A 53,531-nucleotide genomic window follows, 5' to 3' on the forward strand; every position below is an offset into this window, starting at 1 on the left:
CAGGGCACGCTTTCTTTTGAGCAACGTCGAGGCCGCAGCTTCGCGTTTAGTTAAACGTGGTGACCCTGCTTCCTGCTCCGGCTACCTTTCGCAGAAAGGCATGACAATCATACGAGTTAAACGAACCGTTAGAAATTGTGTGGCCCTCCGTTATGAGTTCGCGCCATTCTACCTCTTCCGCTAACTACCGGGGCTCCTTCTAGCGCTGTAGTTTGGCTCGACCTTACTCCCCATGTTGGCCCGAAGGCCCGTTGGCCCGCTAAAAAGGCCGTCTTGAATGCCCGGCCAGCGCGGCTCCGGCGGGTTTCGCTACCTTTAAAGCGCATGAGCACGACCGCAGGGCCCTTGAAAACGCCGCAGAAGACCCCGCCCCTGGTGAGCGGCCCCACCATTGCCCTGGCGTGGCTGCTGTTCAGCGGGTTCATGGTGCTGCTGATTTTCGTGCAGAACCTCTCGGCCGGCACGCCCACCGACTGGCGCGAGGCCCTGGGCGGGCGCCTGCTGCACGGGCTGATTTGGGGGCTGCTCACGCCCGTGGTGTTCGCCCTGGCGGCGCGCTTCAACCTCCTCGAACGCCGCCACCGGCTGCCGCACCTGCTGGCCCACGCGGCGGCCAGCTACGTCCTCACGCTTGCTTACCGGTTGGTGTACGCCACCGTGATGCACGGCAGCGGGGCTACGCCGGGCGCCATCTCTCTAAATACCGTCGTCGCCAACGCCAACAACTGGGTGCCCATCTACTGGATGCTGCTCTGCATTGCCTACGCCGTGCAGTACCGCGAGCGGTACCGCGAAGGGCGGGTGCGGGCGGCCCAGCTCGAAACCCAGCTGGTGCAGGCCCAGCTGCAGGCCCTGAAAATGCAGCTCCAGCCGCACTTCCTGTTCAACTCGATGAACGCCGTGTCGGCCCTGATGAGCCAGGACGTGAAGGCCGCCCGGCGCATGCTGGCCCAGCTCAGCCAGTTTCTGCGGCTGGTACTGGAAGGCACCGACGAGCAGGAAGTGACCCTGGAACAGGAGCTGCGCCTCACCCGCCTTTACTTGGAAATCGAGCAAACCCGCTTCCCCGACCGACTGGCCGTGCGCTATGACATTGGCCCCGATACCCAGGGGGCGCTGCTGCCCGCCCTGCTGCTGCAGCCGGTGGTAGAAAACGCCGTGCGCCACGGCCTGGCGCCCCGCGCCGGGGCCGGCGAGCTGGCCGTGCGGGCCGAAAAACAGGGCGACCGGCTGCTGCTGCAAGTGCAGGACAACGGCCGGGGCGCGGCCGACACCGCCGCGCGGGGCATCGGCCTGCGCAACCTGGAAAGCCGGCTGGCCACGCTCTACGGCCCGGACTATGCCCTGGCGGTGGAGTCGGCCCCGGCGTGCGGCTACTGCCTGCGCCTGTCCATCCCGTTCCGGCGGGCGGCGGCCGGCGTTACCCCAGAGCCCGCATGAGCCCCATCCGCACGCTGCTGGTCGACGACGAGCCCCTGGCGCGCAGCCTGCTGCGCGAGCTGCTGGCCGATTTTCCGGCGCTGGCCGTAACGGGCGAAGCCGCCAACGGCACCGAGGCCCTCGCCGCCCTGCACACCGGCGCATACGACGTCGTTTTCCTTGATGTGCAGATGCCCGACCTTGATGGCGTGCAGGTGCTGCGGCGGCTGCAGGCGGCCGGCCAGCCGCTCCCGCTGGTGGTGTTCGTGACGGCCTACGACCAGTACGCGGTGCAGGCCTTCGCCTTGCACGCCGTCGATTACCTGCTCAAGCCCCTGGACCCCGACCGGTTTGCCGACTGCGTAGGCCGGGTGCAGCAGCAGCTGGCGCTGCGCCAGGACCAGGCCCGCGTCCCCGAGCTGGAGGCCCTGCTGCACCGCTGGACCGCCCCGGCGGCCGACTACCAGGACCAGTTTCTGGTGAAACTGCCGGCGCGCAGCTTCTTCGTGCCGGCCGCCGAGGTGTGCTACTTCGAAGCCACCGGCAACGGCGTGCTGCTGCACGCGGCCGGCGGGCACTACCCGCTGCGCACGGCCCTGGGCCAGCTGGCCGAGCGGCTTGACCCGGCCGTGTTCCTGCGCATCCACCGCTCGTGCATCGTCAACCCGGCCCACATCGTGGATTTTAAGCACTGGTCGCACGGCGAGTACCTGTTTCGCATGGCCAACGGCCAGCACGTCACCTCCTCGCGCAGCTACAGCGCCGGGGTGCAGCAGTTGCTCAAGCGCTTCGCCTAAGCCCAGACCGGGCCGTTGAAGTCCGGTTCAACCTGGTATTGGTCCAGTTGGCCCTCCGGCGGCAGTCATTTCCCCGGGTTGCGCGTTAGCCCTCCAGCCCCCCGCTAACGGGGCGGCCCCGGTGCACGACATGACCAAATCCCTCCTCTTTTTGCTGGCGCTCACCTTCGGCGGAGCCGTTGCGGCCCGCGCCCAACACCACCCGGCGGGCACGAAACCGATGCCGGGCATGGCCGGCATGCACATGAACCACGGCATGGCCGCCCCGGGCACCCCGGTCGCCGCCTTCCAGCACGGCATGGATTCGGTGATGGTGGTGATGGACGAGGGCATGCGCCGCATGACCGGCGCCAACCCCAACGACATCGACGCCAGCTTCGCGGCCATGATGCTGCCCCACCACCAGGGTGCCGTGGACATGGCCCGCCTGCAACTGCTCTACGGCAAAGACCCGGCCCTGCGCCGCCTCGCCCAAAGCATCATCGCCGAGCAGCAGGTCGAGATTCAGCAGATGGCCGCCTGGCTGAAGCAGCATCCGGTGGCGAGCCAGAGTTCTGGCAAATAGCGCCCAATCCATCAGAACCGTCATGCTTCGACTACGGCTGCGCTCCTGGCTTGATGCGCCACATGCTCAGCATGATGTTCTTTTCCCCCAATCCCAAATGAAATTTCCCCTTCTCCCCGGCCTGCTGCTTATTACCAGCGCCGCCGCGGCCCAGGCCGTGAGCCACCGCGACCGGGTGTACACCGCCGACCAGATTTCCAACACCGTTTCGGTCATCGACCCCGCCGACAACCAGCTGCTGGGCCAAATTGTGCTGGGCAAGCCGCAGCCCGATTTGCTGTCGGCGCTCTACAAAGGGCAGGCGCTGGTGCACGGCCTGGGCGCTTCGCCCGACCACAAATTGCTGGCCGTGGTGTCGGTGGGCTCCAATAACGTCACTTTCATCGAGACGGCTACGAATGCCATCCGGGGCAGCGTGTACGTGGGCCGCGCCCCGCACGAGGCTACGTTCCGGCCCGACGGCAAGGAGGCCTGGATAACGGTGCGCGGCGAGGACTACCTCTCCGTCATCGACGTGGCCACGCTGCGCGAAACCCGCCGCGTGCCCGTGCCCAACGGCCCCGGCCAGGTGGCCTTCAGCCCCGACGGCCAGCGCGCCTTCGTGTGTTCCAGCTTTTCGCCCGAGCTGGCGGTGGTGGACGTGGCCACCTACAAAGTCATCAAAAAGGTCCCCGTGGTGAGCCCCTTCTCGCCCAATATCTTCCCTACCCGGGACGGCCAGCAAATCTGGTTCACGCACAAGGACGTGGGCAAGGTGTCGGTGCTGGATACCAAGACGCTCACCATCAGCGGCGTGCTGACGACCGGCCCCATCTCCAACCACGTGGCCACGGTGGACGTGGCCGCCGGCAAGCTGGCCTACGTGACGGTGGGCGGCGAGGACGTGGTGAAGGTGTACAGCCGCGCCCCGGGTTTTAAGCAGTTGGCCACCATTCCGGTGGGGGCGCTGCCGCACGGCATCTGGCCCTCGGGCGATGGCAGCCGGGTGTACGTGGGCCTGGAAAACGGCGACTCGGCCGTGGCCATCAGCACCGTGAGCAATAAAGTGCTGGCCAAAATAAAAGTCGGGCAGGCCCCGATGGCCCTGATGTACGTGCCCAACGCCGTGCCGGCCGGCGCGGCCGCCGCCACCGGCCTGGGCCGGCAGCTGGTGGACCAGCCCGCCCTCGTCCGCACCCTGAAGCCGCCCACGCCCGGCCCCGCCACCGGCACCATGACCCTGCGCTCGGAAGGGCTGGTGGATTTGGCCACTTTCGCCCTGCGCGGCCTGACGCCCAACACCGACTACGACATCTTCCTGACCAGCGGCACCAAGGCCCTCTACCCCCGCGACTACGCCCTGACCACCGTGCGCACCGACGCCAAAGGCGGGGCCATGGGCCAGGCGCTGGGGCCGGTGCAGCGCATCGCGGGCGGGGATTTGAATACATCCGGCAAAACGTTTTCGCGGGTAATCGTCGCGCCCAAAGCCGCTGACAGCGAACCCGTTTTGGTGGCCGAATAGTCCGCCTTTGGACGGCCACCCAAAGGCCATTAATGGCCGCCGGGACAACCATTCCTGCTGCAATGCCGAGCTAATCTAAACTGAATTCACTTGTAACCACAACCTTACAATATGCAATCCATTTTCAATCAACACACTGGCATCAGCTCGCGGGCGCATTCGCTCAAGCGGTTTCTGCTGCCGGTGGCGGCGTGTGCGCTGCTGCTCGGCGGCTGCAAGAAAGACAACGAGGCCATCGCCGACACCAGCGCGCCGCCGGTGCTCAACATCGTCTCGCCGGTGGAGGGCGCGACCATCATGCCCGGCGGGCGGCTGGGCAACGCCACCACGGCCGACTACAACGGCACGGGCTTCGCCATCAACCTGGAAATCGTGACCAAGGACACCGTCACCATCCCCACCAAGGAAAGCCTCAACATCCGCAACACCGCCGCCCTGGGCCAGCCCAACGTGAACCTGCCCGGCTTCGCGGCCAGCCTCGACGTGGACCTGATTAAGCCCGACGGCGGCACCATCCCCAAGGGAACCAACCTGGCCTCGCTCTTCAACATCGCCGGCACCGACGACACGCCCGGCCCCGGCGTGACCACCTGGGTGAGCTGGCACGTGCTGGAGTCGGTGGCGGCCGGTACTACCAGCTGCACGCTGACTACTTCGGTAACGGACCGCGCCGGCCGCAAGGTCACGGCCACCCGCTTGCTGAAAGTAGGCCCCGGACCCAACGGGGCCTTCAGCGGTGAGGCCCTGACGCCCGCCCCCAAACCCATCACCTACGGCACGGTGGACAACCCCGACGGCCCCACGGTGACCATGATTGCCCCGCGCACCCCCTCCAGCATCAGCCCCGGCATCCAGACGGCGGGTGTGCTGCCGGCCCCGCCCACCAGCGGCGCGCTGTTTTTCATCCAGGTGTCGGCGCTCGATAAGTCGCGCAACGGCATCAACGTGGCCGAAAACGGGGACGGCACCTTTGGCAAGCCCGCCGCCGACCGCGGCACGATTGAAGACAAGACGCAATCCAACGCCGGCGTGAACCGCTACGTGCCGGGCCTGAAAGTCACCTTCGACGTGCCCCTGCTCCAGCCCAACGGCAACGTGATTCCGGCCGGCGGCAACCTGGCCCCGGTCTTCAACACGGCCGGCAGCGAGCTGGACCCGAGCGGCTTCGTGCGCACCACCTTCGGCTGGAGCGTGGGCGGTACCCTGCAGCTGGGCGGCAAAACCAGCGTCACCCTCAAAGCCGCCGTAACCGACGCGGCGGGCAAAACCGGCAGCGCCACCCAGGTGGTGCAAATCAGCCCCGTGGCCAACGGCCAGCTGCTGACCCCGGCCCCGCGCTAAGGCCCTGAAATTTACGCCGTAGCCCCGCAACGGTCCGAAGGCTGGCCCGTTTCACGACGAGCCAGCCTTCGTTTTTTAGCATCCCTTCCACTCCATTTTATTCTTCCATGCGCATTACTAACTTCTCCACTTTGGTCCTTGCGGCCACCCTGCTGCTCGGGGCCTGCTCGAAAAAGAACAGCGAGGAAACCCTGCCCGACATGGTGGTGCCGCCCGACCCCGGCCCCGTCGCGGCCAGCGCCGCCGACCGGGTGTACCTGGCCGACCAGTCGTCGAACACGGTGTCGGTGCACGACCCGAGCACCAACCGGCTGCTGGGCGTGATTCGCCTGGGCAAGGGCCGGCCCGAGTTCCTGAGCCCGCTCTACGACATGGAGTCCAACGTGCACGGGCTGGGCGTGTCGCCCGATGGCAAGACGCTGGGCGTGATTGCCACGCTCACCAACGCCGTTATCTTCATCGACCTGGCCACCAACACGGTGAAGGGCAAGGTGTACGTGGACCGCAATCCCCACGAGGGCTTTTTCACGCCCGACGGCAAGCAGTTCTGGGTGGCGGTGCGCGGCAAGGATTACGTGACGGTGATTGACGTGGAGAAGCTGCAGGTGGTGAAAAACATCGCCACCGAGCACGAGCCCAGCATGGTCGTGTTCCGGCCCGATGGCAAGGTGGCGTTCGTGGACCACTCCCAAACGGCGATGCTCGACGTGATTGACGTGAAGACCCGCGCGGTGATTGCCCGGGTGCCGGTGGTGAGCAAGTTTTCGCCCAATCTGGTGGTGACCGAGGACGGCCAGCAGGTGTGGATGACGCACAAAGACGTGGGCAAGGTGACCGTGGTGAATGCCCAGACCTACGCCGTGGAAGGCGTGATTGACACCGGCCCCGGCACCAACCACGTAAACATGGCCGGCCCCGGCGGCGGCACCCGCTTCAGCGGGGCCAGCGCCGGCGACTTCGCCTATGTGACGGTGGGCGGCGAAAACGTGGTGAAAGTGTACTCGCGGCAGCGCCAGCTGGTGGCCACCATTCCGGTGGGCCCCAACCCCCACGGCGTGTGGCCCAACGGCGACGGCAGCAAGCTCTACGTGGGCCTGGAAAACGGCGACGCGCTGGTCAGCATCGACACCAAAACGAATACCAAACTCACCGAAACCGGCAGCGGCCAGGCCCCGCAGGCCCTGCTCTACGTGGTGAAAGCCGGGGGCGGCAGCCCCGGCACGGGCAACCTCGAAGCCTTCACGCCGGTGACGCCAGTGAATATTCGGCTGGTGCCCCTGGGTACGCAGCCAGTGCCCGGCGTGGGCGGCGGGGCCACCATCCGCCCCACCGAAGACCTCGACGAAATGGTGCTGGCCCTCAAGCAGCTGGCCGCCAACACCCCCTACACGCTGTACCTGTCGGACAATAAAACCACGCTGGTAGCCCCGGAGCCCGTCATTTCTTTCAAAACCGATGCCGAGGGCGCGGTCGAAGTCAACGCCTACTACCAGATTCGGCTGCGGCTGGCGGGGCGCTTTGCCGTGGTGGTGCTCGGCGACAAGAACCCGGCTGGCGCGGTCACGCTCACGCAGCCGTAAGCCGGCTGCTGACCAAAAAGGCCCCTGGTGCATGACGCATCAGGGGCCTTTTTTATGGGTGCAAACGCTTTTGCCTCGGGTAGCACCGGGGGTGTTTGTTGCTCAACCACCGCCGCCAGCCGGGAGCTGGCAGGCCGCCAGCTCCCGGCGGTGCGCCCGAAAGCGCAGCAGCCCTACCGCCAGCACCAATCCCGCCACGGCCAGCGCGGAGTACCCCAACCGGCCGCCCCGCTCGGGGTGAAATTGAAGGAGCGCCAACCCGAAGCCCACCAGTGCCAGGCTGGTGCGCACGTAGGTGAGCAAGGTCCGCTCATTGGCCAGCCGGGTCCGTTGCAGGGCCAGCCGGTCCGAAAGGGCGAGGGGGTTGGTGGGGGTAAGCGGCATGGGGGTGGGCTACGTGAGGGTAATGGCCGCGCCCGGTTCGGCCAGCCGGTGAAACGTGATGCCGTGCTTCTCAAAGTACGGCCCATAGTTCTCGTAGCGCTGCTGCACGAAGAAGGGCTTGATGTAGCCGTCATGCACGGGCAGAATCTGCTGCGGCCGCATTTTCAGGGCGAAATCGGCCACCACCAGCTCCGTCAGAAATGGCGCGGTGACGGGCAGAATGAGCAGCTCCACGCCCGCGAATTGCAGCAGGTTGTGCGCAAAAGAGTCGGCCGGGTTCAGCACCGTGTCGTTCACCAGCCAGGCCGTCATCTGTGGCAGCGGGCTGTCGAGAATGGCCTCGTGCTGCACCGGAATGGCGTGCAGCTGAAACGCGCCCAACTCCAGGGGGCCTTCCTCGTGGATTTGCACGGCCAGGCCGTGCTTTTTCAATTCGGCCGCCACTTCACGATTGGAAATGATGACGGCCTGGCGCAGGGCCACGATTTTCTTTAGCGCCACCACATCAAGGTGGTCGGGGTGGTCGTGGGTAATGAGGACGACCGAGACGTCCTTAAAAACCTCCGGCTGCACCAGGCCTTCGTTGAAGGAAAACTTGCCGGGGTCGAAGAGAATTTGTTGGCCATCCAGCTCAAACAGCAGGCAGGAATGGATGTACTTGGTGATTTTCATGACCAGACTTAAATAGTGGGGCAGGACGGAAATGCACGCCGAGAAGAGCGGAAATTTAACTAGCAAACGCTTACGGAAACCAGCGCTGCTAGACCCCTGCCGCCTCCTGCTGCTGGCGCAGGTACGCATACAGCCCGCCCAGCACCAGCCCAAACACCGCGTTGGCAACAAAAAAGTACGCCATGCCGCCGGCCGTCAGCACGTGCCCGCCCGCCAAGCCCTGCCCCAGCAGCGGCAGCACCACGAAGCCGTTGAGGACCCAGGGCAGCAGCGAAAACAGGCCGCCTTTTACCCAGCCATTGTCCGGCAGCCGGGGTTCGAACACCAGCACGTACAGCCCCACCATGCCCAGCCCCGTGAGGTAATGAAACAGCAGCTTGAAGCCCTCGGCTTTGACCACGGGCAGCAGCCCGGCCGGCAACACCGGCGTGGTATGCAGCAGCACAAGCTTGAGCAGGCCACCGCTTTCGGCGTTGACGGCCATCAGCGGGGCCGCTTTCAGCACCAGCGTATTGGCGGTGATGGCGACCACGCCGGCCAGCAGGCCCAGGTACAGGCGGGGGTGTTTTTTCATGGGAGGGAGCAGAAAGGAAATAGGACAGGCAATGGGGGAGTATACGCCCACCCACGCGGCACCATTTGGCCCCGATGGGTTCTTCAGTCGCCCAGCCAGCGGTCGGCCACCAGGCCCAGCGCGTAGTTAAGCTGCACCAGCAGCAGCAGCCCCGCCCCGGCCGGCACGCTGAGCAAGCACAGGCCCGCCGCTGCCGCGTACTGCACCTGCATCAGGCCCAGGCGGCGCACCAGGGCCCGGCCCACGGCCGCGTGCTCGGGCCGCAGCAGTCCGTGGCGCTGGGCGTAGCGGTAGCTGCCCAGCAACGCCCCGCCCAGCAGCAGCAGGTTGGCCCAGTACACCAGCACGGCCCCGCGCAGGGGAAAATGGGTGGTGAGAAACGCCGTGGAAAAGGGCAGCAGCCCCACCACCAGCAGAAAGGCAATGTGCCACCAGGCCAGCCGGCGGTCGCTGCGCGCCAGGTAGGTGAACTGCGTGCTCTGGCACACCCAGAAAATGCCCAGCGAGAGAAACCCCAGCACGTAGCCCCCGATGCTGGGCAGCAGCGCCCGCAGGGCCGGTCCCACGTCGGCCTCGGTGCGCACGAGGGCGGCGGCCGGCACCCGCAGGTTGAGCACGAGCAGGGTCATGGCGATGGAAAACACGCCGTCGCTGAGTGACTCGATGCGGCGCAGGCTCTGGCCCGCTACTTCAGTGTAGGCCAGGGGCGGTGCGTGGGACGAAGACTGGGCCATCGGCTAGCGCGGCGAACCGCCCGCCCGCCGGGTTTTGCGCGGGGCGGGGGCCTGGCGATGGTCCAGCCGGTCTTCCTCCCGAACGAGCTTGGGCTCTTTGCTCAGGCTTTGGCCGTGGTTCACGCGGCCGTCGCGCATCATGCGGCGGTTTTCGCGCAGCAACTTGTCGTCGGTTTTGCCTTCTTTTTTGAGCATTTTGCCGCCTTCCTGGCCGTGAGCCGGTGGGTTGATGGCGGTGAGCAGCAGGCCGGTCAGGGCGAGCAGGCCGGGGAGTTGAGCGAGACGGGTCATGGGGTTTGGATGATGGAGAAGCGGTTGCCGCAGGTACGGCGGCCCGTATTTTCAAACTTGCTTTGTTAGCCCAGCTGCAAGCGAAACAGCGTGGAAAGCGTGCCCGCCACCAGAGCCCAGGCCATGCCCGTAAGCAGGTACTGTTTGGCAATGGTCTTGGGGTCCTGGCTGAATACGTAGCGAAACAGCCAGTGCGGCGTTTCGTGGTCGGCCGGGGGGGCGGCGGGCAACGGGGTGCTAGGCACCGGCATCGGAAGCGAAGGAATAGCCATGCGAATGCGGGAAAGCAAGGTGGAATAGTGAAAACCAAGAGCCATTTGCCCGTCCTGCTGAGCGCAGCCGAAGCAGGACGTTCTTCGTGTTTGCTTTCCGGCCGCCAACGCCCGGCCTATTCCCAGCCGTTGCGGCGGAAAATGGCGTGCCCGTCGGCCGACTGCAGAAAGGCCACGAACTGCCGGGCCGCGGCGGCCTGCGTGGTGCGCTGGGTGAGGGCAATGGGCGTGCCCCGACTCACGCGCTGGTCGCGGGGCAGGCGCACGAGGGCCGAGCCGGGCAGGCGCGGCTGCCAGGAGGCATAGGTTATCCAGGCGTCGTAGTCCTGGGGCTTTTGCTGCCAGAGGTCCACGGCCTCGGCGCTGGTTTTGACCGACGTTTTGGTGTTGTGCTGCAGGTTGCTGATGAGGGCGCTGCTGCGGGCCATGTCCTCGGTCATGCCCATCTGGCCGGCCCCGTTCACGTCGAGCAGGCGCACGCCGGGCCGGGCCAGGTCTTCGAGCCGCTTGATGTGCAGCGGGTTGCCGGGGCGCACCAGCACCGCCGACTCCCGGGCGTAGAGGCTGGTGCGGCTGGCTTCGTCGATAAAGCCGGGGTGGGCCAGCGCCGTTTGGGTGAGCATGTACTCGGCCCCGCCGTACACCAGGTCGGCGTCCTGCTGCGCCTGGGCCAGCCACTTGGGCTCGGGGCCGGCCGTGACGGCCACGTCCAGGCCGGTTTGTTTGGTGAAGGCGGCGGCGCATTCCTTCATGGCCGTGGCCGGGCCGCCGGGGCCGTACACGTGCAGGGTTTGGGCGGCGGCCGGCGCGGCCGCGAGCAGAGCAGGAGACATGAGCAATAGAGCGAAGCGGCGGAGCCGGGTAAGCGGGGATGTTTTCATGGGTATTAGCGCGTTACTTAACGGGCGGCAAAAAGCCGTATTTCTGGTACACGGCCTGCCCGTCTGGGCTGTTAAGGAAGGCCACAAAGTCTTCGGCGGCCTTGGCGTGGGGCGCGGCTTTCATCACCCCGGCCACGTAGTTGGCCATGATGTTTTCCTTGGCCGGGATGGCCACGCTTTCCACCGGGTGGCCCAGCATTTTCTGATAAAAGGCCTCCGTGTACCACACCGGGGCCGCGTCGGACTGGTCGTAGAGCACCCGCAGGGGCGACTGGCGGTGGTGAATCTGGGTCAGGTAAGTGCTGCCGGCTTTCACTTTGGTCGTCATCACGGCCGTTTTCAAGGCCGCGCCCCCGGCCTTCTCGTACGATTCCTCGATGCGCTTGCCGATGCCTTCCCATTCGGGGTTAGGCATGCTCACGCGCACCTCGGGCCGGCCCAAATCGCGCAGGCTGGTCACCTTCTTGGGGTTGCCCTGGCGCACGAGGATGGCCAGCCGGTTCTGGGCGTAGCTGGTGGTGCGGGCAAACCACTCCGGCGTCATATCCATGCGGTTTTTGCCGGCCGCGTACACGTCGGGCTTCAGCTCGATGCGCAGGTTGCCTACTACCAGGCTGCCCTGCGTAATCTGCTTAGCCAGGATGCCGGGCGGCAGCGTTTCCACGAAAATGCGCACGTACTCGGGGTGGGCCTTGCGGAACTCCTTCAGCAAATCATCGAGCACCATGAACTGGTTGCCCCCGAAAAACACCACCAACTGCGGGTCCACCACGTCGCCGTAGAGGTCGGGCGCGTTGTCGATGCCCGGCACCGTGAAGGGCACTCCAGCCTGAAACGGCGCGTTCCAGGGCGGGTCAAAGCGGTGGGCCGGCTCGGGCGGCGTGGGCTTTTGGATAGGCATGGTCTGGGCGAAAAGGGCGGCCGGGGCGGCCAGTGCCAGCGCCAGCAGCAGGTGCGGAAGGGGTTTCATGGGGTTGGGTAAGGAAAGCGGAGAAAAGCACGAAAGCAGCGGAGAGTCCGGCGCTACGGATGCACCAGCGACCAGCCCTGGGCCTGCCGGATAATGAGCTCGCCGTTGCCGCTGGGCACGTAGGAAATCAGGGGCAGCAGCTCGTCCTTGCTGATTTTCTTTTCCTTGAGTGTGTTCAGGCACTGGGCCAGAATCACGCCTTTCTGCTTCAGGGCCGTGAGCTGGGCCTCGTAGGGCTGGTCCTTGCGGTAGAGTGTGGTGCCCCCGCCGAAGGCAATCAGCTCCACGGTGAGCTTGCCTTTAAGCCGGCTGTCCTCCAGCGCGTTGCCGATGTTACGCAGCGTCTGCTGGATGAGCTTGGGGTCGTCACTGTCAAGCTGGTAGATGACGTGGTACTGGGCCTGGTCGGCCGTGGCCCCTTGGAAGGCACCTTTTTGAAAAGCTTCGCGGTCATGCATGGCGGTGGCGTTGCGGGTGGCGGGCGTCTGGGCGCGGGCCGAGAGGGTGAGGCCGGCGAGCAGCGCGGCGGTCAGCAGCAGGTGTTTCATGGCAACTGGGGAAAGGGCACCACCGAAGCAGCGCGGTGAAAACGAAAGGGGTGAAACTGGAAATCGGTGCGGGGCTACTCGCCGCCCTTTTTGCCCGCTTCCATCGCCGCGTAGGGACCAAACTGGTGCTGGTGCTGCGTAAACCGGTCGGCGTAAGGCGGGTAAGGGCAGTCGGCGGGCTTCTTTTTGAGGTTGGGGTAGTCCTTTTCCAGGTGGGCCATGCGCGGGCGGGGCAGCGAGTTGATGTAGGCGGCCACGTCGTAGGCGGCGTCATCGGTGAGGATGCTGTGCTCGGCCGTGGCGCCGAAAGGCATATTGGCCTTGATAAAGCGGGCCGCCGTTTGCAGGCGGTGCATGCCGGCCCCGTCGTTGTAGCTGTCGGGTCCCCACAGCGGCGGGTACTGGTAACCATCGGCGGCCAGCGTGCCGTTGAGGCGGCCCTGGCCATTAGCTCCGTGGCAGCTGGTGCACTGCTGGGCGAAGACGATTTTGCCCTGCCCGAGATTCGCCTCGCGGTTGGGCATGGTGAACTTAACAAAACCCTGGCCCTTCACCTTCTCCCCCACTGGCACCTGGCGGCCCAGCCATTTCATGTAGGTGATGATGGCCTTCATCTCCTTGCCGTCCACCGGCAGGGGCCGGCCGTTGAGGCTGCGCGTCATGCACCCATTGATGCGGTCCTCCAGGGTGCTGATGGCATCCTCGCGCCCTTTGTAGGTGGGGTAAATGCCCCAGATGCCCACGTAGGGGGCCGAAAACGCCTTCTGGCCGGCCTGTAGGTGGCAGTTCTGGCAGGCCAGGTTGCTGCCGGCCAGCCGCAGGGCCGGGTTGGCCACTTGCGGGCCGAGGTAGTGGGGGGTGTGGGCAATCAGCTCGTGGCCGTAGCGGATGAGCTGGCCCTCCGGGTCGGGCTTCACGCTGTCGAGCACGAAGCGGGCGGGCTGGAAGAAGTTGGTTTTGCTCCCCACAGCCCCCCCGGCAACGTCAGGCAAGCCCGCCGCAGGCCCACTCGCAGCGGCGGCCGTCGTGGCCGGGGCATCGGCCAGCAGGTCGGGCGTTTTAGGGTTGAAGACGACGATGTAGGCCGTCACGGCTACTACCAGCACCATCAGGGCAATCACCCAGGTCAGCAGGCCGGCGATTTTGATGAAGGCCTGCTTGTCTTCCGGCTGCAGCCGAGGCGAGGGGTCGGGAGTGGTTTCCATGAGGCCAAGGAGAGAGGTGAAACAGGCGGCAAAGGCCAGCCAGCGCGCAAAACAACTTGTTTTGCGGAATGCAGACAGTCAATTAGTTAAATCGGGCAAAGCAAGCGCTACCATTCGGTCGCTCTGCCCCGACCAAGCATCTATACCGTGTGTAGAATCACGTAGAGCGAGCCGGTCGAAATCACCACCCAGAGCAGGATGCCCAGCACGTAGGGCTTCATGCCCACCGAGCGCACCACCCGCGCTGACAAACCCGCCCCGATAAAAAACAGCGTGACCGTGAGGCCGATTTTGGCTAGGTTCACCATCACCGGGCCCAGGGGCTTGGCCGCTGGCACGAAGGTGTTGACCAGCATCGCGGCGATGAAGCCGAAGATGAAGTAGGGAATGGTGATTTTCACGCCCTTTTGCTTGAAAATCATGGCCGTGCCGATGGCCACCGGGATAATCCAGAGGGCGCGGGCCAGCTTCACGGTGGTGGCCACTTCCAGGGCCTGGTTGCCGTAGGCCGCCGCCGCGCCCACCACCGAACTGGTGTCGTGGATGGCAATGGCGCACCACAGGCCGAACTGGTTCTGCGTCATGGCCAGGGCGTGGCCGATGGGCGGGAAGGCGAACAGGGCCACGGCATTGAGCACGAACACCGTGCCCAGCGCCACCGACATTTCCTCGTCCTTGGCCCGCAGCACCGGCCCGATGGCCGCAATGGCCGAGCCCCCGCAAATGGCGGTGCCGCACGAAATCAAGTGCACCACGTGCTTGCCCAGACCCAGCCACCGGCCCACGACCAAGCCCAGCAGCAGCGTGCCGAAGATGGACACTACCGTAAACAGGATGCCTTCCTTGCCGGCCTGCACCGCCGCGTGGGCATTCATCCCAAAGCCCAGCCCGATAACCGAAAACTGGAGCAGCTTGGCCGTGGCCTGCTTGGTTTGCGTGGTGAAGGGGTTGCCGATGGTTTGGGCCAGCAGCAGGCCCAGCGCCAGGGCAATGGGCGGCGAGGCCCAGGGCGTGAGGCAGAACACGAAGAACAGCACGAACACCACCTGCTTCAAGGTGAAGTCCTGCCCGAAGGCCACCCGGGGCGTGTGCAGGTGCCGGAAGAAGCCGCTGGTTTCGTTGAATTCGGGGGCGGCGGTTTCCCCGGCCGGGGCAGGGGCGGGCAGCGGGGTGGAAGCTTGAAGCGGCGTGGGCTGAACTGGGAGGGCCATGAGCGGGAGGGGTTTGTTTCTGAGGCAAATATACGGCGTTGCCCACCGGTTGGATTATCCAATAATATTATCCTGCATAACCAAAGGTTATTGACTGCCCGGGCCGAGCCAGGGTGGCGCGTCCGTTTTGCGTGGCCAGGCCGGCCGCCGCGGGGGCTGGAAACGCCAGCGGCCGGCTCGTACACCACGAGCCGGCCGCTGGACGGATGAACTACTGGCCTGAGGGCTTAGAAGCCGGTTTGCTCGTCTTTCAGGTCGAACACGTCGCCGCCGGCCATGCGGGGGTCGTCGAGGGCGTAGGCAGCCTTCTGCTCGCCGGGCGTGCCGTCCGCGCTGGCCTGCACGGCCGCGACGGCCTGATTCTGCTCCACGTGCCCGCGCTGCTGGTGGGGGTCGGCAATGGCTTCGGGCATGCAGTAGTGCTCGGTGGCGGCGGCGTGCTTGCCGCGAAATTCGCTGAACTCGTCGGGGTTGTCGTTCGTGCCGTCGTTGGTCGGGGCTTGGTAGTGGCGGGGCGCGGTGGGGTCGGCGGGGTGGCCGAAGTCGCCGTAGTGCGGGGTGCCATCGTGGGCGGCCGGTTCGGCGGCGGGTTGCGCATCGGTTGGGGCGGGCTGCGGAGTGTTTTCCATGAGGATAAGCAAGTAGGGTGAAGATGGGCGAACCACCCGGTCCGCACTACGCTGCAATGGTACGTAAGCTGCTCATAAAGTGGTGCTTTCAGCGGATACCGAATGGTTATCCGGCATCACCATTTTTTATTTGCCCCCCTTCAGCTGCCCCTGCACGAAGCTCAGGAACCGCTGCGCCGGCCGGGCCAGTGGCTGCCCCTGCACCGATACCGCCTCAAACTGCCGGGCCAGGTGCAGCCCGGCAATGGGCACGATTTCGAGCAGCCCGGCCGCCAGCTCGCGGTCCAGGGCCCGGCGCGACACGAAGCCCAGGGCGGTGGGCGCGGCTTCGAGGTAGCGCTTGATGGCCTCCGTATTGTCCAGGTAGATGGCCACGGGCAGGGCGCTGAGCTTGATGTGCTGCGCCCGCAGGGCAAATTCGAGGATTTCCAGCGTGCCCGAGCCCCGCTCGCGCAGCACCAGCGGGTGGGCCAGCGCCTCGGCCAGGAGCAGCGGCGCGGCGGGCGGGCCGCCGGGCGTGGTGCGGCGCACGGCCACCAGCTCGTCGGGCAGCAGCAGCTCGTAGTGCAGGTCGTGGCTCTTGGTGCGGCCCTCCACGAAGCCCAGGTCCAGCTCGCCGCGCAGCAGGGCCTCGGCAATGCGCTCGGAGTTGGCGTTCAGAAACGAGAGCTGCACCTGCGGGTAGCGGGCCTGGAAGGCGGGCAGCAGCCCCGGCAACACGTACTGGCTCAGGGTGGTGCTGGCCCCCAGGCGCAGGCGGCCGGCGGCCTCGTCGGGGTCGCGCAGGCCCAGCAGCTGGTCTTCGAGCAGCTGCTGAGCGGCGGCGGCGGCATCGGCGTGGGCGTGCAGCAGGCGGCCGGCCTCGGTGAGGGTCACGCGGTTGCCGCGCCTCTCCAGCAGGCGCTGGCCGTACTGCGCCTCCAGCTCCCGGATGTGCTTGGTAACGGCCGGCTGGCTCACAAACAGCTCCTGGCCGGCCTTGGTCAGGCTCAGGTGCCGGGCCACGGCGGCAAATACACGGAGGCGAAAATCGGACATGCGCGCAAAGTACGCAGTTGGGGCAGTTTGGTATTGGCAGCTAAAGCATCTGAAACGGCAGGCAACGGGTTGATTCACAAACCGAGCCTACCCGATAGCGTTGGGAACGGCCACCAATAGCTTCCATATGTCGGTCATGTAACTGTTTGGACCAATCCTTTTAACCAAGGCCAAGGCTGCCAAAGCCGTGTTAGTTGGTAATGAGCCAAGTGAGGATTTCTCACTTGGCTCTTTTGCTGATGGAGCGGAGGCACGGCTAGCGCCCGTATTCCAGCACGCGGAACGTGCCCGGCACGATGCTGGGCCGGGGGCGCGGGTTGTCCGCCGTGGGCGCCGGCACGGGGCCGTAATCGGCGGTGCAGGTAAACAGGTGATGGGTTTTCGGGTCCCGGGCAATGGTGCGGGCCCCGCGCGCCGTGGGCACTTCGCCCACCACGCGGTACTTCGAGGGCGAGTCCTGGTGGATGACCGTGAATGTGCCCGAGGCGCCGTTGGAAGTGATGACGTTGCCCGTGCTGGGGTCAAACACGGCGCCGTCGGTGCCTTTGCCGATGGGCAGCACGGCCACCTGCCGGCCCGTTTTGCTATCCGTCACCACCAGCTTTTCGTTGGCGCAGGCGCTGAACAGGCGGTTGGTTTTCGGGTCGTAGCCCAGGCCGGTGGGTTCCTTGCCGGGCGCCAGCGCGTGGCGGCTTTTCACGGCCAAAGTATTGGCATCTAGGGCAATGACTTCGCTCTTGTCTTCGATGTTGACGAAGAGGGTGCCTTTGCCGTCGGTGGCGGGCGCTTCCACGTCGCCGGCCAGGTCGGCCGTGCCCACCACGGTGCCGGTGGCGCCGTCGAGCACGGTGCTCTTGCCGCCGTCGTTGCTGAACAGGAACACGCGCTTGGAAAAGGCATCATACAGCAGCGCGTCCGGCTTGGGGCCCGTGGCAATGGGCGCCCCAATGGGCTGCAGGGTTTTCAAATCGAACACCACGCAGGTGTTGTTGCGGCCGCAGGTGATGTAGCCGCGCCCGGCGGCGGGCACCACCTCGATGCCGTGCACGCCGGGCGTGTTGGGGATGGTGCCGATAACCTTGTGGGTGCTCAAATCGACCACTTCCACCTGGGTGCCGTGCGACACGTAAAGCCGTTCGCCGGCGGGGTCCACGCTCAAATAGTCCCAGCCGCCTTCGCCGCCGATGGCTACGGTGCTCAGCAGGTGGTAGGGGGCCGGGGCCGCCGCGCCCACGGGCGGCGTCTGGGCGCGGGCCGGACCGCCCGCCAGCAGGCAGGCCAGCGGCGCGGTAAGCAGCAGGTTTTTCATAAAGCGAGGAAAACAGGAAATACAGGTTAGCGGAAACAGCGCGGCCCTCAGCGCCCAACCGGCCCGTCCGGGCGGCCGCTCTCACGGGCAGGCGGGGATGAGTGTGGGCGCAGCGAGGTGTAGAGAATCAGCCCCAGCAGCAGGCCGAACAAAATCAGCGACGAGCCGCGCGTGCCGAAGCCCAGGCCGTGGTCGGTCGGCGATTTGGTGAGCAGGTCGCCGAACGTGGCGCCGAAGGGCCGCGTGAGCACGAAGGCCACCCAGAACAGCAGCACCCGCGAGAGGCTGGTGAAGTAGTAGGCCAGCACTACCACGGCCAGCAAGGAGCCAATGAGCAGTGCCCCGCCGCCGAAGCCCAGCCCGGAGTCGTCAGCCAGAAAGTCGCCCAAGGCCGTGCCCAGGGTATTGGAAATCAGGATGGCCGTCCAGTAGAACAGCTCCCCGCGCCTCGTGGTAATGTCGGACACCGAAAGCGACTTTTCACTCAGCCGCCACAGGCCCAGCACCACGGCCAGGATGCTGACCAGAATGAGCGCGCCCGTGGCGTAGCCCAGGCCCAGGGTGCGGTCCATGTAATCGGACATGGTGGTGCCCGCCGTGCTGGTGGCCAGAATCACGGCCCAGTACAGCGCCGGAATGTAGCGGCTCACGGCCAGCTGGGCCACCAGCAGGACCAGAAAAAGGCCGATGAGGATAAGCGAGCTGGCGCCATAACCCACGTTCAGGGTTTGGGCCAGCAGGTCGCCGGCCGTTTCGCCCAGCGTGGTGGCGCAGATTTTCATCACCCAGAACAGCAGGGTAACCTCGGCAATCTTCTTCATGGCAGCAGTGGGGGTTAAGGGAGTTTGTGGCGGGCCTAGTGCAGCTGCCAGTTCAGCGACAGGCCCGTGGCCCCGGCGTAATACAGGGGCGAAACGTGCAGCGTGGCCGTCTCATTGGGCTTGTGGCCCCAGCGGTAGCGGTGGGTGAGGTAGCCCAAGTGGGCCGAGAAGATGCCGAAGCCGGCCCCGGCCACCACGTCGGACTCCCAGTGCTTGTCGTTTATCATGCGCAGCGCGGCCACGCCGGTGGCGATGGTGTAGGCCCCGATGCCGTACCACTGGCTTTTGTCGCGTAGCTCGGTGTGCAGGATGCTGGCGGCCAGAAACGCCTGCGCCGTGTGGCCCGACGGGAAGGCCGTGGGCGTGCCGTCGGGGCGGTCGATGTTGGTGGCAAACTTGACGATGTAGACGCTAGTCACCATAATCAGCTCACTTTTCAGGATGACGAGGCCCAGATTCACCCGGTCATTGCGGCTCTTCACGCCCGCCAGCAGCACGCCGCCCAGCTCCAGGTAGGGGGCAAACTGCAGGTAGTTATCGGCGTGGTTGCGGTAGTCGCCAAACACGCGCCGAATATCGTCGTGGGCCTGGTAGCTGCTGTAGAATCCGTGCCCATTGATGGTGCTCACGCCGTAGCCGATGAGCACGGCCGGGATGATGCTGGCCCGGAAGCCCTTGCTCTGGAAAAAGCTTTTCTTTTCCACGGCCCCCAGGCCCGTGGCGGGGCGCTCGTACTTGTGGAGGGTGTCGGCGGCCGGCTTGGGCACCTGCTGCGCCAGCGCAGAAGTAACGGGGGCCGCCAGCAGCCAGCTCAGGCCCACGGATTTGAAGAGGCTAAAACGCATAACGGAAACAGCTTGGTGGATAAGGCTTAAAAAATGAGGACCAGCGTGCCGCCGATAATCATGGCCGCGCCCAGGCCGGTGTGCCAGGTGAGCTTTTCGCCCAGAAACACCACCGACAGCACGATGGCAATGGCCACGCTGAGCTTGTCGACCGGGGCCACCTGCGACACCTTGCCCAGCTGCAAAGCCCGGAAGTAGAATATCCAGGACAAGCCCGTGGCCAGGCCGGACAGTCCGATAAAAATCCAGTTGGTGCGCGTCAGGTCGCCGATGTGCTCCAGCCCGCCCCGGAAGTACACGATGCCCCAGGCCAGTACCAGAATGACGACCGTGCGGATAGCCGTGGCCAGATTGGAATCGACGCCCTTGATGCCGATTTTGGCCAGCACGGCGGTAAGGGCCGCGAATACGGCCGAGAGCAACGCATACATCCACCACATAGGACAAGGGGTTAGGGTTGGGAAGGAGTTTCGGAGAAGCGGTACAGGCGGCCCTGGCCTTTTTTGCTGCCGGCCTCGCTCGACACAAACAGGTCGCCGTTGGGCGCGAAGGCAAGGCCCTCGGGCTGCGGAAACAGGGCCGGGTCCAGGGTCTGGGCGGCCACCAGCCGGCCCTGCGGGTCCAGCTCCACCAGGTCGTTGCCCCGGGCCGAGAGCACGAACACGTGGCGGGTGCGCGGGTGCACGGCCACGGCCGAGGGCGCAAACTGGCTCAGCTGGCCGGTTTTCTTGGCGGCCTTGCCCGGGCGGGCCGCGTCGGGCGAGCGGGCGAGGATGGCCGCAATGTCGAGCACGTAGGCCGGCTTGGACTCGATGTGGTAAGTAGTGGGGTTGAGGCGGTATACGGCCCGCTTGGTGGCGGCAAGGCCCGCGCCCGGCTCGGATTTACACGCCACCAGCAGGGTCTGGCTGGCCGCGTCGTAGGCCAGGCCTTCGGGCTCGTTGGCGGCACTCAGGCCGGTGGCGTAGGTGGTGGTCACCCGGCCGTTGCGCTTGAACAGGGTGCCGTCGCTGCGCAGGACGAGGTAGCCGCCGGGCACCCGCGCCACGTCCTCGTAGTCGCCCTTGGGCCCGAACTGCACGGTGCTGTCCAGGCGCTGGGTGCGCAGGTTGTAGAAGTGCAGGTCGCCGGTTTTGTCCTCGATGCAGGCCAGCTGCCCCTCGCCCACCAGGGTTTGGCCGGAGAGCTCCTGCAGCTGCGCGGGGACGACGTAGGTGGAGGCGGGGTGGGCAAAGTCGTAGGCGCTGCCGGCGGCGGCAGGCGCCGCCAAAACGGGTGGGGCCGGGACGTGGCGTTCGGGAGCGGTATTGCCGCAACCGGAGAGGAGCAGAGCCACCATAAGGGGTTTGAGCATGGGAGGGCAAAGGCGTTTGGAGCCGCAAGGCTATGCGCCAATTTTGAGTTAATTCGGAGTATGGCGGGTGGCCCATGCTTGGCCCTATGAGGCCGCGAAAAGCGGCGCGAAGCACTTCAGCGCCGGGCGAAGCCGGCGCACGCTTTGCCCAGGACGCCGACGTGATTCACCAGGCTCGGCACCAGCTCGGCTTCGTCTTCAACAATCAGGACTCTCATCCGGGGCAGCGGTTAGCAGGCGGGTAGAGCATTCGGCAATAAAAGAGTAGGTGCGGTTTCAGGCACTGGCCTTCAGCGTAGCGGCACGCCAACCACCAGCCCTACGGCCCCGCCGCTGTAGAACGGGGCCACCATCGCTCGGTCCTGGAGGCCGCGCACCAGCACCCGGTGCACCAGCGGGTAGGCCCAGTAGGCCAGCTCGGTGGAGAGGATGCCCACACCAGCCCCGGCCAGCACATCGGAAGCCCAGTGCTTGTTGCCCAGCACCCGGATGGCCGCCGTGGCCGTGGCCACCGAGTAGCCGCCGATGCTGTACCACACGCTGCGCCCGCCGTACTCGCGGTGCATAAACGTGGCCGCTGCAAACGCCGCGCTGGTGTGCTGGCTGGGAAAGGAGCTGAAGTCCTGATTGCCGTAGGGCCGCTCCACCAGGGCCAGGTTTTTGAGGTTGCTGGTCAGGGTGTTGTTGATGGTGTAGGCCAGAAAGAAAATCACGCCCTGGTTGAGAGTGCTGTGCACGCCCTTCACGCCGGCCAGGCTCAGGCCCAGCGTGGCCACCGCCGGCACGTGGCGCAGCTGGTCATCAATAGTCGTTTCGAAGCGCGGGAAATGGCTTTTCACCGCGCCCTGAATCGCCTCGTCGGTTTCGAGCACGTCCACTTTCTCGGTGCCCAGCGCGGCCACGCCCAGCAGCAGTGCCGGTAGGGCCAGCTGCCGCAGCGTGGGCCGGTAGGGGTTGCGGGGCGGAAGGGCGGCTGACGCAGAGGCCGAATCGGCCGGGGCCGGGGCCTGCGTTACTGCCTGCGCCCAGCTACGGGCGGGCCAGCCCAGCAACAGCAGCAGGCCAGGAAGCAGGGGGCGCAGGGCACGGGAGCGGAGCATGGCGAAAGGCATTAAAGTGAACGGGTCAGGCCTGGGAGTGATGCTGCTGGTGGCGGTGAGACTGCTGCCGCAGCCGGGCCGAGCCCCACCACTCGCGCAGGGCCGGCGAAAACAGCACGTACACGCTGCTCACCCAGCCCACCGAGGCAATCCAGCCCGAGAGCACGTCGCTGGGGTAATGTACCCCCAGGTACACGCGCGAAAAGCCCACGCCCAGCACGAACAGCCCGCCCAAAGTCCACGCCAGCCAGCGCCCGCGCCACGGGGCCAGCAGGCCCACGGCCAGCAGGCCCACGGCCAGCACCAGCGCGGCTGTGCCCATGGCGTGCCCGCTGGGAAAGCCCGACGAAGTTTCGGGGGCCAGTGAGGCCCACAGCGCCGGGCGGGGCCGCCCCAGCAGGCCCTTAGCCAGCAGGTTGAGGGCCGCCGCGCCGCCCACGGCCGCGCCAAAAAAGGCTGCCCGGCGGTGCTGCCAGCGCCACCACAGCCCGGCGGCGATTAGCCCGCACAGCACGGCCATCACGGGCGGGCCGCCAGCGCGGGTCAGGGCCAGGTTCACGGCATCGAGGGTGGGGGTGGCGTGGGCGTGCACCAGGCGCAAGGCGGCCGTATCGCCGGCAAAGCCCTCCTGCTCCCGGATTTCAGAGCCCACTTTCAGGAAGATGCCCCAGGGCAGCAGCACCCCGAACAGCACCACCCCCAGCAGGCGGCGGTGCCGGGCGAGCAGGTGGCGGGCAATATCGGAAAAGCGGGCAAAGCGCGGCATGTCGTCGGAAAAGCAAGGGCCAGACCGCCCCCACAGCGGCGCGGCAGCCCAAGGTTACCCCGGCATTCTGAGTAGAAATTGAGCTTACGGGCCGGCGCGCGGTTTTTGGGCTAAGCTCCCTTGAGGGGCACCACCAGCACGGGGCAGTGGGCGCGCTCCAGCAGGTGTTCGGCCGCGCCGCCCAGCAGCAGGCTCAGCACGCCGTGGCGGCCGGTGGTGCCCACCACCAGCAGGTCGGCGGCCCAGGCTTCGATGACGGCCAGCACCTGCTCGGCGGGCTGGCCTTTTGGCAGGAAATGGCTGAGGCGCAGGCCCGGGGTGGCCAGGGCGTCGAGTTGGGCGAGCAGCTCCTCGGCGCGGGCCAGCAGCACGGCTTCGGCTTCGGCGTGGGTCTGGCCGGCGTCGATGTTGCCGATGGCCCGCGCCTCGTTGAGTACGCATACCAGCCCGGCTTCGGCCCCCAGGGCGGCGGCCAGGTCCAGGCCGGCCTGCGTGGCGTGATAGCACTGCGGGCTCTCATCGACGTAAATCAGGATTTTCTGGAACGACATGGCGGGTGGGAATAAGAATGGATGAAGCTAGGGGTCCTCTCAGAAAACGGAAAATATAGTACGTTAAGGGCTGAAAAGGGGCTGCCAGGGCCAGACATCGATTCAAAACCTTCGAGTCGGAGGGTTTGCCCTACTTGTTTAACAACACCTAAAATTGCTCATCGGCTCAGCCGTGCTTTTGTTCGATGAAAGGCCACGCACCAGCTGTACCTATCTGAGTGGGTAATCTGGCATGAACGGAAATAAGGGCACCCGCTTTAGCGCGGATGAACAGGCGGTGGCAGTGGTGGCCAAGGCCCTGGGCCACCCGGCCCGCGTGGCCATCGTACGCCTGCTGGCCACCCGCGCTACCTGCACCACCGGCGAGCTGGTGGCAGAACTGCCGCTTTCCCAGAGCACCGTATCGCAGCACCTCAAGGAGCTGAAAGCAGCCGGGCTGGTCGAGTCGGTCCCCGGCAGCGCCCGCGAGGGCTACGCGCTTTCGCCCAGCCGCTGGGCGCAGGTCCGGCAGTTGTTCGGCACCTTGCTGGGCGAGCTGCCGCCCGCCGGGGCTACTCTTCCACTGGTGTAACGGCTTCCGGGGCCAGAAATGCCTGTATCTCGTCCACCGTGGCCCGGGCCGAGCGGCCCACCCCAATCAGCGTCGCGGACGCAAACCCCGTCCAGCTGCCGTAGCCCACCAGCCACAGGCCCGGCAGGGCCGTCGCCCGCGTGCCGGCCGTGGCCACCCGCCCATCGGGCTCCATCACGCCCAGGTTCGCCAGAAACGGCAGCGCCGGCCGAAAGCCCGTGCACCAGATAACCGCGTCCACGGCTTCTTCCCGCCCATCGGCCCAGACCACGCCTGTGCGGGTGAACCGCGCAAAGGGCCGCACACTGCCCAGCGCGCCCCGGCTCCGGGCTTCCTTCACCGGGTCCACCATCACCACGTCGCCCAGTGACGGCGGCGGGGCCGGCGCAGCGCCAGCTTGCGCGTGGTAGCGCTGCGTGGCCTGCGAAAACAGCACCCGGCCGTCCACGTCATCGGGCAGGAAGCGGGGCTCCTTTTCCGTCACCCACGTCGTGTGCGCCTCCCGCGAGACTTCGGCCAGCACCTGCGCGCCGGAGTTGCCGCCGCCCACCACCAGCACCCGTTGCCCGGCAAAGGGCGCGGCGTCGCGGTAGTGGGCCGAGTGCAGCTGGACCCCGCCAAAATCCTTCTGGCCGGGATAGGCCGGCACGAAGGGGTTGCTCCAGCTGCCGCTGGCGCACACCACCGCCCGGGCCTGCCTCGTCCTGGTGTCGGTCTGCACGGCGAAGCCCGGCCCCGACCGGTGCACGGCGGCCACGCGCACGGGCCGCCGCACCGGCAGGGCGTACCGCTGCTCGTACAGCGTGAGGTAGTCAATCACGGCGTCGCGGGCGGGAAAGCCCGCCTCCGCCGGGCGCGGCATCAGCCAGCCCGGCAGCGAGCTGGCATCGGCCGGGGAAAACAGGCGCAGCGAGGCCCAGCCGTGGGGCCAGGCCCCGCCCGGTCCCGCCTGGTCATCCAGCAGCTCGAAGGCGAGGCCCGCCCGCCGCAGGTAGTAGCCCACGGCCAGCCCGCTCTGGCCGGCCCCGATGACCAGCACGTCGGTGCTGAAGTCGTGAGGAACGAGCAGCGGGGCGGGGTTCATGGGCACTAAGTGGTTTGGAATTGCGCTTGCACGAAGTCGTGGGCGTAGGCTTTCACCTGGTCGCGCACGCTATTAAACTGCTGCGTAACTTCTTCCTCGCTACCTGTGGCTTTGGCCGGGTCGGGAAAGTTGTGGTGCAGCTTCTTGGCCGACGACGGGAACACCGGGCACACCTCATTGGCATGGTCGCACACGGTCAGCACGTAGTCAAACGGCACCGCCGCGTACTCGTCCACCTGGTTGCTGGTGTGGTGCGAGATGTCCACGCCGTCGGCGGCCATCGCCTGCACCGCCCGCGGGTTCAGGCCGTGCACCTCCACGCCCGCGCTGTACACATTGGCCCGGTCGCCGAGCTCCTGGGCGAGGTAGCCGTGCAGCAGCTGGCTGCGGCACGAGTTACCGGTGCACAGCACCAACACGTTTTTCTTATCAGACATGGGAAGTAGTTAAAATCAGTGTAAAAACGAGGTTACGCGGCGGCTACACTTTTGCCGCCGTACCAGCGCCGCCGGAACCAGAACGCCAGGTTGACCAGCGCAATCAGGGCCGGCACCTCAATCAGCGGCCCAATCACCCCGGCGAAAGCCTGGCCCGAGTTCAAGCCAAACACCCCGATGGCCACGGCAATGGCAAGTTCAAAATTGTTGCCGGTAGCCGTGAAGGCAATGCTGGCGTTTTCGGCATAGTCGGCCCCCAGGTACTTGCCGGCCGCGAAGCTGAGCACGAACATGATGGCGAAGTACAGGGCCAGCGGCAGCGCGATGCGCAGCACGTCCAGCGGCACTTGCACAATGGTTTCGCCCTTCAAACTGAACATGACCACGATGGTGAGCAGCAGCGCCACCAGCGTAATCGGACTAATGGCCGGGATGAACACTTGCTCATACCACTCATTGCCTTTCAGCCGGCGCAGCATGGTGCGCGAGAGGAATCCGGCGGCAAACGGGATGCCCAGATAAATGAGCACGCTCTGCGCAATGTCCCAGATGCCAATGTTCACCGCGTAGCCTTTCAGCCCAAAGTAAGGCGGCAGCACCGTAATAAACAGCCAGGCCAGCACCGAGTAAAACAGCACTTGGAAAATTGAGTTGAGGGCCACCAGCCCGGCCGCGTACTCGCGGCTGCCGTCGGCCAGGTCGTTCCACACCAGCACCATGGCAATGCAGCGGGCAATGCCAATCAGAATCAGGCCCATCATGTATTCGGGCTTGTCGGGCAGCAGCCAGATGGCCAGGAAAAACATGAGCAGCGGCCCCACAATCCAGTTCAGAAACAGCGACAGGCCGATAATGCGCGTGTTCTTAAAGACTTTCGGCAGCTCTTCGTACTTCACCTTGGCCAGCGGCGGGTACATCATCAAAATCAGCCCGATGGCCAGCGGCACGTTCACCGTGCCCACCGAGAAGTAGCTGATGGCCCCGTTAATACCGGGCACGAAGTAACCCAGGCCCACCCCCAGCGCCATGGCCAGGAATATCCACAGGGTCAGGCCCCGGTCGAGGCCGGAGAGTTTCTTTTCGGCCAGTACGGCGGGGGCCGGGGCCAGGGGAATGCTAGAGGGTTGCATAGGTTTTGGGAACAGGAGAAATAAGGGGCGACACTTCCACGCCGACGACTGCGCTACGGCGTTCGAGCAGCACCACGGAGCGCCAGACGCCATGCAGCTGGCCCATGCGTTCGCGGTGGCCGACTTCCCGGAAGCCGGCCCCGGCGTAAATGCTGATGGTGGTGGTGTTTTCGGGAAAGACGCTGGCTTGCAGCAGCCACATGCCGTGCGCTTCCGATTCGCTGACCAGTGCTTCCAGCAGTTGCCGGCCAACGCCCCGGCCCCGCGCAAAACCGGCGACGTAGACCTGCACATCGGCCACGCCCTGGTACACCGCACGCCCGGAAATGGGGGCCAGGGCCGCCCAGCCGAGCACTTGGTTGCTTTGGCCGTAGCCTTCATCGACGGCTACCAGCCGGCTGTGGGGCAAACAGGTCTGGTGCCACTCTTTCCAGGAAGGAACGTCGGTTTGGAACGTAGCATCTCCGCTGGCAATGCCTTGCTCGTAGATGCCCTTTACCTGATTCCAGTGCGCAATGGTGAGGGGGTAAATCGTCATGGTATCCGCCAGTAAGTGCGCGAACGGGTTATTTGCGGTTAAGCAGGTAGGCCCCGAGGGCCAGAAACAGCACCCCCGCCAGCTTGGCCAGCGAAAAGTTGCTGCGGGCCAGCCCCAGCAGGCCAAACTGGTCGAAGAGCAGGGCGGTCAGCAGCTGGCCGGCAACCACGAGGGCGAAGAGCGGGGCCGCGCCCACCCGGTGCAGCGAAAAGGTGATGGCCGCGATGTACACCATCCCGAGGGCCCCACCAGTCCACTGGTACCATTTCAGCTGCTGGACGGCGGCCAGGGGCGGCAAAGGGGCCTGATTGGCCACCAGCACCGCCCCGGCCGCCAGACTGCCCACCAAGTACGAGATGAGCACCGCCCACATCACGCTGTGCAGCGTGCCCCGTAGCTGGCTGTTGACCGCCGATTGCGTCGTCAGCGCGGCCCCGGCCAGCACCAGGACCAGGAGCGAGAGGTATTTCATGGCCGGAAAAAGTGGTTAGTACGCCTTGCGCAGCATGTCGGCGTACTCGTTGGGCAGCGGCGAGGCCTCTACCGCCTGGGCGGCCTTTTCCACGTCGTATTCCACGCGAATCAGCTCCGAGCGCACACTATGCGGGTCGGTCAGCTTCGTGTTCTCGTCCAGGTGCAGCAGCTGGTACGCCGCCCGGGGGTCGCCGTCCTTGGGCTTGCCCACCGAGCCAATGTTCAGCGCGTGGCGGTAGCGGGTTTCGCCGGCCACCTCGTAGGCAAACGTGCGATGATAGGGCTTGTGGGTGTGGCCAAAGAGCATGATATCGGCGTTGGCCTCGGCCAGCACCCGCAGAAAGCTGGCCTCGGGCCGGTCCTCAAACAGGTATTCGTTGATTTTGCGCGGCGAGCCGTGCACCATCAGCAAGTTGAGCGTGCAGGGCTCTTCCTGAAATTCCAACCGCATGTGCTTGGGCAGCAGACGCAGGTAGCGGCGCTCGTCGTCGCCCACAATGTGGTTGGTATAGGCAATGCTCTGCGCGCCCAGGTCCTTTTCCGTGTCGGTTTTGTAGGCGCAGCCGCAGTTGCTGCTGGCCAGCCCGATGCCCTGGTCATAGTTGCCGGCCAGCGTGGGAATGCCCCGCCGCCGCACCTCGTTCACCACTTCGTTGGGCCAGGGCGCGTAGCCCACCAGGTCGCCCAGGCAGAAAATCAGGTCGGGCCGGCGCTGCTCCATATCGGCCAGCACCGCTTCCAGGGCCGGCAGGTTGCCGTGCACGTCGGAGAAAAAGGCAATTGTCATCGCAAAGGGAAAGAAGAGGGAAATAAAACGGCGCGACCCCCGAGAGCCGCGCCGTTGGTCACCTTAGCAGCACCCGCCACCCGGTGTGCACCCGCCGGCCGTTTGCAGCTGGGGCAGCGCAAACAGCTGGGCCGCCGGAATCCCGCAGGCATCTTGCGCCAGGCAGGCCGTCTGCTTTTGCGTCAGCACGAAGTCATTGCCTTCGCGCGTCAGCCCAAACTTGCCGATGGTGGTCTGCTGGTATTCCACCTCAATTTCCAGGTCCTCCGTGCCCAGAATGCGCTGCGACAACTCCAGGATGTGCAGGAATTTTAGCGGAGCCAGCCGGTGGTCGTAGTCGCCGGCCTCCCAGAGCTGGAAGTTGGCCACCGTTTCCCGGCGCTCCACGCCGCCGCAGTCGATGAAATGCTTGCTCACCAAGCCTACTTCCGTGACGTGGAAATGGGATGGCAGATACTCGCCCGAGGGCAGGCGGAAATTGACAGCTTCTACTTCGGCCAGGGCCTGCTTGATTTCAGAAATTTTCATGGCGTTGCTTCGTAAAATGGGGGTGAAAAGCGGCTGGTGGTTAGCAGGCACACGCATCGTTGGGCCCGCAGGCCGCGCCACTCGTGGCCTCGATGAAAAAGGCGGTGAACTGCTGGTGCACCTGGTGCAGCAATTCGGTATTGAGGCAGTAGCAAACGGTGAGCCCGTCGATTTCGCCGCGTATCAAATCCAGCGCTTTCAGCTCCTGCAAGTGCTGAAACACCGTGGTGCGCGAGAGCGGCAGCTCGGCCGCAATGTCCCCGGAAATGCAGGTTTGCTTGCTGGCCAGAAACTGAATGATGGCCACCCGCGCCGGGTGGGCCAGGGCCTTGGCCACGCGGGCCAAGTACTGTTGCTCCGCCGTGAAGGCGGACGTTTTAGCGTAAGTCATTACGGGAAGCGGGTCGTTCGGTGGAGGCTGGCGCGGCGGTAGTAGCGGCCAGCAATTGATGAAGCAGGGTTTCGGCCCGCTCGTAAGCGCGCTGCTCGGCGGCTTCCAGCCGCTGCTGGCCGCCGCCGCCGGGCTGGCCATTGTACCCCTGGGTCTGGAGCCGGAGGCCTTCCAGCACGAGGCATTCGGTGCGTAGTACCCGTTCGAGCACCACCTGCAGCAAGGGACGGTTCAGGATATCCGCGTTCGAAGACATAGGAGTCGGTAGCAAAGCCAGAAGTATGTCGCAAATATACGACATAATATGCCGTAAATTTACGACATAGATTCTTTTTCTTTGTTGCGCACCGCTCAGCGGCCCCGGTTACCATGAATTCCACTTTGTCGCTCTTGCTGCTCTGGGGCCCAGCTGTCCGCGCCCAGCAGCCCGCACCGGCGTCCGCTGCCTCGTTGCTTGCCTTTCAACAAGCCCACCTCGGCCGGATACTGTTCAGCGCCACGCGCATTCCTCCCACTGGATACGCTGATGACGCGCACTATATCGGGTACCACGCCCACACCCTCACGCCCAAAAGCAGCTTGTACCTGACGGCTTTCCTGACCACCTCGCTTCCCGATGCCCTGGCCCGCCTCGCCCCCGACGCGCAACGCACCGATTTCATGAAAAGGGGCAGCTTCCAATACTGTTTTTACGTCGACAACGAGCTGGTCTACACCGCCTACTTGCAGCCCGAGCCGCAATACCTCATAGAGGAAAACGCGCAACCCGTGCTGCACCAGCCCGTGCTTGCCCCTGAAACTTCCCGCCGAAAAAGCCAGTCGCTATGGGCGAATCTGCTGGCCAATGGGGGCAAAAAAGCGTTAGCCGAGGGGTCCCACATGCTCCGGCTGGTCATTCGGCCCTACATCCAAAGCCCGCTGTTGCAGGTCGGCCCGGTGCTCGCCGACGGTCAGGTTGCACTAAATGTCACACGCCACGCCGCTCCCGCTAGAGCCGCTGCCCTCGTTGCCCCGTAGCTTCTGCCCCAAGAGCTACCACCAAGTAGTCCGTCACATCGAACAAATCCTCAACGACTGCGACGACCCTGTCCGTTTCACGCCCACCGGCCGGAAGATGTTGGACCAAACCACCGGGTAAATGGCCGTGGAAGTAATGAAAGTGTACCTCCAGCGCTCCAACGACCGCTAAAATTTGCTTTACAAGGTTCGTCCGGGTGTTGTTAAAACAAGTAAGGCAAACCCTCCGACTCGAAGGTTTTGAATCGATGTCTGGCCCTGGCAGCCCTTTTTCAGCCCTTAACGTACTATATTTTCCGTTTTCTGAGAGGACCCCAGCTAGATAAACCGGGCCGCCCAGAAGCCCAAAAAGGCCGCCAGCATGCCCACCAGCAGGCTGCCGGCGGCGTACGCGGCCAGCAGCACCAGTTCGCTGGTGCGGGCCAGCGTCACGCTCTCGTAGGCGAACGTGGAAAAGGTGGTGAAGCCCCCGCAAAAGCCCGTGGTCAGGAACAGCCGCCACGAGAGCGACACCTCGGTGTGCCGCTCGAAGAAGCCCAGAAATAAGCCAATGAGCAGGCAGCCGATGATGTTGACCAGAAACGTGCCCAGCGGAAAGCCCACCGGCACGAAGCGCAGAAAATACTGCTGCACCCAGTAGCGGCTCACCGACCCGATAAAGCCTCCCAGGCCAATAAACAACACCGAACGGTTCATAAGAGCAGGTAAAGTAGTGGCGAAGGGAAAGCGCCTGGTAAGCATACGCGCCCGGCCGCCCGTCCGATGCCCCGGTGGGCCAGCGCTAGAAAAGACGGGCCAGCCACAGCCCCAGCCACCCAAAGAGGAGGCCCGTGAGCAGGCTGCCCCCGGCGTAGAGCAGCGTGATGCCCAAAGGCAGCGGGCGCGAAAAGCCCTCATACATGACGTGCAGGAAGGCCGTGAAGCTCACAATGACCACCAGGTAAAAAGGGAGCTGCGGCCCCAGCGGGCGCAGCAGCCGGTCGTAGAGGCCCAGCAAGTACCCGAGTCCCAGGCAGGTGCCCCACACCAGCAGCACAGTGAAAAGCGGCAGGCCGCCCGGCAGCAGGGGAGCAGTGGCTGACATAGCAAAGCGAATAGTAGCAGTGCGGGCGGGCCATCGGCCCAACCCCTGCGTAAGATGGGCATAAACCCGCAATTGGGCGCGCCTCATGGGGTTGCCGCCGCTGACAACGCCTTGTGTTTGTGCTGATGCCGTTTCTTCGTTTGCCGTCCGCGCTACGCCGCTGGCCGGGCCGGTGGCTGGTTCTGGCCGGCCTCACGGCCTGTACCGTGGCCCGGCAACTGCCCCCGCCCCGGCCCCATGAAAGCGCCTGCGCCCCGGCCCACCCACTGGCCGAGCCCCCCGGGCTGTGCCGCCAGTCAGGTGTTGAGTTGGCCGCCGATACGGCCCTGATTCATCAATTAACCCCAATGCTTCTTAACGCCGCCAACGCCGCCGGGTTGGTGCCCCGCCTGCGGGCCCTACGGCGTACGCCTCCCGGTTCGGCGGCCCACCAGATGCTAGCCCACCAGTTGCGCCAGCAAGTGGCCCGCCTGAGCGCCGTGGTGCAGCAAGCCCGCGCCGAGCTGCGCTGCGAGCAGGACCGCGCCGCCGCGCTGGCCACCGAGCTGCAAGCCGCCGCCGATGCCCACTGCCGCCACCTGCTGCTGCTCGCCCTGGGGCTGGGCCTGACCGGCCTGCTCTCGTTTCCGGTGCTGAAGCCGCGCACGACGCGGGCGTTTTTCGCGCAGGCCCCCGGCGTCGTCTGCCTGCTGGTGGCCGCCGGGGCGGCGTGGAGCGGCACCCAGGCCCCGGTGCCCGAAGCCAGCTTTGCCCATCCGCGCAACGCGCTAGGCGACGTCCGGCACGGACCGGCGGTGGCGTCCGCGCTGCCGCCCACCGTGTGGGCTTACCTCACGCAGCCAGCGGGCCAAGCCCCGGCCGCGCCCTCCCGGCAGGCGCAGCTGCGGGCGCGGTGGCGGACAGTGGGCCGCCGCCTGCCCGGCTCGCACCTCACGCAGCTGCTCTACGAGCAGGGCGGCCTTTACCGCCCCGCTGAGCTGCGCGTGCGGGCCCAACTGCTGGGCGAGCTGGACGCCCAGGTGCAGCCGCTGGAAACGCAGCTGCGGGCGCTGGCCGCTACCCTGGCGGAGTAGCGCTGAGGCTAGAACTCCGGGTTGGTCTTGATATCCACCAGCTGGCCGCGCTGGAGCAACTGCAACTCGTGGCGCAGGTTGCGGGCGTTGCTGCGGGTGGTGTAATCTGAATCCAGGCGGGTGAGGTCGGGCTTGCCGGCGTTGACCCAGGCCGTGTACCAGAAATCGGCCGTGGACCGGGCGGCCCGGCGCAGCTGCCGCTCCACCAGGTGGTTGAGGGCCTGGTGGTAGCGGGTGGCGTAGGCGCGGGCGTGGTACTCGTCGCTGAACTGGGTTTTGCGGATGCCGCCCTGCGCGTCGTGCTCGTAGCGGTCGGCCAGGGCCACCTCGGTTTGCAGCTGGCGTTCCACGGCCAGTAGCGTGTCGGCGCTGGCGTGGCTGGTGGCCAGCAGCCGCCAGGTTTCAGCCACCGGGTCGGCCACGTAGGTGGCAGTGCCCACGTTGAAGTTGTAGGCCGCCCCGAACAGCTCGGGCAGCTGCCCCTCAAAAAAGGCGTGAATGCCGGTCTGGCCCGTAAGCTGGCCGTTGTGGTTGAGGGAGGTGTGCAGGGGCATCTGCGCATCGCCGAGGTAGTGGCCCAGGTCGCCGGCCAGGAACAGGATTTCGTCTTTGCGGCCGTTTTTCATGGCCTGCGTGAGCTGGGCCAGGGTTTCAAGAATGGTCCAGGGCAGGGTGCCGTTTTTGGCCAGCGTGGCCGCGTCGTACGTGGCGCGGGCTTCGGCGGCGGTGCGGGGCAGCTGGCTCAGCGGCTTGTCGTAGGCCTCCACGTCGATGAAGTGGCGCGGGTTCTCGGCCTTGTCGTGCAGCACGAATTTACGGGCGTCGGGCATGACGGCCTCCTCCGTCACAAAGTCGGCGTGGTTGTAGAAGAACGTGCGCAGGGTGGGTGGCAAAGCCAGCACGGCGGCGCGGTTGATGCGCTGGTGGCTCCAGGCACCCCAGGCAAACAGCAGCGAGGGCAGGGCCAGCAGCAGCGCCACCAGCGCCGTGCGGCGCATAAAAGCAAGAGGGGAAATCAACACGGTCAAGGCAGTTTAAGAGGCAGGTTCTGACCCGGCAAAGGACAAAAGTAGCCCTTGGCTGACAGCACGTCGGCACGTCCGGCGCGGCTGGCCAACCCCCGGGCCGGCCGGCGCGTTAGCCTAAGCATAGCTCTGCTGTTTGTTGCATATGGTGAAATCATCCCCCGCCGGCCGCCGGCCCGCGCTGTTCTGGCAGGCCCTTGGGCTGAGTGGCCTGCTGCTGCTGGGCAGCTGCAACACCGCCCCCCGCTCGCTGGCGGCCAAAGACGTGCCCGACGAAAGCGAGTGCGCCCCGCTCACGCCCGTGGTGGCCCCCAAGGGCTACGCCGTGCTGCCCGAAGCCGTGCTGGCCGCCGATTCGCTGCTGGCCCGCACCTTCTCCGTCGATGCCCTGCGCACGGCCAACGTGTGCGGGCTGGTGCCCCAGCTGCGCGCCATGCTGGCCACGCCACCCGGCACGCTGGCGCGGGTGGTGGCCCGCCAGCAGGTGGGCAGCCGCCTGACCGACGTGGCGCTGGAAATTTCCAGCACGGCCGGCGAGCTGGACTGCGAGGAAGAGCGCGCCGACCAGATTGCTGACTTCCTGCTCGACGAAGCCGGCTCGCGGGTGAAGAACCTGACCATCATCGCCATTCTGCTCGGGGCGCTGGGCTCCGTGGCCACGGGGCTCATGTCGCTCTTCGAGGTGCGCAAAACCATCTACCGGCCCGTGGGCATTGCCATCGGCCTCATCGGCGCGGCATTGGGCTACAGCAGCCTGCGCACCTCAGCGGCAGCCGACATTCCATTCTCGCACCGCCGCAACGCGCTGGGCGACGTCTGGCACGGCCCCGCCGAGTCGACCGTGTTCCCGGCCGCGGTTTGGAACTACCTCTCACGCCCTGGCATCCGGGGCGCAAACCGGCCTCCGCTGCGCAAGCGCCTGCTCAACCGCTGGCTCACGGCCGGCGAGCTGGGAGCTAAGGACGCGGACGAGAAAAAACAGCTCGAAGACCTGCTCTTCGGAGCCGGCGGCACCTACAAAGCGGACGCCCTGCGCATCCGCGCCAACCTGTTCGACCAGCTCGAATCCACCGTCAACCTGATGAAGAGCGACGTGCAGCAATTGGCCCGTGAGGTGGCTGAAGTGGAATAAGCAGGCATTTCCCTTAACGCGAAAACGGCCCGGCAGCCCCACGTAGGGGCTGACCGAGCGGGCCGTTCGGTTGTCGCGCCGGTCCTAGTCGTCGCGCTCGGTTTCGGTGGTGCTGCGCAGCACCTTGCCGGCGGCGTTGAACACAACGTGCATTTCCTTTTTGCCGGTGCCTTCCAGCTCCACCCGGTAGGTAGTGCCGGCCTTGCCGCCGCTGATTTTGCGGGCATCATCGACGCGGTAGCCCGCGTACTGTTTGGCAATGGCCTGGCGCACGGCCGTGGGCAGCTGGCTGGCCGGAATCTCCACCGGGCTCGTGGTGGCGGGCTGGACCTGCTGAGCCTGGGCCGTCAGGGTGAGCAGGGCGGTCAGGCTCAGCAGGAGCGCGGCGCGCAGGGCGGTGGTTACGAGGGTGTTTTTCATGATGTTACTGGGTTGATTACTGGTTTTTGAATGCCTTGAGGCCGGCGAACTTGCCGGCGCTGCCCAGCTCCTCCTCGATGCGCAGCAGCTGGTTGAACTTGCTCACCCGCTCGGAGCGGCAGCCGCTGCCCGTTTTCAGGTGGCCGGCGTTCAGGGCCACCGTCAGGTCGGCGATGGTCGTGTCCTCGGTTTCACCCGAGCGGTGCGACACGAAGCAACCGTAGTTGTTGGCGTAGGCCAGCTCCATGGTGCGCAGCGTCTCGGTCACGGTACCAATCTGGTTGAGCTTGATGAGCACCGAGTTGGCAATGTGCTGGTCGATGCCTTGCTGCAAAATCAGCGGGTTGGTGCAGAAAATATCGTCGCCCACCAGCTCGATTTTACTGCCCAGCGCAGCGGTGTGCTGGTGCCAGCCGGCCCAGTCGTTTTCGCCCATGCCGTCTTCGAGCAGTACGATGGGGTACTGGCTTACCCAGCTTTCCCACAGCCCATTCAATTCCTGCGAAGTCATCGTTTTTTTGGTCGACTTGAAGAAGCGGTACAGGCCCGGTGCGCCATTGGTGCCGGCCTCGTATAGCTCGCTGGTGGCCGGGTCGAGGCACAGGGAGATGTCGGTGCCGGGGCGGTAGCCAGCCTGCGATATAGCTTCCAGAATCAGCTCCACGGCCTCGTCGTTGGCCTTCAGGTCGGGGGCAAAGCCGCCCTCGTCGCCCACGGCCGTCACGTAGCCCTTGCCCTTGAGCAGGCTTTTGAGGGTGTGAAACACTTCCTCGCCCATGCGAATGGCGTTGGCAAAAGAGTCGGCGTTGTGCGGGGCAATCATGAATTCCTGAAAGTCCACCGTATTGTCGGCGTGCCGCCCGCCGTTGATAACGTTCATGCAGGGCACGGGCAGCGTGTAGTGGCTGCGGTCGGCCAGCTGGCGGTAGAGCGGTACCTGCCTGGCAGCGGCCTGGGCCTTGGCAAAGGCAATGGAGACGGCCAGGATGCCGTTGGCGCCCAGCGCCGACTTGTTGGGCGTGCCGTCCAGCGCAATCAGGGCCTCGTCCAGCTGCGCCTGCGTGTCGAACAACTGGCCCACCAGCCGCCGGCGCATCTGATTATTAACGTTGCTAACCGCCTTTTGCACGCCCTTGCCCTGGTAGCGCTTCGGGTCGGCGTCGCGCAGCTCGGTGGCTTCCTTTTCGCCGGTGCTGGCCCCGGAGGGCGAGATGGCGCGGCCGTGGTGCTGGCCGGACAGGGTAATATCGGCTTCCACCGTGGGGTTGCCGCGCGAGTCAAGGACTTCGCGGGCGTGAACGTGGGTAATTTCCATGCGGTGAGGGGGTGAAGATGAAAAATGAAACGAATCGATAAGGGAGAGAAGTAGCGCGGCGGGGAATCTGGCTGGCGGCAGGCTTAGGCTTGTTGCAACTCAGCCGCAGGTCCGGGCACCGGCCCGGCCAGCCGGCGCACTACCTGCCCGTACACGGCCGCGCCACCAAAGCCCAGGGCTACGCCGAGCAGCGCCCCGCCCAGCACATCAGTAGGATAGTGAACGCCCAGGTACACGCGGCTCACGCACACGAGCGTAGCCCAAGCCACGGCGCATCCCTTAGCGGCCCGGTAGCGCGGGGGCAGCAGCAGGCACAGGAGCGTGGCCAGCGCGGCCACGTTGGCGGCGTGCGAGGATAGGAAGCCCAGTTGCCCGCCCGGCCCATCGGGCAGGTGCAGCAGCGGCCCCAAATCCAGGGTGTGCGAGGGCCGCAGGCGGTGGAAAAAGGGTTTGAAGAGCCGGGCCGAAATCAAATCGGCCAGCCCTACTGACGCTCCGATGATGGGCAGCAGCGCCCAGGCCCGCCGCCGGAACAGGTAGGCCAGCACCACGAGGAGCAGCAGGTAGCCGCTGAGCCAGGATTTGGCCTGCGAGGCAAACACCATAATGGGGTCCAGCCAGGGCGTGTGCCGCCCGTTGAGGGCGCGCAGCAGGCCGTGGTCGGCCTGCCGCAGAATGTCGAATAGCGTAGTCAGCACCGGGGCGGGGTTAGTCGAGCGGGGCCGTGGCCGTGAAGCGGTACACCAGGCCCTGCCCGTCTTTCCGGCCGGCTTCGGACGAGATGAACAGGTCGCCGTTGGGCGCGAAAGTCAGGCCCTCGGGCTGCGGAAACAGCTTGGCAGGCAGCGTCTGCACGGCCACGACCTTGCCCTGCTTGTCCAGCTCCACCAGCCCGTTGCCCCGCGCCGAGAGCACGAACACGTGGCCCGTGCGCGGCTGAATACCCACGGCCGAGGGTGCAAACTGGCTCACCTTCGGTCCCTTCTTCCCCTTTTGTTGGCCGGGATCGGCTTCCAGAATGGCGGGCACGTCCAGCACGTAGGCCGGCTGGGACTCGATGCGGTAGGTCCGGGGGTTGAGGCGGTACACGGCCCGCTTGGTGGCATCGAGGCCCGCGCCGGGCTCGCTCTTGCAGGCCACCAGCAGCTGGCCGCTGGCCGCGTCGTAGGCCAGGCCTTCGGGCTCGTTGGCGGCGGTCAGGCCCGTGGCGTGGGTGGTGGTTTCGGTGGCTGTGCGCCGGAAAATGGTGCCGTCGCTGCGCAGTATCAGCCAGGCGCTGCCCTGGCGGGCCACGTCCTCGTAGTCGCCCTTGGGGCCAAACTTCACGGTGCTGTCCACCCGCTGGGTGCGCAGGTTATAGAAGTAGAGTGTGCCCGACTCGTCCTCGATGCCGGCCAGTCGGTTGGGGCCGGCCAGGGCAATGCCCGAGATTTCGGCCAACTCGGGCGGCATGGAATAAGTGGCGGTGGCCCGGCTAAAGGCGTAGGGGCTGGAGCCGGTGGGGACGGTAGCCGGGGCCGCGCTGCCGGCCTCCGCGCTACCCGCAAAGCGGGCCATCGTGGTCGTTTGGGCCGCCGGGCCATCGCAGCCGAAAGACAGCAGCAGGGCGCAAAGCAGGAGTTTGGTCATCAGGAAATTACTAGGGTTAAAAAAGAAGAAGAAAGCCAGGCCCGCCGCCGGCTCAGCTCACCAGCAGCGCCAGCAGCAGCGGCAGGCTGATGAGCCAGGCCCGCTGCACGGCTCGGTCGTCGTATTCGGGAAAGAGCAGGGCCGCCAGCACCAAGGCGGCCCAGCCCAGCGTGGCCGGGGCCAGCGTCAGGCCCAGCAGCGGCACCGGGGGCAGGGGAAAGGGCGAGTGCCGGAGCAGCCCCAACACGAGGGCGGCGTGCCAGAGCAGCGAGGCGGCCACCAGCCGCAGCTGGTAGGCCAGGCGCGGCGAAAAAACGGCGGGGCGGGGGGAAGTTTCCATCGTGTAAGGGGTGAGGTAAACCAGATTGGACCGCAACACCCGGCTCCGCAACGGGCCGGGCCACCACGAAAAAGCCCCGCCCGCCGCATTCGCTCTCCCGGCCGGAGAAACCAAACGCAGCGGGCGGGGCCCACGCCATCGCCAACGCCCGGCAGCCCGGGGCGTAGCACTCAAAAACCAGGAAAAAGCGGGGGTGATGACCACAGCAACAAGCGAACAAGATGACTACCCACGCGGCCCGGACGGGCTGCGCGTTTGGTAGGAATCATCAGCTCAGCTCCGAGGAGCCGGCGGTTCGCGGTGGAAATCCATCACCGAATACTGTTGGGGACTTTAACGCAGGTGGCAGGAATTGGTTTGGCGGGTGCTACGACTCCTACGTGACTGCCTAGAGTAATTTTATCCCCTTGCTACTATAAGAAGGCCTGTTTGTGGTGCGCATTCCGGTGGTGCTGGCCGCCGCCGACCGCCAGACGCCCCCGTTCAACCTGGCCCTGATGAGCATCATGATTCCCAAGGGGCTGGGGGCGGCCGTGCTGGCCACGCTGCCGGCCCAACGCGGGATGCCCGGCGGACTGGCCATTCAACCCATCACCTTTGCTGTCATCGTGGCCACCACGCTGGGCAGCACGCGCCTGTTTTCCTGCTGGAAAAGCGCCGCCTGCCCGGGTTTTATCGATGGGCGTTTCGCGTCCGCCGGCCGGCCGGCAACGGCGGCCCGGGCCCCGATTGACGTAAACCAATGAGCGGGGCAGCAAATTTTGGCCCGGCAAAATGACCGTCTAAGGCCCCAGCCGCACGGACACGGCCAGCGAAAGCTCCACGCCCCCCGGCCGCCGGGTGTTCACCACGGCCCGCATGCCATCGGAAGGCGTGCCGCTGAGGTAGCTCACCGGGTCGGGGCCGAAGACTAGGCCGTGGCCCAGGGCGGTGCTGATGCCCAGCCGCTGGGCCGGCTGCCAGCGCAGCCCTGCCCGTAGCCGCCCCACCACGCAGGGCTGAATGTGCAGCTGCGCGGTTTCGTCCCGAAACATTCCGTGGTCTTCGTGCGTGACGACGGTCACCGCGTCGCGGCCCGCCGAATACACCACGTTGGCCCCCACGAAGGTGCTGAATTTGGCCTGCTCGTGGAAGTAGTAGCGGGCACCCAGTCCCCCCGTGAGGCCGGCAAAGTCAACCCCCAGCCCGGTGGTGGCTTCCAGGTTACGGGCAATCCGGCGGCCGTAGTCGAGGCCCCAGCCGTAGGGAGCCCCGAGCCCGCCCGTGAGGGTGAGCACCGCTGGCCGAATGGGGAGCGCTACCCGGCTGTTTTGACGGGCGAGCGAATCGGACTGGGCCTGGCACGGCCGGCCCAGCAGCAGCCCGCTGACAACCATCGCCCCCCGAAGGACGGCGGTGAAGAAGGGAAAGGCAGGAGTAAAGAGGCGCATGGGCAAGACGTTGAAATGGGGCTAGTTGGGGTTCAGCCGCACGGCGGTCGACAGCAGCGCAAGGACGGTCGGGGCAGTCGGAAAGTAAGACCAGCTCAACTCCCCATTGGGCTCCTGAATCAAAACGAACAGGCGGCGCACGCGCCGCACTCCCTGCCGCACCAGCTCCCGGCGGAGGGCCGTTTCGCTCAGATGCGCCGCGTGCAGCGCTCCGGGCAGAAACCGCCCCCGGAAAAGCAGCAGCAGCGGCACCGCCCGCGGGGGACAGCGCCGGGCCGCTGCCCGCGTCAGGTAGCACCGGAACGCCAGCAGAACGGCTACCACTGTCCCGACCCCGGCCACCGCCTGCGCAACCGTCAGGTGCCGGCCAGCCCAGGGCAGCGCGCCGCCCAGCGCCAGCATACTCAGGCCATCAACGGCCCGCACGTGCGGCGGAGCCGCGCCCCGCGCCACTGCCCGCAGCACCCCCAGCGGCACCGCGTAGAGCAACATGCCCAGCAGCGACCACCACGATTGATTCCCGGACAGCGCCTCGGCGAGTTCCATGGCTTGAGCGGCTAGCGCATGGCCACCTGCACCGGCTGCTGGGCCGCGATTTCCTCGTTGCCGGCCTTGAGCACCACGTCGCCGGCTTTCAGCGGGCCAAACACCTGCACCTGGCCGGCATTCTCATCCCCTTTCTGCACGTCCACCAGCTCGGTTTTGCCGCCGACCACGCGAATAACGTAGGTGCGCTCGGCCGTGCTCACGACGGCCGATTTGGGCACGTACAGGCTGGTTTGGGGGGATTTGATGGGCAGGCTGGCCGCCGCGTACATGCCGGGCTTGAGCTGCTCTTTGGGGTTGGCAATGTCGATTTCAATCAGCTCGGAGCGGGTGCCGGGCGTTACGCTGCCGGCCACCCGGTTGACGTGGCCGGTGAAGTTCCGACCGGGAAAGGGCCGCACGTTGAATTGCACCGGCCCGCCGGCCTTGATGTCGCCCACGTAGGCTTCGGGCACGGCCAGGCGCAGGCGCAGCCGGTCAATCTGCTGGAGCTTGAACAGCGGCACGGCCGCCTGCCCGCCCGGCCCCACGAAGGCCCCGGCCGCTAGGCTCCGCTCGGTGATGACGCCGGCAAAGGGCGCGGTGATGCGCAGGTAGGCCGCCATCTGGCCGGCGGCCTGGTAGTGGGCGCGGGCGGCCACCACGCCCAGGCTGTCGGTGGCGGTGCGGGTGCGGGCCTCGTCCAGGTTCAGGGGCGACACCGCGCCGGGCGTGCGGGCCGTCTGGCGCAGGCGGCGGAAGCTGCCCCGGCTGGCGCTGAAGGTAGCTTCGGCGGTTTTGACCTTCGACAGGGCCTCGCTGAGGGCGGCCGTGAGCTCGGGCGCGTCCAGCTCGGCCAGCACCTGGCCCTGGCGCACGTGGTCGCCGATGTCGGCGTGCAGCACCCGCACGTAGCTGGCCACGCGGGGGAAAATGTCGGTCTGGTAATAGCTTTCCAGCTCGCCGGGCAGGTTCAGGGCCTGGGCCGGCTGGGTGGCCGTGACGCGCACGGCATCGTAGCGTACTTCCGCCGTGGCGGCGGTGTTGGTCGGCTTTTCTGTGGCCGTGGTGTCGCCGGCTTCGGAAGAGCTGCAGCCGTTGAGGGCCGTGGTGGCGGCCAGTAGGCCTAGGCCGGCCAGCAAGCGCAGGGAAGGGGGGAGGAAATTCATGGGATAAAGGGGATTGCGAAGAGGGGTTAGGCCATTTCGGCCTCCGTGAGCGAATGCTCGGTGATGGGCGCTTCGTTGCCATCGTAGCTGGCGCTTGCCGGGTCGTCGGGGTCGAGGGAAACGGAAGTGAAGGAAGTTTTGCGCTGCACCGCGGCGAATACCACGGGCAGCACGAACAGCGCCGCGATGGTGGAAGCCAGCAGGCCGCCAATCACGGCCCGGCCCAGCGGGGCCGACTGCTCGCCGCTCTCGCCCAAGCCCGAGGCCATGGGCAGCATGCCGGCCACCATGGCAATGCTCGTCATCAGGATGGGACGCAGGCGGGCGGCCCCGGCCAGACGGGCGGCGGCCACCGCGTCGCGGTAGCGCAGGCGCAGGCTCTCGGCGTTGGTGACGATGAGCACGGCGTTGGCCACCGACACGCCCACCGACATAATCACGCCCATGTACGATTGCAGGTTCAGGGTCTGGCCCGTGAGCAGCAGCAGCAGCAGCGAGCCGGCCAGCACGGCCGGCACCGTCACGAGCACCACGCCGGCTACTTTCAGGGACTGGTAGTTGGCGGCCAGCAGCAGGAAAATCACCACGATGGCCAGCGCCAGGCCGGTTTGCAGGCTGCCCAGGGTTTCGGTGAGCAGCTTGGCCAGGCCGCGCAGCTCCACGATGGAGCCCTTGGGCGGCGCGCCCACTTCCTTAATGGCTTTGTTCACGTCGCGGGTGGCGGTGCCCAGGTCCTGGCCGTTGAGGTTGGCCGAAACGGTGACGATGCGGCGCGGGCCGATGCGGTCATACTGGCCGGGCACGGTGGCCGTGCGCAGCGTGGCCACGTCGCCGAGGGTGGGGCGGAGCTGGCCGGGCACCAGCGGCAGGTTCTGCATGTCGGCCACCGATTTCATGTTCTGCGAGGCCAGCTGCACCTGCACCTGGTAAGCAAAGCCCTTGCCCTGGTCGAGCCACAGGTTTTTGGCCGTGAAGCGGCTGGAGGAGGTGGCCGCCACCAGCGATTTGGCGATGCCGTCGGGCGTGAGACCGAACTGGGCGGCGCGCTCGCGGTCCACGTTCACCTGCACGGTGGGGTAGCGCAGGGGCTGGTTGATGCGCACGTCGCGCAGGTAGGGAATTTGCTTCAGGCGGGCCACCAGCTTGTCGGCGTAGCTCTCGCCGTCCTGCAGGCTCTTGCCGCCCACCAGGATTTCAATGGGCGTTTGCGCGCCCTGGCTCATGATTTTATCGGTCAGCTCGATGGGCTCGAAGCTCAGCTGCACGTCGGGCAGGTGCTGGTGCACGGCCTGCCGAATCTGCTCCTTGAGGGCATCCAGCGACTTTACCTTATAGTCCTCAGCCAGGTTTACCTGCAAATCGGCCTCATTAGGCCCGGAGTTGAACACGTACAGCGCGCTGGTGCCGTAAGAACTGGGCGTCATGCCCACGAAAGCCGAGGTGATGCCCACGTTCTGCGGCCCCACAATCTGCTGAATCAGGCTGATGACCTCCTTGGTGCGGTCCTCGGTACGCTCGATGCGCATCCCTTCCGGGGCCACGATGCGCACCTGAAACTGCTTGGAGTGGGTGATTTTGGGCATCATGTCTTGCCCGATGTTCACGAAGCAGACCCCAATCACTGCCGCGCAGACGAGGCCGTACGCCGTGGCCACCAGGGCTCGGCGGGCCAGCAACTTATCGAGCACGTGCAAGTAGCGCAGCTTCACGCGCTCGAAGCCGGTGACTTCCTTCGGGTGGCGGTTCTCATAGCCTTCCTGCTGGATGTCGCGGGGCTTGGTCAGGTCGGGCAGCAACGATAAATCGTGCGGCTCGGTGTGCGCGTGGCCCTTCAGCCACCAGTTGGCCACCACCGGCACGAAGGTTTGGGAGAGCAGGTAGGAAACGATAATCGAGAAGCCCACCGAGAGCGAGAGCGGGATGAACATGCCGCGCGGCACGCCCGTCATCAGGAAGGCCGGGGCGAACACGGCCAGGATGCTGAGGGTGATGAGCAGCAACGGAAACGAGACTTCCTCGCAGGCATCGAGGATGGCGCGGGCCTTGGTTTTGCCCATTTCCTGGTGCTGGTGGATGTTTTCAATCACCACCGTGGCCTGGTCGACCAGGATGCCGATGGCCAGCGCCAGCCCCGAGAGCGTCATGATGTTGATGGTCTGCCCGAAGAGCTGCAGCAGCAGAATGGCCGCCAGAATCGAAATCGGGATGGTCAGAATCACGATGGCCGAGCTGCGCGCATCGCCCAGGAACAGGAACACCACCAGGCCCGTGAGCAGCGCCCCCAGCCCGCCCTCAAAGGCGAGGCTATGCACGGCCTGCGTCACGTAAATCGACTGGTCGAACTCGTAGCTGAGCTGCACGTTGTCGGGCAGCAGGGCTTTCATTTCGGGCAGCTTGGCTTTCAAAGCACTGACCACGCTCATCGTGCTGGCGTCGGCCGACTTCGTGACGGGGATGTAGACCGAGCGTTTGCCGTTGATGAGGGCGTAGCCCACGGGAATGTCGGTACCGTCCTCCACTGTGGCCACGTCGTGGATAAACACCGTCGGGCCCACGCCCTGCTTGAGGGGAATGTCCAGAAAGTCGCTCACCTTGTCCAGCACCGAATTGCTGGGCGTCATCACCATGTAGTCGCCCATGCCCACCGAGCCGGCCGGCGACACCTGGTTGTTGCGCACCACGGCGTTCACGATTTCGTCGGGCGTGAGCTGGTAGCTCTTCATCTTGTCGGGGTCCACCTTGATGACCACCGTGCGCTCGTTGCCGCCGAAGGGCGGCGGGGCCGACGCGCCGGGAATCTGCGAGAACAGCGGCCGGATTTTGGTCGAGGCCAGGTCCTGCATCTGCCCCAGCGAGGCGGTGCTGCTGCTGAACACCAGCTCGCCCACCGGCAGGGAGCTGGCGTCGAAGCGCACCACCGTGGGCGGCACCGTGCCCGGCGGCATGTAGCTCAGCACCCGGCTTACCTGCGAGGCCACTTCGCCGGCCGCCTGGGCCATGTTCACGTCCTCGTAGAACGTGCATTTCACCAGGCACAGGCCCTGGATGTTCTTCACTTCCACGTCCTTGATGCCCGAGACGTAGAGCATCTGGTTCTGGTAGCGCGTGGCGATGAAACCCTCCATTTGGGCGGGCGTCATGCCGCCGTAGGGCTGGGCGATGTAGATGGTGGGCAGGTTGAGCCGGGGGAAAATATCGACCGGAATGCGCCCCAGCGCCAGCACGGAGAAGACGACGATGCCCAGCAGCGCCACGATGACGGCAATGGGCTTGGCTAATGCAGCTTTTATCATGAGAAAGAAGGGCTTACAGCTGGCCGAGCAGGCCGCCGAGGTTGCCGCTGGCCGCGCCTTGCAGCAGCACGGCGCGCCAGAGGTTGTTGGTGGCCAGGGCCTGGTCGGTTTCGGCCCGGTTGAGCACGGTGATGGCCTGGGTGAGCACGAGCAGGTTGTCGAGGCCGGCGTCGTAGCGGGCGCGGGCCTGGGTGTAGGCCTGGCGGGCGGCGGCCAGCTGCAGGGGGGCCGCCAGCGCGGTCTGGCGGGCCAGGTCGACTTGCAGGGCGGCGTTCTGCTGCTGGGTGGCCAGCTGCAGGGCCTGCTGGTCGTAGTCGGCGCGGGCCTGCTCCACCCGGATGCGCTGGGCCTGCGCGGCCCGGCCGGAGTGAATGAGCTCGGTGGCGCGCCAGGTGAGCGTAGCCCCCAGCATGTAGTCGTAGGCCTTGAAGGGCAGCCCCGCGCTAGGCGAGGAATTGATGGCAAAGTCGCCTTTGTCGGTGGTGGCATCGGCCACGCCCGAGCCCCGGCCCCAGGTGGAAGCCAGTAGGTTGAGCTGGGGCCGCTTGTTGGCGCTCAGCAGCTTCACCTGCGCCTCGCCGGCCGTAATGCGGCGGGCGTAGGCGCGCAGCAGCGGGTTGTTGGTGCGCGCCGTGTCGCCGGCGGGCGGGCCGGCGTTGGTCTGCGGCAGGTGCGCGTAGAACTGCATCGAATCGAGCAACACCTCCTGGGTGGGCTGACCCAGCAGGCCGGCCAGGCGGGTGCGCTGCTCGCGGGCCTGCTGCCGGGCGGCCAGCACCTGCAGGCGGGCGCGGCCCACTTCGGCGTTGGTGGTGGCCGAGTCGATGCCGGCCCGGATGCCCGAGCGGGTGCCGGCCCGGATGACCGTGGCCAGGTTCTCGGCCCGCTGCAGGTTGGCCCGCTGCAGGGCCACCGACTTTTCGGCCCCCAGCGCCAGCAGAAAGGCATCAGCCACCTGCGTCTGGTACTCAAACACGGCCTGGTCGTAGTCGGCCTGGGCCGCCGACACGGCGGCTTCGGAGCGCTGCTCGTCGGCCCGGTAGCGGCCAAACGTCACCGCCGGCCACTCAATCACCAGCGCCCCGAGGCTGGAGAAGTTGGTGGCGCCGTTGTAGTCGGTGGTTTTGATGCCGCCCGAAATCGGGATGGCCACCCCGCCGATGAAGGCCCCGCGCACCTGGTTCATGGTCGAGTTCACGGCCTGCAGCTGGGCGCTTACCTGGGGCAAAAAGGCCGAGCGGTTGGTGCGCACGTCGGCCTGGGCGGCCCGCACGGCCGCCTGTTTGGCGCGCAGGGCGGGGTAGTTGGCCTGGGCCACTTGCAGGGCCTGCGGCAGGGTGAGGGGCCGGGGCTGCTGCGGCAGCTCGCGGGGCTGCTGGGCGTGGGCGGCGGGGCCGGCCAGCAGCCCCGCAAGCACCAGGGCCTGGCCCAGCGGAAAGAGGTTTCTCAGCTTCATGCCGCAAACCTCCCGCGCCGGTATTAGAGCGGCATTGGAAACTTATTAGAACTTATTAGAAATGCGCCTCACCCCGCCAGCAGGGGCAGGGTGACTTCGGCCACGGTGCCGCCGCCGGGCCGGGGCCGCAGGCGCAGCTGCCCGCCGTGCAGCCGGATGATGCGCTGGGCCAGCGTGAGGCCGATGCCGAACCCGGGCACCGTGCCCACGTTGCGGCCCCGCAGCAAGGGCTCAAAAATGCGCTCCTCGTCGGCCGGGTCGATGCCGGGGCCCTGGTCGGCGATGAGCAGGCGCGCCTGGGCTCCCTCGGTTTCCAGCGTCAGCAGCACCGGCTGGCCACCCGAGTACTTGGCCGCGTTGTCCAGCAGGTTGCCCAGGGCGGTGCGCAGCAGGTGGGCGTGGCCCGGCAGGCGCGGCGCGGGCAGCTGCCGGGCCACGGCGTCGGCCACGGTCAGGTCGAGGCGCTGGCCGGGGCGCTGGTGCTGCACGGTGTCCACCACGTCGAGCACCAGCTCCACCAGCTCCAGCGGCTGGCCGTCGAGCAGGGTGCGGGCGGCATCGAGCTGGGCCAGGTGCAGCAGGCCGTTGGCCAGCGCCGTGAGCTTGTCCAGCTCGCGCACCGCCAGCCCGATGCCTTTTTGCAGGGCCGGCACGTCGGCATCGTAGGCCAGCGACGTTTCCAGCCAGCCCTTGATGGTGGTGAGCGGGGTGCGCAGCTCGTGCGAGGCCTGCGAGATGAAAGCGCGCTGGTTTTCCACCAGGGTTTCCTGCTGGGTGAGCAGCTCGTTGAAGGCCGCGGCCAGCACGCCCACCTCGTCCTTGGCATTGAGCGGCCGCAGCCGAAAGCTCAGCTGCTGGGCGCGGGCCGAGCGCAGCTGCCGCAGCAGCCAGGTGACCGGCGCCAGCGCCCGGGTGGCAAACAGCGACCCCAGCAGGCCCAGCAGCAGCAGCGCCCCCAGGTTGCCGTAAACAAACGAGTGCAGCAGCTTGCGCTGCTGGGCGTAGCCTTCCTGGTCGTAGGCCGTCACCACGGCCACGTACTGGCCCGTCGTGCCGGGCCGGCGATACGCCAGCGCCACGCCCTCCTTGGGCCGGGCATAGCCCGCCCGCCGGTACTCGAACTGCACCTTGCCGTACTGCCGGGCCTGCGCCCGCAGGGCCAGGGAAGGCCTGAAATCCGGCTGCGGCGCGCTGCGGTAAATCAGCCGGTCGGTGGGGGCGTACACCTGCTCCACCTGCTCGGGCAAAGAAGCCAGCACGCTGCCCGCGATGGAGTCGTTGACGGCCAGAATCTGCTGGGTGACTTCGGCCTTGCGGGCCAGGCGCTCGGCAAAGGTGTGCCGCCGAAACCGGGCATTGCTCACGTACACGTAGCCCGAAAAAGCCAGCAGCAGGGCGCCCACCAGCCCCGCGAACCACAGCAGGAGTTTGTGCTTTATCTGCATGGCCCGAACCTTAACCCTGCAACAGGTAGCCGAAGCCCACCACGGTGTGCAGCAGCTTCTGGTCAAAGCCCTTGTCCACCTTGTTGCGCAGGTAGTTCATGTACACGTCGATGATGTTGGTGTTGGTATCGAAGTGCAGGTCCCAGACTTTTTCGGCAATGTCGATGCGACTGACTTTCTTGCCCTTGTTCACCAGCAGGTACTCCAGCAGCGAGTATTCGCGGGTGGTGAGCTCGATGCGCCGGCCGGCGCGGGTCACGGTGCGGGCGTCGGTGTCCAGCTCCAGGTCGGCCACGCGCAGCACGGTGCGCTGGTTGGCGTAGCCGGCCCCGCGACGGGCCAGCGCCCGGATGCGCAGCAGCAGCTCCCGAAACTCGAAGGGCTTCACCAGGTAGTCGTCGGCCCCGGCCCCGAAGCCGCTTTCCTTGTCCTGCAAGCCATCCAGGGCCGTGAGCATCATCACCGCCTGCCGGGGCGAGTGCTGCTTGATGTAGCGGCACAGCTCAAACCCGTTCAGCAGGGGCAGGTTCACGTCGAGCACTACCACGTCAAAGGGCTGCTGGTCGAACAGGCGCTGGCCCATCAGCCCGTCAAAGGCCACCTTGATGTCGTAGCCCTCGCTCTCAATCCCTTTTTGGATGAACGAAGCCAGCCCGGCCTCGTCCTCCACCAGTAATATCGTCATGGCGTGAAGTTCCCACCCGTTGGCTATAGCCCAGATGAAGAACCCGCCTACGGCCGTCGCCGCGCCAGCCGGGGCAGCAGCATCGGCACTTGTGTTTGGTAGCGGGCATAGGCCGTCCCAAAATGCGCCAGCAGCTTATGCTCTTCGAGCCGCGCGCCCACCAGCACGTAAAGGGCCGAGCACAGCGCGAAGATGAGCCGGGGCAGGGTGGGAGCGACCAGTACGTAACCCCCCAACACCAGCAGCAACCCGGAATAGAGCGGGTGGCGCACCCACGCATTGAGGCCGTGGGTGCTCAGTGTGGTGCTGGCCGGCATACCTCCCCGGCGCAGATAGCCCAAGCCGCCGAACTCGGCCAAGTTGTAGCTGCGCAGGGCCAGCAGGCCCACCACCGCCCCGCCCAGCAGCAAGGCCCAGCCCGTAACAGTGAACCCGGGGTGGCCACGCCACAGCGGCCGTGCCGGTAACTGCTGCTGGTAAGCCATCAGCAGGCCAAAAAGCACCACGGCCACCCCATTGTAGCCCAGGCGGTAATAGGCGCTCCAGCCTGGCCACCGAGCGGCTACCGCCGTCTTGAGCCAATTGGTCGCCAGCACGCTGTGGAGCGCGTAATAGCCAAGCCAGCCGAGGAGTAAAACAAGCATACGGCCTGCAACTTACTCCAAATGCGGGAGGCAGTACCAGCCAAACCAAAAAAGGCCCGGAAAAAGGCCAGGAGATTGGTTGTTCCAGTCGCTATTGGTTGCTAGGGGCTACCCTCTCGCCGCAAGCAGAGGGGAAAAACCACGGACCATCTTAAGCAGGGTGCGCCCCGCTGGACCGCCTGTGCTTCCTGCAAAAGTCCGGCACCACCGGCGTGGGCACCGAGTACGTGCTAAAGGGTTCATAAAGGGTTCACGCCGGCTGGCGGCAGTTCCCACGCATAACGCAGTAAGTGCCTTGGTAAGCAACTGAGCCGGTTTTTGCTTCTCTCACGGCGCAACGGAAAGGGTTCACAATGGGCTCAGCGCAGACGTTAGTGAGTCACCTGCGCCAGCATCATCCGATAGTCGGGCCCGCGATTCTACCTGTTGTTACATAAGCACTACATAAAAAAAGGCCACTGCAAAGCGTGAAGGCCATTAGATGGTGGCCGGACAAGCGGATTGTTACATGGGCACTACATGAACTCCTAGCCCCCGCTAACCATCTAGTTGGGTGTGAGCTCAAATTATAAATTACAATTGCTTTTTTACAATCGTAAATTTGCAATTGTAAAAAAGCAATTGTAATTTAGTTATTCAGTCAGCCCTTTCTTTCCATGAGCCACCAAAGCATCAAGTTAGACCGTGCCCATACGTGGGATGCCCTTTGTTTCCCCGTAGCGGCAGTGCCGCTGGAAACGCTGCTGCTAGCCAGTTATCGCATCGTGCCAAATGACCGCAAGCAGGCCATTGTGGGGGAACTGCCCGATGGGACGAAGAACATCTTCGCCATGCAGAGCGGGGAGTATAGTCTGATTAAAAACGAGCTGCTGCGCGAGGCCGCCGAACTATACCTGCCGGAGCATACCATCGATGCCAGCTTTACGCCCCAGGGGGAATTTTCCATCAACCTGATTTTGCCCGATGAAATCAACATCTCATCGAGCTCGGCGAATACCAAAGTGGTGGACAGGCTATATAAGTCGATGATTATTAATAATTCGTACTCAGGAAAAACGCCATTTTCGCTGCAAGGCACGGCGTTGAAGGAGCACATCGAAACGGGCACTACCTCAAAAATGCGGGTGAGCTACTACCGGCTTGTGTGCACCAATGGCCTGATGGGCTGGGCCGACGACCACATGAGCTTTGACCAGTACCTGACCTGGCTGCTGAACGGCAAACCGAAGAAGTACAAGGATGCCCTGAAAGTAAAGGACGCCGAATTAGTCGTGCTGACGGGCCGCCAGGTGCAACGTGAGCAGGAAGTGCTGGTGGAGAAGAAGTTTCACCACAAGGGCCTCAACCTGGAGGTGTTCAAAAAGCGGCTGGCCAGCATCTTTACTGCTTTCCAGAGCCAGACGAACTCGCTGACTCCGACCGTTGGGGTCTACAACGCGTTGGCCAAGCGCCCCACGCCGGAAGACCTGGCCACGGTCATCACCGAAAGCGGCTTGCCGAAAATGCTGGCCCGCAATGCCATGGACCGCCTGGCCGAGGAAATGAGGTTGCTGGAAACGCCCGCTAACCTGTGGCTGGCCTACAATGCCGTGAACCACGCGCTGTTCAACAGCCGCAGCTCGCTTTCGATTAATGACCGGTTCCGGCTGGACGAAGCCGCTTTTCACCAGTTGGCTACGTTAGCCCTGACTTAGCCCACCGGGGGCATACGCATGGCCGCGTGGTCGTAGTAGAGAGGTGTCCATTTGTTGGGATTGGGGCTACCCTTTGTGCGCTGGTGCAGCACGTCCCAGATTTCGGAGTAGGGAATGCTCACCCGCGTCCAGTCGGCGAGGCGGCGGCCGTCGAGCAGGACATCCAGTTGCAGCTCATTGACCCCCAACTCAAAGTTGCGGGTCGTTTCCTCATTAAGCCACATGACGGCCAGCCACCACCGCGCAGGGTCGTCGTCGCCTTCGTTGTCTTCGACGTGGTCGTAGTAGTTGGCTTTTAAAAAGTAGTGGTTCGTGGCGTCGGGCAGGCCGGCAGCCACCGCTTGCAGCGCGGAAGCGAGGGGAGCAGGGCAATTCATGATTCCGTGATTACGCTTTGTTGGTAAGCCCAGTCTTCGGGCGACAGAATGGCCTGCATGAAGGCGGAATAGCCCTGGTCGCGCCGTTCCAGCGCGTGCCGCCGCAAGCCCAGACTGCTTTTGCTCTGCTCGAAGCCTTCCTGTTCGACCACGCGGCGCATGTTGGCGGGCAATCCTTCGAGCCAGTCGAGGTAGTCGGCTTCGGTAATTTCGCCCACGGCCTGCTGCTGGTAACGGTAGCTGGCGTTGCCCAGCCGAAACAGGCGGGCGTGCTCGGCCCGCTGGGCTTCCGGTAGGGAGGCTAGAAATTCCAGTTGCGACTGGTGGTACTTATCGTGCGGGTGCCGGGGCTGGAGCAGGTTTTCCATACCTTATATAATAGGTGCGCCAAGTTACAAACCCAGCGAGTGCGCCGCGTTGTAGGCAATGATGTCATCGAGCCGGGAGTAGCGGCTAATCATGGCGTCGGTTTTCTGCTTCGTCTGGTTTTTAATAAACTCGTTGGATTGCCCGTTGAGCTTGGCCGTGGTGATGAACGAGGCCCGTAGCGAGTGGGCCGAATACTTCTCGCCCAGGTGTGCTTTCACGAGCAGGTTTACGCGCCGGTCCGACAGCCGGCGACGCGACGGCGTGCCCGCTTCGCCGGTTTTGCCCCGCGCGAGCGACACAAATACCGGCCCCTCACTGCGTTCCCCCAGCAGTTCCACCCAGGCCTTGTAGGCCCGGATGGGGCAGAACAGCGGGTTGGAAGCGTAGAAAACGGCTTTTTGCTCTAATTCCCCGGCCTGGTTGGTCTTGCTTTTGGGCAGGCTCAGGATGAGGGCCGCATCGGTCAGCTCGATGTGCTCCAGGTTCAGGCCCACTAGCTCGGAGCGGCGGAAAGCCCCGGTGAAGCCTATTAATAGGAGTGCGCGCGCGCGTACACCCTCGGGCCTATTCAAGTCAAGCTCGGCAATGCTTTTTTTGAGATGGGCCACTGAAAAGGCCGGGGCCTGCTTCTGCTTTTTGCCCACGGCGCGGGCCACGCCCTTGCGCAGCACGTCCAGCGCCGGCGCGCTGACGGCCGAGGGCAGCCCGAGTAGCTGATGATTTTTTTCGATGGCAGCCAGGTGCCGGTTGATGGTGGCCAGCTTGCGCGGGATATCGGCCAAGTGGGCGACGTAGCTGGCGAGCGTGGCTACCGCGGCTGGCCAGGGCGTGAGCTCGTGCGCGGCACAGAACGCTTCGTAACTCCGCAAGTCGGCCGAGTACGCGAGCCGGGTATTCTCGGCGCCTTCGAGGCCCAGGGTCAGGTAGCGCCCGACATTCGGCGCGACCTGACCGGCCAGGTCGTTGGCCAGCGCCAGCGCCGGCAGGTCACCGGTCACGGCCGGCAAATTGTTTTTCCCCTTTGGTGCCATCTGTTTTTTGCAATTGCAAAAGTTGAGGGTTGCAAGTGCGGTTCAAAGGTACGTAAAACTTAGGTCCGATAATGAACAGTTATGGAACCTAAGTTTGAGAGTGGCGTCAAGAGCAGTTTGGAATCTGTACAGTCCCAGGCTGCGAGCCACAACTTGGGCAAGTGGATGGTAATTTTAATTATTGCAAGTAAGCAAAATTAATTTACTAGTAAATAGATTTAACTTACTGTATATTTGCCTTTGCTATGACAGACCAACTCAACCCAACGTCCCGCACACCCGGCCGCAAGCCCCAAATCAACATAGAGGTCACGGAAGAAGAAAAGGTGTTTTTTGGGCAGTTAGCTGATGCGCGTCGCCTAAAACTCGCCGCGCTGGTGCGCGAACTGCTGAACGCTGAGGCAGCCCGTCTGGGCGTACCGGCTCAACTTGATGCTTTCGCGAGTGAAGCCAATGGAAGCCATCGTAACCGGTATCAGTACGTTATTAAGGCAGATGAACCGACCGAGACCAAACTTGGGGTGTTCAGGCAATTTCTGTTGAAGTTCAACGCAGATTGCGATTTTTCAATCACCGGTTATGAACCCAACGTTTATCACACTGGCATCCAATGTACTGCTTACAGTTCCAGTGGCGAAAACTCCAACACCATTTACATCGGTATTGCCAGTGACCGATTGCTCAACTACAAAGAGCGCAGGGAAATAGATAGGGTATGGTCCGAAGTGCTGGGATTGAGCCTTAACCTCGCAGACAAATGGGACGGCACAAGCTACGTGGTTGAGAAAAGGCGTACGCTCAGGGGCAAGCAAATGCTTTTGAAGCAGTTTGTTGAGAAGTATCGCGGGGCTAAGCTCGACATCAACGATGCGTATAACGGGGGCACTGCCTTCAAAGTGGTTGCCAGCACGGAGCAGGAGAAAACGGCTATTCTGCTAGAGTACCTGCCCCAGCGAGCCGGGGAAGCGGCTGAGTTAAGAACCGGGCTCGATGAGTACCAAAAGCAAGCATCCTTGTGAGGGCGATTCAGGCCAGTTAACCGCGTGGGTTCGCTTCGGGCAACGCGCGGCTACCGTT

The 53,531-nt window shown here is 65.3% G+C and carries 62 protein-coding genes and 1 riboswitch; of the genes, 13 read left to right on the forward strand and 49 right to left on the reverse strand.

Annotated features, from left to right (window positions below; genetic code table 11):
* Positions 1-324: 324 nt before the first annotated feature.
* The 6 genes from MON38_RS19640 (at position 325) to MON38_RS19665 (ending at position 7,206) form a co-directional block, all read left to right on the forward strand.
* Entirely contained in the window at positions 325-1,440 is a 1,116-nt protein-coding gene (locus MON38_RS19640) for a sensor histidine kinase (protein WP_208133667.1), read from the forward strand.
* Entirely contained in the window at positions 1,437-2,216 is a 780-nt protein-coding gene (locus MON38_RS19645; protein WP_208133668.1) for a LytR/AlgR family response regulator transcription factor, read from the forward strand. The genes MON38_RS19640 and MON38_RS19645 overlap by 4 nt, the downstream gene beginning before the upstream one ends.
* 130 nt (positions 2,217-2,346) lie before the next feature.
* On the forward strand, positions 2,347-2,781 hold the full coding sequence (locus MON38_RS19650) for a DUF305 domain-containing protein (RefSeq protein ID WP_208133669.1): 435 nt from the start codon (positions 2,347-2,349) through the stop codon (positions 2,779-2,781).
* A gap of 97 nt (positions 2,782-2,878) precedes the next feature.
* Positions 2,879-4,285 (forward strand): YncE family protein, encoded by a 1,407-nt coding sequence (locus MON38_RS19655; protein WP_208133670.1) that lies wholly within the window; start codon positions 2,879-2,881, stop codon positions 4,283-4,285.
* Positions 4,286-4,396: 111 nt separating this feature from the next.
* Positions 4,397-5,626 (forward strand): hypothetical protein, encoded by a 1,230-nt coding sequence (locus MON38_RS19660; protein ID WP_241937865.1) that lies wholly within the window; start codon positions 4,397-4,399, stop codon positions 5,624-5,626.
* 107 nt (positions 5,627-5,733) lie between these two features.
* Positions 5,734-7,206 carry a YncE family protein gene (locus MON38_RS19665; RefSeq protein WP_241937866.1) on the forward strand — a complete coding sequence of 491 codons (1,473 nt, stop codon included), beginning with the start codon at positions 5,734-5,736 and terminating at the stop codon, positions 7,204-7,206.
* A gap of 102 nt (positions 7,207-7,308) precedes the next feature.
* Here the strand turns inward: MON38_RS19665 and MON38_RS19670 are convergent, their stop codons facing one another.
* The 21 genes from MON38_RS19670 to MON38_RS19770 form a co-directional block, all read right to left on the reverse strand.
* Positions 7,309-7,590, reverse strand: coding sequence for a YidH family protein (locus MON38_RS19670; protein WP_208133673.1), 282 nt, complete (start codon positions 7,588-7,590; stop codon positions 7,309-7,311).
* 9 nt (positions 7,591-7,599) lie between these two features.
* Positions 7,600-8,262, reverse strand: coding sequence for an MBL fold metallo-hydrolase (locus MON38_RS19675; RefSeq protein WP_241937867.1), 663 nt, complete (start codon positions 8,260-8,262; stop codon positions 7,600-7,602).
* 88 nt (positions 8,263-8,350) lie between these two features.
* Entirely contained in the window at positions 8,351-8,836 is a 486-nt protein-coding gene (locus MON38_RS19680) for a hypothetical protein (RefSeq protein WP_241937868.1), read from the reverse strand.
* Positions 8,837-8,919: 83 nt separating this feature from the next.
* A complete protein-coding gene (locus MON38_RS19685; protein ID WP_019949216.1) occupies positions 8,920-9,570 on the reverse strand; it encodes a TMEM175 family protein in 651 nt (216 codons plus the stop codon).
* 3 nt (positions 9,571-9,573) lie between these two features.
* Positions 9,574-9,861, reverse strand: a complete 288-nt coding sequence (locus tag MON38_RS19690) for a hypothetical protein (RefSeq protein ID WP_241937869.1) — start codon at positions 9,859-9,861, stop codon at positions 9,574-9,576.
* A 65-nt stretch (positions 9,862-9,926) separates the two neighbouring features.
* On the reverse strand, positions 9,927-10,133 hold the full coding sequence (locus MON38_RS19695) for a hypothetical protein (RefSeq protein WP_073112413.1): 207 nt from the start codon (positions 10,131-10,133) through the stop codon (positions 9,927-9,929).
* Positions 10,134-10,249: 116 nt separating this feature from the next.
* Positions 10,250-10,966, reverse strand: a complete 717-nt coding sequence (locus MON38_RS19700) for a substrate-binding domain-containing protein (protein WP_019949219.1) — start codon at positions 10,964-10,966, stop codon at positions 10,250-10,252.
* A 61-nt stretch (positions 10,967-11,027) separates the two neighbouring features.
* Positions 11,028-11,984, reverse strand: coding sequence for a molybdate ABC transporter substrate-binding protein (locus MON38_RS19705; RefSeq protein WP_019949220.1), 957 nt, complete (start codon positions 11,982-11,984; stop codon positions 11,028-11,030).
* A gap of 53 nt (positions 11,985-12,037) precedes the next feature.
* Positions 12,038-12,532, reverse strand: coding sequence for a DsrE family protein (locus MON38_RS19710; RefSeq protein ID WP_241937870.1), 495 nt, complete (start codon positions 12,530-12,532; stop codon positions 12,038-12,040).
* 74 nt (positions 12,533-12,606) lie between these two features.
* Entirely contained in the window at positions 12,607-13,737 is a 1,131-nt protein-coding gene (locus MON38_RS19715; protein ID WP_227787519.1) for a c-type cytochrome, read from the reverse strand.
* A 140-nt stretch (positions 13,738-13,877) separates the two neighbouring features.
* Entirely contained in the window at positions 13,878-14,948 is a 1,071-nt protein-coding gene (locus MON38_RS19720) for a YeiH family protein (RefSeq protein ID WP_241937871.1), read from the reverse strand.
* Between the two features lie 227 nt (positions 14,949-15,175).
* Entirely contained in the window at positions 15,176-15,577 is a 402-nt protein-coding gene (locus MON38_RS19725) for a hypothetical protein (RefSeq protein ID WP_227787521.1), read from the reverse strand.
* A 126-nt stretch (positions 15,578-15,703) separates the two neighbouring features.
* Positions 15,704-16,615, reverse strand: coding sequence for a LysR substrate-binding domain-containing protein (locus MON38_RS19730; protein WP_241937872.1), 912 nt, complete (start codon positions 16,613-16,615; stop codon positions 15,704-15,706).
* A gap of 256 nt (positions 16,616-16,871) precedes the next feature.
* On the reverse strand, positions 16,872-17,924 hold the full coding sequence (locus MON38_RS19735; RefSeq protein WP_241937873.1) for a YncE family protein: 1,053 nt from the start codon (positions 17,922-17,924) through the stop codon (positions 16,872-16,874).
* Positions 17,925-17,971: 47 nt separating this feature from the next.
* Entirely contained in the window at positions 17,972-18,745 is a 774-nt protein-coding gene (locus MON38_RS19740) for a COG4705 family protein (protein WP_241937874.1), read from the reverse strand.
* A gap of 35 nt (positions 18,746-18,780) precedes the next feature.
* A complete protein-coding gene (locus MON38_RS19745; protein ID WP_241937875.1) occupies positions 18,781-19,590 on the reverse strand; it encodes a phosphatase PAP2 family protein in 810 nt (269 codons plus the stop codon).
* A 26-nt stretch (positions 19,591-19,616) separates the two neighbouring features.
* Entirely contained in the window at positions 19,617-20,030 is a 414-nt protein-coding gene (locus tag MON38_RS19750) for an EamA family transporter (RefSeq protein WP_241937876.1), read from the reverse strand.
* 11 nt (positions 20,031-20,041) lie between these two features.
* The gene (locus tag MON38_RS19755) at positions 20,042-20,944 is read right to left on the reverse strand and encodes an SdiA-regulated domain-containing protein (protein WP_241937877.1); all 903 of its coding nucleotides are present in this window, start codon (positions 20,942-20,944) and stop codon (positions 20,042-20,044) included.
* Between the two features lie 290 nt (positions 20,945-21,234).
* On the reverse strand, positions 21,235-22,044 hold the full coding sequence (locus MON38_RS19760; RefSeq protein ID WP_241937878.1) for a phosphatase PAP2 family protein: 810 nt from the start codon (positions 22,042-22,044) through the stop codon (positions 21,235-21,237).
* 25 nt (positions 22,045-22,069) lie between these two features.
* Positions 22,070-22,810: a phosphatase PAP2 family protein gene (locus MON38_RS19765; protein ID WP_241937879.1), complete on the reverse strand. Its 741-nt coding sequence runs from the start codon at positions 22,808-22,810 to the stop codon at positions 22,070-22,072.
* A gap of 110 nt (positions 22,811-22,920) precedes the next feature.
* Entirely contained in the window at positions 22,921-23,361 is a 441-nt protein-coding gene (locus tag MON38_RS19770) for a universal stress protein (protein WP_241937880.1), read from the reverse strand.
* Positions 23,362-23,593: 232 nt separating this feature from the next.
* Here MON38_RS19770 and MON38_RS19775 point away from each other — a divergent pair, with 232 nt between their 5' ends.
* Positions 23,594-23,932 (forward strand): ArsR/SmtB family transcription factor, encoded by a 339-nt coding sequence (locus MON38_RS19775; protein WP_241937881.1) that lies wholly within the window; start codon positions 23,594-23,596, stop codon positions 23,930-23,932.
* On the opposite strand, the gene MON38_RS19780 is transcribed toward MON38_RS19775, so the two are convergent.
* The 9 genes from MON38_RS19780 to MON38_RS19820 form a co-directional block, all read right to left on the reverse strand.
* On the reverse strand, positions 23,913-25,016 hold the full coding sequence (locus MON38_RS19780) for an ArsO family NAD(P)H-dependent flavin-containing monooxygenase (RefSeq protein ID WP_241937882.1): 1,104 nt from the start codon (positions 25,014-25,016) through the stop codon (positions 23,913-23,915). The genes MON38_RS19775 and MON38_RS19780 overlap by 20 nt on opposite strands.
* 5 nt (positions 25,017-25,021) lie before the next feature.
* Positions 25,022-25,453 carry an arsenate reductase ArsC gene (locus MON38_RS19785; protein WP_241937883.1) on the reverse strand — a complete coding sequence of 144 codons (432 nt, stop codon included), beginning with the start codon at positions 25,451-25,453 and terminating at the stop codon, positions 25,022-25,024.
* 32 nt (positions 25,454-25,485) lie between these two features.
* Positions 25,486-26,583, reverse strand: coding sequence for an ACR3 family arsenite efflux transporter (gene arsB / locus MON38_RS19790; protein ID WP_241937884.1), 1,098 nt, complete (start codon positions 26,581-26,583; stop codon positions 25,486-25,488).
* Complete coding sequence (locus MON38_RS19795) at positions 26,570-27,121, reverse strand: GNAT family N-acetyltransferase (RefSeq protein WP_241937885.1); 552 nt, start codon at positions 27,119-27,121, stop codon at positions 26,570-26,572. The genes arsB and MON38_RS19795 overlap by 14 nt, the downstream gene beginning before the upstream one ends.
* A gap of 28 nt (positions 27,122-27,149) precedes the next feature.
* A complete protein-coding gene (locus tag MON38_RS19800; protein ID WP_241937886.1) occupies positions 27,150-27,593 on the reverse strand; it encodes a DMT family transporter in 444 nt (147 codons plus the stop codon).
* 15 nt (positions 27,594-27,608) lie between these two features.
* Positions 27,609-28,382: a metallophosphoesterase family protein gene (locus MON38_RS19805; protein WP_241937887.1), complete on the reverse strand. Its 774-nt coding sequence runs from the start codon at positions 28,380-28,382 to the stop codon at positions 27,609-27,611.
* 63 nt (positions 28,383-28,445) lie between these two features.
* Positions 28,446-28,910 carry a DUF6428 family protein gene (locus MON38_RS19810; protein WP_241937888.1) on the reverse strand — a complete coding sequence of 155 codons (465 nt, stop codon included), beginning with the start codon at positions 28,908-28,910 and terminating at the stop codon, positions 28,446-28,448.
* Positions 28,911-28,950: 40 nt separating this feature from the next.
* Positions 28,951-29,301, reverse strand: a complete 351-nt coding sequence (locus MON38_RS19815) for an ArsR/SmtB family transcription factor (RefSeq protein WP_241937889.1) — start codon at positions 29,299-29,301, stop codon at positions 28,951-28,953.
* The gene (locus MON38_RS19820; protein ID WP_241937890.1) at positions 29,288-29,557 is read right to left on the reverse strand and encodes a hypothetical protein; all 270 of its coding nucleotides are present in this window, start codon (positions 29,555-29,557) and stop codon (positions 29,288-29,290) included. The genes MON38_RS19815 and MON38_RS19820 overlap by 14 nt, the downstream gene beginning before the upstream one ends.
* A 113-nt stretch (positions 29,558-29,670) precedes the next feature.
* On the opposite strand from MON38_RS19820, the gene MON38_RS19825 reads away from it, so the two are divergent.
* A complete protein-coding gene (locus tag MON38_RS19825; protein ID WP_241937891.1) occupies positions 29,671-30,318 on the forward strand; it encodes a hypothetical protein in 648 nt (215 codons plus the stop codon).
* A 318-nt stretch (positions 30,319-30,636) separates the two neighbouring features.
* On the opposite strand, the gene crcB is transcribed toward MON38_RS19825, so the two are convergent.
* Together crcB and MON38_RS19835 are read right to left on the reverse strand one after the other, a co-directional pair.
* Positions 30,637-31,014 carry a fluoride efflux transporter CrcB gene (gene crcB / locus MON38_RS19830; protein ID WP_241937892.1) on the reverse strand — a complete coding sequence of 126 codons (378 nt, stop codon included), beginning with the start codon at positions 31,012-31,014 and terminating at the stop codon, positions 30,637-30,639.
* Positions 31,015-31,099: 85 nt separating this feature from the next.
* Positions 31,100-31,402 (reverse strand): hypothetical protein, encoded by a 303-nt coding sequence (locus tag MON38_RS19835; protein WP_241937893.1) that lies wholly within the window; start codon positions 31,400-31,402, stop codon positions 31,100-31,102.
* 347 nt (positions 31,403-31,749) lie between these two features.
* On the opposite strand from MON38_RS19835, the gene MON38_RS19840 reads away from it, so the two are divergent.
* The gene (locus MON38_RS19840) at positions 31,750-32,475 is read left to right on the forward strand and encodes a hypothetical protein (protein ID WP_241937894.1); all 726 of its coding nucleotides are present in this window, start codon (positions 31,750-31,752) and stop codon (positions 32,473-32,475) included.
* 8 nt (positions 32,476-32,483) lie between these two features.
* On the opposite strand, the gene MON38_RS19845 is transcribed toward MON38_RS19840, so the two are convergent.
* Complete coding sequence (locus tag MON38_RS19845; protein WP_241937895.1) at positions 32,484-33,473, reverse strand: zinc dependent phospholipase C family protein; 990 nt, start codon at positions 33,471-33,473, stop codon at positions 32,484-32,486.
* Positions 33,474-33,645: 172 nt separating this feature from the next.
* Between MON38_RS19845 and MON38_RS19850 the strand changes: the two genes are divergently transcribed.
* Complete coding sequence (locus tag MON38_RS19850) at positions 33,646-34,632, forward strand: hypothetical protein (RefSeq protein ID WP_241937896.1); 987 nt, start codon at positions 33,646-33,648, stop codon at positions 34,630-34,632.
* 84 nt (positions 34,633-34,716) lie between these two features.
* Here MON38_RS19850 and MON38_RS19855 read toward each other — a convergent pair whose 3' ends face one another.
* From MON38_RS19855 to MON38_RS19875, 5 genes are all read right to left on the reverse strand, one after another.
* Positions 34,717-35,052: a PepSY-like domain-containing protein gene (locus MON38_RS19855; RefSeq protein WP_241937897.1), complete on the reverse strand. Its 336-nt coding sequence runs from the start codon at positions 35,050-35,052 to the stop codon at positions 34,717-34,719.
* Positions 35,053-35,068: 16 nt separating this feature from the next.
* Entirely contained in the window at positions 35,069-36,367 is a 1,299-nt protein-coding gene (eno, locus tag MON38_RS19860) for a phosphopyruvate hydratase (RefSeq protein ID WP_241937898.1), read from the reverse strand.
* A gap of 83 nt (positions 36,368-36,450) precedes the next feature.
* Positions 36,451-37,065, reverse strand: coding sequence for a phosphatase PAP2 family protein (locus MON38_RS19865; RefSeq protein ID WP_241937899.1), 615 nt, complete (start codon positions 37,063-37,065; stop codon positions 36,451-36,453).
* A gap of 10 nt (positions 37,066-37,075) precedes the next feature.
* Complete coding sequence (locus tag MON38_RS19870) at positions 37,076-37,996, reverse strand: SdiA-regulated domain-containing protein (RefSeq protein WP_241937900.1); 921 nt, start codon at positions 37,994-37,996, stop codon at positions 37,076-37,078.
* A 52-nt stretch (positions 37,997-38,048) separates the two neighbouring features.
* Positions 38,049-38,336: a hypothetical protein gene (locus MON38_RS19875; RefSeq protein WP_241937901.1), complete on the reverse strand. Its 288-nt coding sequence runs from the start codon at positions 38,334-38,336 to the stop codon at positions 38,049-38,051.
* A gap of 252 nt (positions 38,337-38,588) precedes the next feature.
* A riboswitch (Fluoride riboswitch) is annotated at positions 38,589-38,661 on the reverse strand.
* 106 nt (positions 38,662-38,767) lie between these two features.
* Between MON38_RS19875 and MON38_RS19880 the strand changes: the two genes are divergently transcribed.
* The gene (locus tag MON38_RS19880) at positions 38,768-39,082 is read left to right on the forward strand and encodes a hypothetical protein (protein ID WP_241937902.1); all 315 of its coding nucleotides are present in this window, start codon (positions 38,768-38,770) and stop codon (positions 39,080-39,082) included.
* Positions 39,083-39,118: 36 nt separating this feature from the next.
* Here MON38_RS19880 and MON38_RS19885 read toward each other — a convergent pair whose 3' ends face one another.
* From MON38_RS19885 to MON38_RS19920, 8 genes are all read right to left on the reverse strand, one after another.
* Positions 39,119-39,766: a hypothetical protein gene (locus MON38_RS19885; protein WP_241937903.1), complete on the reverse strand. Its 648-nt coding sequence runs from the start codon at positions 39,764-39,766 to the stop codon at positions 39,119-39,121.
* A gap of 21 nt (positions 39,767-39,787) precedes the next feature.
* Positions 39,788-40,312 carry a hypothetical protein gene (locus tag MON38_RS19890; protein ID WP_241937904.1) on the reverse strand — a complete coding sequence of 175 codons (525 nt, stop codon included), beginning with the start codon at positions 40,310-40,312 and terminating at the stop codon, positions 39,788-39,790.
* A gap of 11 nt (positions 40,313-40,323) precedes the next feature.
* Entirely contained in the window at positions 40,324-41,460 is a 1,137-nt protein-coding gene (locus tag MON38_RS19895; RefSeq protein ID WP_241937905.1) for an efflux RND transporter periplasmic adaptor subunit, read from the reverse strand.
* A 26-nt stretch (positions 41,461-41,486) separates the two neighbouring features.
* The gene (locus MON38_RS19900) at positions 41,487-44,753 is read right to left on the reverse strand and encodes an efflux RND transporter permease subunit (protein ID WP_241937906.1); all 3,267 of its coding nucleotides are present in this window, start codon (positions 44,751-44,753) and stop codon (positions 41,487-41,489) included.
* Between the two features lie 13 nt (positions 44,754-44,766).
* Positions 44,767-46,209, reverse strand: coding sequence for a TolC family protein (locus MON38_RS19905; RefSeq protein ID WP_241937907.1), 1,443 nt, complete (start codon positions 46,207-46,209; stop codon positions 44,767-44,769).
* Between the two features lie 68 nt (positions 46,210-46,277).
* The gene (locus MON38_RS19910; protein ID WP_241937908.1) at positions 46,278-47,654 is read right to left on the reverse strand and encodes a sensor histidine kinase; all 1,377 of its coding nucleotides are present in this window, start codon (positions 47,652-47,654) and stop codon (positions 46,278-46,280) included.
* A gap of 10 nt (positions 47,655-47,664) precedes the next feature.
* The gene (locus MON38_RS19915; RefSeq protein ID WP_241937909.1) at positions 47,665-48,339 is read right to left on the reverse strand and encodes a response regulator transcription factor; all 675 of its coding nucleotides are present in this window, start codon (positions 48,337-48,339) and stop codon (positions 47,665-47,667) included.
* A gap of 47 nt (positions 48,340-48,386) precedes the next feature.
* Positions 48,387-48,983: a methyltransferase family protein gene (locus MON38_RS19920; protein ID WP_241937910.1), complete on the reverse strand. Its 597-nt coding sequence runs from the start codon at positions 48,981-48,983 to the stop codon at positions 48,387-48,389.
* A 656-nt stretch (positions 48,984-49,639) separates the two neighbouring features.
* Here MON38_RS19920 and MON38_RS19925 point away from each other — a divergent pair.
* A complete protein-coding gene (locus tag MON38_RS19925) occupies positions 49,640-50,677 on the forward strand; it encodes a hypothetical protein (RefSeq protein WP_241937911.1) in 1,038 nt (345 codons plus the stop codon).
* Here the strand turns inward: MON38_RS19925 and MON38_RS19930 are convergent.
* Genes MON38_RS19930 through MON38_RS19940 form a run of 3 tightly spaced genes read right to left on the reverse strand, consistent with a single transcriptional unit; the run spans position 50,674 to position 52,421 of the window.
* Entirely contained in the window at positions 50,674-51,054 is a 381-nt protein-coding gene (locus MON38_RS19930; RefSeq protein WP_241937912.1) for a hypothetical protein, read from the reverse strand. The genes MON38_RS19925 and MON38_RS19930 overlap by 4 nt on opposite strands.
* The gene (locus MON38_RS19935; protein WP_241937913.1) at positions 51,051-51,422 is read right to left on the reverse strand and encodes a hypothetical protein; all 372 of its coding nucleotides are present in this window, start codon (positions 51,420-51,422) and stop codon (positions 51,051-51,053) included. The genes MON38_RS19930 and MON38_RS19935 overlap by 4 nt, the downstream gene beginning before the upstream one ends.
* A 24-nt stretch (positions 51,423-51,446) precedes the next feature.
* Positions 51,447-52,421 carry a site-specific integrase gene (locus MON38_RS19940; protein ID WP_241937914.1) on the reverse strand — a complete coding sequence of 325 codons (975 nt, stop codon included), beginning with the start codon at positions 52,419-52,421 and terminating at the stop codon, positions 51,447-51,449.
* Between the two features lie 278 nt (positions 52,422-52,699).
* Here MON38_RS19940 and MON38_RS19945 point away from each other — a divergent pair, with 278 nt between their 5' ends.
* On the forward strand, positions 52,700-53,473 hold the full coding sequence (locus MON38_RS19945; RefSeq protein WP_241937915.1) for a hypothetical protein: 774 nt from the start codon (positions 52,700-52,702) through the stop codon (positions 53,471-53,473).
* Positions 53,474-53,531 lie beyond the last annotated feature (58 nt).

The sequence above is a fragment of the Hymenobacter cyanobacteriorum genome (assembly GCF_022631375.1).
In the GTDB taxonomy this organism is placed as follows: domain Bacteria; phylum Bacteroidota; class Bacteroidia; order Cytophagales; family Hymenobacteraceae; genus Hymenobacter; species Hymenobacter cyanobacteriorum.

Excerpts from the sequence above, each read along its gene's own strand:
- MON38_RS19640 (WP_208133667.1), top strand. The coding sequence starts at position 325 with ATGAGCACGACCGCAGGGCCCTTGAAAACGCCGCAGAAGACCCCGCCC.
- MON38_RS19645 (WP_208133668.1), top strand. The coding sequence starts at position 1,437 with ATGAGCCCCATCCGCACGCTGCTGGTCGACGACGAGCCCCTGGCGCGC.
- MON38_RS19650 (WP_208133669.1), top strand. The coding sequence starts at position 2,347 with ATGACCAAATCCCTCCTCTTTTTGCTGGCGCTCACCTTCGGCGGAGCC.
- MON38_RS19655 (WP_208133670.1), top strand. The coding sequence starts at position 2,879 with ATGAAATTTCCCCTTCTCCCCGGCCTGCTGCTTATTACCAGCGCCGCC.
- MON38_RS19660 (WP_241937865.1), top strand. The coding sequence starts at position 4,397 with ATGCAATCCATTTTCAATCAACACACTGGCATCAGCTCGCGGGCGCAT.
- MON38_RS19665 (WP_241937866.1), top strand. The coding sequence starts at position 5,734 with ATGCGCATTACTAACTTCTCCACTTTGGTCCTTGCGGCCACCCTGCTG.
- MON38_RS19670 (WP_208133673.1), bottom strand. The coding sequence starts at position 7,590 with ATGCCGCTTACCCCCACCAACCCCCTCGCCCTTTCGGACCGGCTGGCC.
- MON38_RS19675 (WP_241937867.1), bottom strand. The coding sequence starts at position 8,262 with ATGAAAATCACCAAGTACATCCATTCCTGCCTGCTGTTTGAGCTGGAT.
- MON38_RS19680 (WP_241937868.1), bottom strand. The coding sequence starts at position 8,836 with ATGAAAAAACACCCCCGCCTGTACCTGGGCCTGCTGGCCGGCGTGGTC.
- MON38_RS19685 (WP_019949216.1), bottom strand. The coding sequence starts at position 9,570 with ATGGCCCAGTCTTCGTCCCACGCACCGCCCCTGGCCTACACTGAAGTA.
- MON38_RS19690 (WP_241937869.1), bottom strand. The coding sequence starts at position 9,861 with ATGACCCGTCTCGCTCAACTCCCCGGCCTGCTCGCCCTGACCGGCCTG.
- MON38_RS19695 (WP_073112413.1), bottom strand. The coding sequence starts at position 10,133 with ATGGCTATTCCTTCGCTTCCGATGCCGGTGCCTAGCACCCCGTTGCCC.
- MON38_RS19700 (WP_019949219.1), bottom strand. The coding sequence starts at position 10,966 with ATGTCTCCTGCTCTGCTCGCGGCCGCGCCGGCCGCCGCCCAAACCCTG.
- MON38_RS19705 (WP_019949220.1), bottom strand. The coding sequence starts at position 11,984 with ATGAAACCCCTTCCGCACCTGCTGCTGGCGCTGGCACTGGCCGCCCCG.
- MON38_RS19710 (WP_241937870.1), bottom strand. The coding sequence starts at position 12,532 with ATGAAACACCTGCTGCTGACCGCCGCGCTGCTCGCCGGCCTCACCCTC.
- MON38_RS19715 (WP_227787519.1), bottom strand. The coding sequence starts at position 13,737 with ATGGAAACCACTCCCGACCCCTCGCCTCGGCTGCAGCCGGAAGACAAG.
- MON38_RS19720 (WP_241937871.1), bottom strand. The coding sequence starts at position 14,948 with ATGGCCCTCCCAGTTCAGCCCACGCCGCTTCAAGCTTCCACCCCGCTG.
- MON38_RS19725 (WP_227787521.1), bottom strand. The coding sequence starts at position 15,577 with ATGGAAAACACTCCGCAGCCCGCCCCAACCGATGCGCAACCCGCCGCC.
- MON38_RS19730 (WP_241937872.1), bottom strand. The coding sequence starts at position 16,615 with ATGTCCGATTTTCGCCTCCGTGTATTTGCCGCCGTGGCCCGGCACCTG.
- MON38_RS19735 (WP_241937873.1), bottom strand. The coding sequence starts at position 17,924 with ATGAAAAACCTGCTGCTTACCGCGCCGCTGGCCTGCCTGCTGGCGGGC.
- MON38_RS19740 (WP_241937874.1), bottom strand. The coding sequence starts at position 18,745 with ATGAAGAAGATTGCCGAGGTTACCCTGCTGTTCTGGGTGATGAAAATC.
- MON38_RS19745 (WP_241937875.1), bottom strand. The coding sequence starts at position 19,590 with ATGCGTTTTAGCCTCTTCAAATCCGTGGGCCTGAGCTGGCTGCTGGCG.
- MON38_RS19750 (WP_241937876.1), bottom strand. The coding sequence starts at position 20,030 with ATGTGGTGGATGTATGCGTTGCTCTCGGCCGTATTCGCGGCCCTTACC.
- MON38_RS19755 (WP_241937877.1), bottom strand. The coding sequence starts at position 20,944 with ATGCTCAAACCCCTTATGGTGGCTCTGCTCCTCTCCGGTTGCGGCAAT.
- MON38_RS19760 (WP_241937878.1), bottom strand. The coding sequence starts at position 22,044 with ATGCTCCGCTCCCGTGCCCTGCGCCCCCTGCTTCCTGGCCTGCTGCTG.
- MON38_RS19765 (WP_241937879.1), bottom strand. The coding sequence starts at position 22,810 with ATGCCGCGCTTTGCCCGCTTTTCCGATATTGCCCGCCACCTGCTCGCC.
- MON38_RS19770 (WP_241937880.1), bottom strand. The coding sequence starts at position 23,361 with ATGTCGTTCCAGAAAATCCTGATTTACGTCGATGAGAGCCCGCAGTGC.
- MON38_RS19775 (WP_241937881.1), top strand. The coding sequence starts at position 23,594 with ATGAACGGAAATAAGGGCACCCGCTTTAGCGCGGATGAACAGGCGGTG.
- MON38_RS19780 (WP_241937882.1), bottom strand. The coding sequence starts at position 25,016 with ATGAACCCCGCCCCGCTGCTCGTTCCTCACGACTTCAGCACCGACGTG.
- MON38_RS19785 (WP_241937883.1), bottom strand. The coding sequence starts at position 25,453 with ATGTCTGATAAGAAAAACGTGTTGGTGCTGTGCACCGGTAACTCGTGC.
- arsB (WP_241937884.1), bottom strand. The coding sequence starts at position 26,583 with ATGCAACCCTCTAGCATTCCCCTGGCCCCGGCCCCCGCCGTACTGGCC.
- MON38_RS19795 (WP_241937885.1), bottom strand. The coding sequence starts at position 27,121 with ATGACGATTTACCCCCTCACCATTGCGCACTGGAATCAGGTAAAGGGC.
- MON38_RS19800 (WP_241937886.1), bottom strand. The coding sequence starts at position 27,593 with ATGAAATACCTCTCGCTCCTGGTCCTGGTGCTGGCCGGGGCCGCGCTG.
- MON38_RS19805 (WP_241937887.1), bottom strand. The coding sequence starts at position 28,382 with ATGACAATTGCCTTTTTCTCCGACGTGCACGGCAACCTGCCGGCCCTG.
- MON38_RS19810 (WP_241937888.1), bottom strand. The coding sequence starts at position 28,910 with ATGAAAATTTCTGAAATCAAGCAGGCCCTGGCCGAAGTAGAAGCTGTC.
- MON38_RS19815 (WP_241937889.1), bottom strand. The coding sequence starts at position 29,301 with ATGACTTACGCTAAAACGTCCGCCTTCACGGCGGAGCAACAGTACTTG.
- MON38_RS19820 (WP_241937890.1), bottom strand. The coding sequence starts at position 29,557 with ATGTCTTCGAACGCGGATATCCTGAACCGTCCCTTGCTGCAGGTGGTG.
- MON38_RS19825 (WP_241937891.1), top strand. The coding sequence starts at position 29,671 with ATGAATTCCACTTTGTCGCTCTTGCTGCTCTGGGGCCCAGCTGTCCGC.
- crcB (WP_241937892.1), bottom strand. The coding sequence starts at position 31,014 with ATGAACCGTTCGGTGTTGTTTATTGGCCTGGGAGGCTTTATCGGGTCG.
- MON38_RS19835 (WP_241937893.1), bottom strand. The coding sequence starts at position 31,402 with ATGTCAGCCACTGCTCCCCTGCTGCCGGGCGGCCTGCCGCTTTTCACT.
- MON38_RS19840 (WP_241937894.1), top strand. The coding sequence starts at position 31,750 with ATGCTTCTTAACGCCGCCAACGCCGCCGGGTTGGTGCCCCGCCTGCGG.
- MON38_RS19845 (WP_241937895.1), bottom strand. The coding sequence starts at position 33,473 with ATGCGCCGCACGGCGCTGGTGGCGCTGCTGCTGGCCCTGCCCTCGCTG.
- MON38_RS19850 (WP_241937896.1), top strand. The coding sequence starts at position 33,646 with ATGGTGAAATCATCCCCCGCCGGCCGCCGGCCCGCGCTGTTCTGGCAG.
- MON38_RS19855 (WP_241937897.1), bottom strand. The coding sequence starts at position 35,052 with ATGAAAAACACCCTCGTAACCACCGCCCTGCGCGCCGCGCTCCTGCTG.
- eno (WP_241937898.1), bottom strand. The coding sequence starts at position 36,367 with ATGGAAATTACCCACGTTCACGCCCGCGAAGTCCTTGACTCGCGCGGC.
- MON38_RS19870 (WP_241937900.1), bottom strand. The coding sequence starts at position 37,996 with ATGACCAAACTCCTGCTTTGCGCCCTGCTGCTGTCTTTCGGCTGCGAT.
- MON38_RS19875 (WP_241937901.1), bottom strand. The coding sequence starts at position 38,336 with ATGGAAACTTCCCCCCGCCCCGCCGTTTTTTCGCCGCGCCTGGCCTAC.
- MON38_RS19885 (WP_241937903.1), bottom strand. The coding sequence starts at position 39,766 with ATGCGCCTCTTTACTCCTGCCTTTCCCTTCTTCACCGCCGTCCTTCGG.
- MON38_RS19890 (WP_241937904.1), bottom strand. The coding sequence starts at position 40,312 with ATGGAACTCGCCGAGGCGCTGTCCGGGAATCAATCGTGGTGGTCGCTG.
- MON38_RS19895 (WP_241937905.1), bottom strand. The coding sequence starts at position 41,460 with ATGAATTTCCTCCCCCCTTCCCTGCGCTTGCTGGCCGGCCTAGGCCTA.
- MON38_RS19900 (WP_241937906.1), bottom strand. The coding sequence starts at position 44,753 with ATGATAAAAGCTGCATTAGCCAAGCCCATTGCCGTCATCGTGGCGCTG.
- MON38_RS19905 (WP_241937907.1), bottom strand. The coding sequence starts at position 46,209 with ATGAAGCTGAGAAACCTCTTTCCGCTGGGCCAGGCCCTGGTGCTTGCG.
- MON38_RS19910 (WP_241937908.1), bottom strand. The coding sequence starts at position 47,654 with ATGCAGATAAAGCACAAACTCCTGCTGTGGTTCGCGGGGCTGGTGGGC.
- MON38_RS19915 (WP_241937909.1), bottom strand. The coding sequence starts at position 48,339 with ATGACGATATTACTGGTGGAGGACGAGGCCGGGCTGGCTTCGTTCATC.
- MON38_RS19920 (WP_241937910.1), bottom strand. The coding sequence starts at position 48,983 with ATGCTTGTTTTACTCCTCGGCTGGCTTGGCTATTACGCGCTCCACAGC.
- MON38_RS19925 (WP_241937911.1), top strand. The coding sequence starts at position 49,640 with ATGAGCCACCAAAGCATCAAGTTAGACCGTGCCCATACGTGGGATGCC.
- MON38_RS19930 (WP_241937912.1), bottom strand. The coding sequence starts at position 51,054 with ATGAATTGCCCTGCTCCCCTCGCTTCCGCGCTGCAAGCGGTGGCTGCC.
- MON38_RS19935 (WP_241937913.1), bottom strand. The coding sequence starts at position 51,422 with ATGGAAAACCTGCTCCAGCCCCGGCACCCGCACGATAAGTACCACCAG.
- MON38_RS19945 (WP_241937915.1), top strand. The coding sequence starts at position 52,700 with ATGACAGACCAACTCAACCCAACGTCCCGCACACCCGGCCGCAAGCCC.